This window comes from Rhizobium sp. JAB6 (assembly GCF_003024605.1).
GTDB lineage: Bacteria > Pseudomonadota > Alphaproteobacteria > Rhizobiales > Rhizobiaceae > Rhizobium.
Map to the genome: position 1 here is coordinate 489,303 of NZ_PYJQ01000001.1, position 56,535 is coordinate 545,837.

Below are 56,535 nucleotides of genomic sequence, written 5' to 3' on the forward strand. Positions count from 1 at the left end.
CGGAAGGAACTTCACACCTGCAGAACACCCTTGCCAGATGCCCGCCAAAGGGGGCGGCATCATCTCGGAATAAGGGGGCGACTATTTCTCGGAATTGGGGGGCGACATCATTTCGGAATCAGGGGGCGGATTGCCTCGGAATTTGCAGGCTTGTGAATAGGGAGGACACGAAAGCCGCCCTCGAAGCTGAAGGTATCGAATTGGTCAATCCGGGTGGGAATGCGAAAGCATACTTTAGGAAGACATCTCTTCGGGTTCTGCCGTGGGAACTGCCACAGGAGAGAACAGCAGCAGGGTTCTGATTATGATTAGGGCGGCGGGCCTTAATGCTTCGGCTATGGCTTCGCCGTCAGGGTGCCATGGGTTTGTGTTGTGAAAAGTCTGTTAAGGGTGTCTATACAGAAAAATCACAACAAGCCGACCATGCTGTTATGACGGGCCTCCGCGTCGCTTCGCTCCAGTTCGAGAAAGAAATAGGGTCATTTGCTTATAAGGGGTATCTATGTAAGTGATTGACCCCCTTTTGCCTAAAGGACTGGCGGGCGAGATGCTGGCGGATTTCCCTTTCTGTAGGGACTAAGAACACACTCTCCCTTTCCCTTCGCACTCATGAACCGGAGGTTCTTTAGGCCACGTCTAGCTCCAGCGCTAAATACCGATTTTTGAATTCCGTGGGGATGGAGATGCGAACTCCTCGGTCGATTAAGTTTTGTAACACATCTTCGAAATATGTCTTTGACGGCTGGCTTCCCGCTATCACGGCGAGTTCACGACCCGCAGCCGTAAGGAGGGCTGGCCCTATGGAAAGGGTATTTCCTTGATCCCCCTCAAATTCGAGCGCTATTGGGCACCCATAATACCATACATGAACATACTTAGGGAGGTTCGGTCGAATATAGCCGGTTGCCGGTGCGTGCTGAATGAGGCCCATGCTTTCGAGTTCGGCAAGATCGGTGAAACTCATTGAGTAACCGTCTTCATCTCGCGTCGCTTTGCTTTCTCTAGGAAACATCGGGGTGAGGTTGCCGATCATCCATAAATTCCGACAGAATCTCGTAAAAAGCTCTGCATCGCTCCTGCTCATCTGGGCTACGATATCCATCGTCCTTCGGGAAAACGAACCAGTCTTATTGGCTTCCCCTGCCAGTATCTTTGCCCAAACAGATTGCATCTCCTCGTTCGAAACCAGTCGAGCCTTCTCAAAAAGATACCTGACAAAATCCTCGTCTAGCTCGTCCGGTTTTGCATCGGCTGAGAGGTGAGGAATGGCCTTCGTCGTGATGCTTTCGATGTTCTCTTGATTCTTTTCCTCTTCAAGAACCATCCGCTTGACAGCACGCTCTCGGGTTTCCGTAATCTCAATATCTGCAAGTGCTAAAATCTTCTTCGCGTCAGCTTCAGCTTGGGCCACTCTTCTGATCTGCCAAGGCTTTGCAATTCCGCCTACTGCATCCGACACACGACTAATGAGTTCTGTAGCTGGTTTTTCGAGACCGGTAAGGTTCGTGATTTCCATACTTGCACCGCCCTGCCTATGCGTCTGTTTTGGGTCTCTTTCTGATTCCCTAGTTGTGTTCGGATTCACGCAGATTCAACCGAAAGAGTCTAGGGTGTTGTTGCGGGTTTGTTCCGTCGCGCACAGGCTTCGCTAAAAGTCCAGAATTTCTCTGAGAAAATTTCAGGGTGCCATACACTCATACACCTGGGGTCCCGATCCCCCTGCTACCCCTTTGTGAACGATCCCATAGGAGGACAATTCCTTATTCATCTTCCTGCTTGTCGATCTCTGACAGACAGCGTGAGTTCTCGGAGATGATTCTCAAGAGGGAAAGCTTTGTGATGCTGGCGAAGCCACGTGGGCTCTTCGGGCCGAACCATCCGGCTAGGTATTCGTGGGACTACGCTCCGTCATTATCAGAACCCAAGGGTTCCCCGTGAAGCTCCGCTTCGTCGTTACAACATCATTAGATTTATGCCGCTTTAGCTCAGTCGGTAGAAAAGCGAGCTTGCCGAGCGTGGTTAGTGTTCGAATAGATAATTGAAAACATTTAGGAATGGGCAAAGAAAAATGGTGCCGCTTACGTGACTCGAACACGTGACCCCATCATTACGAATGATGTGCTCTACCGACTGAGCTAAAGCGGCATTCTGCGGAGCATTCGGTTCGGCCCCGCGATTTGCATGGCGCTGATACAGTCTATGCGGTCAGATTTCAAGCGCTCAAATTGCCAATCGGCAAAAAAGGCGGGATGCTTGTGAAAAAAGCCCCGCTTTTTCAAGCCCGCTCAAAGCGCTAGCCGGGCGCGTGCCTGCCGGTATTCTCTCTCCAGCCTGTCGACGAGAGCGGATACGGGCTGGATGGATTTGACGGCGCCGATGCCCTGGCCGGAACCCCAGATGTCCTTCCAGGCCTTCACGCCGGTAGTGGCTGCTTCGAAATCCATCTTCGAGGGATCGGCCTCGGGCAAATTGTCCGGATCGAGGCCGGCGGCGCGGATCGAGGGCTTCAGATAATTGCCAAGAACGCCGGTGAAATAGTTGGAATAGACGATATCGGCGGCGGTGCCCTCGACGATCGCCTGCTTGTAGGCGTCGGCCGCACGCGCCTCTTCCGTTGCGATGAAGGGCGAGCCGATATAGGCCATGTCGGCACCGGCGGCCTGGGCCGCAAGGATCGCGCCGCCCGTGGCGATAGCGCCAGCCAGCAGCAATGGCCCGTCGAACCATTCGCGGATTTCCTGCACCAGCGCGAAAGGTGAAAGCTGGCCTGCGTGGCCGCCGGCACCGGCGGCGACGGCGATCAGCCCGTCCGCGCCCTTGCGGATCGCCGAATTGGCATGCCGGTTGTTGATGATGTCGTGCAGCACGATGCCGCCATAGGAATGCACGGCCGCGTTCACCTCGGGCACGGCGCCGAGCGAGGAGATGACGATCGGCACCTTGTATTTCACGCAAAGCATAAGATCATGCTCGAGACGCTTGTTCGACGCATGGACGATCTGATTGACCGCAAATGGAGCTGCCGGGCGCTCCGGATTTGCGGCATTGTATGCGGCAAGATCCTCGGTAATCATGGCAAGCCATTCGTCAAGCTGGCTTTCCGGCCGCGCGTTCAGCGCCGGAAAGGAGCCGACGACACCAGCCTTGCATTGTGCCAGCGTCAATGCGGGATGAGAGATGATGAAGAGAGGCGAAGCCACGACCGGCAGGCGCAGACGCTGGCTTAGGATGGAGGGGAGGGCCATGAACATCATCCCTTTTGACGTTTACGAAAACGTCAAAAGGGATAACAGATGTCTGCCAAGAGGGAAAGATGGGGAAGGAAGCAGGCAAGGCAACGGGCAATAGGCAATAGGCGATAGGCAATAGGCAATAGGCAATAGTGCTTGACCGTCCCCGCGCGATCCCTACCGCCTACTACTGCCACCCAATTTGCGTCGTCTTTGCCGTTTATCCCCGCCCGAGTGCCCTTAACCCGAGGGGGAGGCTTGCGTATTGCGGAACTGGGCGTTACCGAATCCGGTTAACGATTGATGAAAATATGGCTGCCTTGCCAGCGGATTATGCGAGTATAGTGCGAGTGAGCGTAAAGGATCGGATGTGAGCGGATTAGAAACGGCCATCAGAAGCGCGTTGGATCGGTCTGATCGCGCCAATCCGGAAATCCGGGCTCGCATCTATCAGTCGGCACGCCAGGCGCTGGAAGCCGGCCTTCGCAAGCAGGACATTACCGATGTCAATGTCGTAGCCGCCCAGCGCCAGCGTCTGGAAACGACGATCCGTGAGATCGAGGCCGAGGAGCGCGCCCGTACCGTGCAGGCGATGCCGGTTTCCCCGGAGCTGGATGCCCCGCATGTTTCTCCATCCGCTCCCCGGCCTGAAACAAGGCAAGCTGCCGCACGGCCGCAGGAGCCTGTCATGAGCGTACGCGGGGAAACGCGCGATCCGCCGATGTCGGCTGGCCCTGCCGTTCCTGTCGAGCCGCTATCGGCCGAACGGGCGGGGCGGGAAGGCGATTTCGCCGATATGCGCGCCGGTCCCGCCGATCATCTCGGTGCCGACAGCGATGTGCGTCCGACAGCCGATATGCGGCCTGCGGCGCGATCGATGAACTTCAAGCCGGAGCGCGCGGCCGTGCGCCGCAAGCCGCGCAAGTTCTTCTCTCGCCTGCTCGTCTTCTGCATTCTGCTCGCCTTCCTCGGCGTCGGTGCCTGGTGGATCAAGACCTCGGGTGTGCTCATGTCGGCCGCCCAGCGGGATACGAGCGTGCCCAATCCGCCGGCACATGTCGATTCGCAGGATTTCAGCGGCAACAGCAACGATGACGATATGTCGGATCAGGACGACAATAGCGGTCCTGTCAATCCGGGGCTCGCCACCATCGATCCGCAGAACAGCTTCTCCGCGGAATGGCTCGAGGTCTTGAAGCCCACCGACGCGCCGAAGGTGACGACAGGCCCGCAATCGAAGGCCGAGAACGTATCGGAGAACGAAGGGCCGGCCGTGAGGCTGACCTCGCTCAGCAGCGGCCCGGAAGGCAGCGGCTCGGTCGAGGTGCCGGTCAATGTGCTGCAGCAAATGGCGGGAAAAGCCTCGACCGTCGCGCTGACATTGCAGTCCACCTCGGATGCACCGACGCAGATCACGGTGGAATGCGATTTCGGCTCCCTCGGCCGTTGCGGCCGGCATCGTTTCACGGTCAGCCGGCAAAAGACGGATTCCCTGTTCCAGGTCAAGTTCGATCGCGCTATGACGCCGACCAATTCAGGGCGCCTGATCATCAACAGCGATGTCGACGGCAAGGCCCGCGGCGTCAACATCTACGCCATCCGCGTCTTGCCCGGTCAATAAGCCCGCGCCACGCGTCGAACTTCTTAGGTGAGGATATCCGATCCCATGCCGAGGATCTTCTCGTCGATCTTGCCGATCGCTTCCTTGTCCTTGCCGTCATAGTCGAGCGTCAGCAGAATGTGACGGATAAGGTTCAGGCGCGCGCGCCGCTTGTCATTGGCGCGGATGACCGTCCAGGGTGCGTGATCGGTATGCGTATCCTCCAGCATGCGGTCGCGCTTTTCGCTGTAATCCTTCCACTTCGGCAGCGCGGCGATGTCCATGGAAGAGAGCTTCCAGACGGCGCGGGGATCGTGGCGCCGGTCGTGGAAACGCTTCAGCTGCATCTCCCGGCCGATATCGAGGTAGAATTTGAAGAAATAGATGCCGTCCTGGACGATGAGCTTTTCCATCTGCGGTGCCTGCTTTAGGAACTGCTCATATTGCTTCGGGGTGCAGAAGCCCATGACCGGCTCGACGCCGGCGCGGTTGTACCAGGAGCGGTCGAACAGCACGAATTCGCCTGCCGTCGGAAACTGGGCGACATAGCGCTGGAAATACCATTGGCCGTTTTCGCGATCGGTCGGCTTCGTGAGCGCCACCACGCGCGCCAGACGAGGGTTCATATGGGCCGAGGTCGCGGCGATCGAGCCTCCCTTACCGGCGGCATCGCGTCCCTCGAAGAGCGCCATTACCCGCTTGCCTGTCGCCTGCAGCCAGAACTGCACCTTGATGAGCTCGATCTGCAGCGCTTTCAGCTCATCGAGATACTCGTCTTCCTTCAGCTTCTTCTTGTAGGGATAGCCGCCCGAGGTCAGGGCTTCATCTTCGATCCAGCTCGGAAGCACGGGGTCAACGACATCGAATATCCGCTTGATGCCATGGATATCCAGCTCCACCGCCCGGCTTTCTGCTTTCTCTTCCATATGTCGGCTCCTCGGCTATTTACGCGGCGTTAACCCTGCCGCCGGCGGCGGCAAAAAAAGCTCGGCCACGAAACTGAAACTTTTATCCAATAGTTTCAAGCCCTTTACCGTCGCCGTCTTTTGCCGGCTACATTTATTTTTTCCAGTTGATGGCTTCTGTGGATAGAGCCGAATACTTCTGTCATGAATCGCAGATAAGACGCGGAATCCAGCGTTTCACGATGGCGGGCGAAGGACGGTGCAGTTGGAAGACGAATGGTCATTTGTCAGGAGGTTGGCAGTTCGGCTGCGGCAGGAGAGTGCCATCCTGGTTTTGGCGACGCTGATTGCCGCGCTCGCCCTCGTCGAAGGCATCAACACCGGCGCTGTATTCTGGATCTGGGCCATCGTCATGATCGTCACGCTGCTTCGTCCGCCGCTGGTCGAGCGGGTGGAGGTGCCGTCGCAGGCCGAACCTGCGCCCGTCGACCCACAAAACCTGTTGCGCACCGCCTTTGCGGGGCTGGCCGCACTCGACATCCCCGTGCTGATCATCGACCGCGAAGCGTCGGTGCTGATGCAGAACATGGCCGTCGAAAAAGCCTTCGGTGCCTTTCCGATCGGCGCACATATTTCCTCGAAGCTGCGTTCGCCGGGTCTGCTCGACATGGTGCGCGAGACCATCGCGACCAATACGCCGAACCAGATCGAACATTCCGAGCGCCTGCCGTCGGAACGGGTCTACATCGTGCGCATTGCCCCGATCGAGCTGCCCGAGATCCACAGGCTGGAAGATGCGCTCTTCCTGCTCTCCTTCCGCGATATATCGGAGCTGCGCCACATCGATCGCATGCGCTCCGATTTCGTCGCCAATGCCAGCCACGAATTGCGCACCCCTCTGGCATCGCTGCGCGGCTTCATCGAGACGATCCAGGGGCCCGCCAAGGCCGACCCGAAGGCGCAGCAGCGTTTCCTTGGCATTATGCTCGATCAGACGACGCGCATGAGCAGGCTGGTCGACGATCTCCTCTCGCTCTCGCGTCTGGAGCTGAAGTCCCATATCGCGCCGGATCAGAAGGTGGATCTCGTACCCTTGCTCGGCCATGTGCGCGATTCCCTCCTCCCGCTGGCCGGCGACCTCGACGTGACCATCAATCTGCATTTGCCGGCGGGCAAGGTGGAGGTGTTGGGTGATCGCGATGAGCTGGTGCAGGTCTTCGAGAACCTGATCGAGAACGCCTGCAAATACGGCCAGGAGGGCAAGTCGGTCGAGGTGTCGCTACTGAACAGTGCGGGCGAGGCCGTCGAGGTCGTCGTCTCGGACAAGGGGCCGGGGATACCCGCAGAACATGTGCCGCGCCTGACCGAGCGCTTCTATCGCGTTAACGTTGAGGACAGCCGGTCCAAGAAGGGAACCGGTCTCGGACTTGCCATCGTCAAGCATATTCTGACCCGCCACCGGGCCAGACTGATCGTTAAGTCGGAAGTCGGAAAGGGAACCGACTTTACGGTCCGCTTCTGACAACCTCCGTACATCCTTCATTTGGGCGGCGATTTATCTGAATCATATCAGGTACATAGTCTGTCATAATTGTTTCACTCGCCTGACATAAAAGGGCGGTGTTTTCGCCAGTAAGAATGGACTGCTGAAAAAGTGGATGTGGCCTCCACCTCGGCGCTCTTCAAAGCTCATCAGGGGGATTCATTGTGAATGCTTTGAAAATGTCCATTCTTGCACTGGTTGCATCGGTTGCCCTTGCCGGCACTGCAACTGCCCGCGACCAAATTCAGATCGCCGGGTCATCGACCGTATTTCCATATGCCAAGATCGTTGCCGAAACCTTCGGCGAGACCTTCACCAATTTCAGGACCCCCGTGGTGGAGTCCGGCGGCTCCGGAGCCGGTCTGAAGGAATTCTGCAAGGGCGTCGGAACGGATTCCATCGACATCGCCAATTCATCGCGCCCGATCAAGGATAATGAAATCGAAGCCTGCAAGGCCGCCGGCGTCAGCGATATCCAGCAGATCAAGATCGGCTATGACGGCATCGTCTTCGCCTTCGAAAAGAGCAATCCCGACATCAAGTTCGAACCGGTCGATCTCTATAAGGCGCTTGCCGCCGAAGTGGTCGTCGATGGCAAGCTCGTCGCCAACCCTTACAAGAAATGGTCGGAGATCAAACCGTCGCTGCCGGATTTTGAAATCGCCGCCTATATCCCGGGGGAGAAGCATGGCACGCGCGAAGTCTTCGAGGAAAAGGTGCTCACCGCCGGCTGCAAAGCTTCCGGCGCAGCGGATGTGATCAAGGCAGCAGTCTCCGATGCCGCTCAGCAGGCAAAGAAATGCATTGCCGTGCGCAAGGATGGCGCCGCTGTCGATATCGACGGCGACTATCCCGAGACTTTGGCTCGCATCAACGCCAACAGGCATGGCATCGGCGTTTTCGGCCTTTATTTCTTCCAGAACAACGCCGACAAGCTGAAGGTTGCGACCGTCAGCGGCATCGTGCCCTCGGGCCAGACGATTGCGGATGGCACTTATCCGGTATCGCGGCCGCTGTTCTTCTACGTCAAAAAGGCCCATCTGGGTGTCATCCCGGGGCTCAAGGAATATGTCGATTTCTTCACAAGCGATCAGATGATCGGACCGGATGGCCCGCTGGCGGAATATGGCCTCGTGCCGGCGCCGGATGCTGAACGCGACCAGATCCGCAAGGATTTCGCGGGCGGGAAGATCATGTGAGTGCTGAAGGATCGAGCCACGGCGCGGTTTTCCGCTGCGCCGGCGTTCGCCGGGGAATGGGAATGAGTGTATCGCTGCTGCTGCTCTGCTTGTCGGTCTTCGGCGCCTCCGCTTTCGTGCTGGGGCGGGTGAAGGCGGCTGCGCTGTCGGGCGGCAGGCCGTCGTCCATGCATTCCCGGCTCGGCTATCACGGCGCCTATGCCGCCATCTGGGCGGTGCTCCCACCCTTAGCGCTCGTCTGCGCATGGCTGATCGTCAGCCCCATCGTGATCGACCGCCTGGTGACCAAAAGCTTTCCCGAGGAGGTTCGGTCTTTGCCTCCGGCCGAACTCAATCTCAACTACGGCATGGTGCGCAGCATTGCCCGCGGCATGCGCATGCTCGATAGCCGGGAGCTCGCCGATGTCGATGGCGGCAAGGTCGATCTGCAATTGCTCCTAGCGCAGAAGGGCGTTCCCCTCGCCGTTCGCCCCACGGGCTACATGATCGATGCCGCCAACAAATATAACGGCATGCGCGAACTGAGCCGCATGGTCATGTCGGCAGCGGCGATCGTCCTGTCGCTGCTTTGCGCAGCCCATGGCCTGCGCGCCATCGCGCCGCGTTTTCGCGCCCGCAACGGCGTCGAGCAGGTCATTCTGGGAGCCCTGATCGTCGCCTCCTCCATTGCGGTGCTGACGACGGTGGGCATTGTCGTTTCCATGCTTTCGGAAGCGGTACGCTTCTTCAGCATGGTGCCGGCCGGCGAATTTTTCTTCGGCACCGTCTGGGACCCGCGCTTCACCGGCGCCGGCCTGCAGACCTCAGGCACCTTCGGCCTGATTCCGCTGCTGGCGGGCACCATCTATATCGGCTTCGTCGCCATGCTCTTTGCCGTGCCCATCGGCCTGTTCGCGGCGATCTACATGGCCGAATATGCCTCGGCCCGCGTCCGCTCGGTGGCCAAACCGATGCTGGAGGTTCTGGCCGGCATTCCGACGATCGTCTACGGCTTCTTCGCCCTCATCACGGTCGGCCCTTTCCTGCGCGACATCTCAGCCGAGATCGATGGCTTGATGACCGGAAACTACAGAAGCTTCATCGAAGCGCAGAGTGTTTTGACAGCCGGCTTCGTCATGGGCGTGATGCTCATCCCTTACGTTTCCTCGTTATCGGACGATATCATCATGGCCGTGCCACGCTCGTTGCGCGACGGCTCGCTCGGCCTTGGCGCCACGCGGTCGGAAACGGTCAAGCGTGTGCTCCTGCCTGCGGCCCTTCCCGGCATCGTCGGCGCATTGCTGATGACTGCGTCGCGCGCGATCGGCGAAACCATGATCGTGGTGCTGGCAGCAGGCGTCGCCGCGCGCATGCAGCTCGATCCGTTCGAGCCGATGACGACTGTCACCGTGAAGATCGTCAACCAGCTGACCGGCGATCTGGAATTCACCTCGCCGCAGACGCTCGTCGCCTTCGCACTCGGCATCACGTTGTTCTGCCTGACGCTGTGTCTCAACGTCTATGCGCTATACATCGTCCGCCGATACAGGGAGCAATACGAATGAGCGATGTCGTATCCTCTTCCCAACTCAACATGCCGCGCGGCCTGACGCCGGGTGTGTCCGTGCGCCGCGATATCGGTATCAAAAGGCGCTACGCCGCCGAACGCCGCTTTCGCGCCTATGGGATCACGGCCGTCATTTTCGGCCTTATCTTCCTCGTCATTCTGATCTCCACAGTGTTCCGCACGGGCTATACCGCCTTCGTCCAGACCTCGATCACCCTGCCGATCGAATTCACCGAGAAGGTGATCGACCCGGGGGCAAAGCGGACGTCCGATCCGAAAGTTCTGATCTCAGCAAACTATCCGGTTCTTGTGCGCGACGCGCTGGTGAAGGCGCTTGGTACCGATCCGGCCAACCGCGCGCTTGTACGCGAGGCGACGGCCATGGTGTCGGACAGCGCCAGGATCGCGCTGCGTGACAGGGTGGTCGCCAATCCTTCGATCATCGGAACGACACGGAACGTCACCTTCCTGGCCAGCGCCAATATCGATTCCGCCAACAAGGGCCAGATCGATCTGACGGTCGATGAGAAGGATCGCAAGATATCCGACCGCCAGGTCGCCTGGATGAAGCAGCTCAGCGGAAGCGGCGCGCTTTACAAGGCCTTCAACAGCGGTCTCTTCCTGTCGGGCAATTCGAGCCGGCCGGAAGCCGCCGGTCTCGGCGTAGCGCTGATCGGCTCGTTCTACCTGATGCTGACCGTTCTCGTGCTGGCCTTGCCGGTGGGCGTGGCCGCCTCGATCTATCTGGAGGAGTTCGCGCCGAAGAACCGGCTGACGGATCTGATCGAGGTGAATATCAACAATCTCGCCGCCGTCCCTTCGATCGTCTACGGCCTGCTGGGCCTGTCGGTCTTCATCAATATGATGGGCCTGCCGCGCTCGGCCTCTCTGGTCGGCGGTCTCGTGCTCAGCCTGATGACGCTGCCGATGATCATCATTGCCACGCGCTCGGCATTGCGTGCCGTGCCGCCTTCGATCCGCAGTGCGGCACTCGGGCTCGGGGCTTCGCGCATGCAGGTGGTCTTCCACCATGTCCTGCCGCTCGCCATGCCTGGTATTCTGACGGGCACGATCCTCGGGCTTGCCCATGCGCTCGGCGAGACCGCCCCGCTGCTTCTGATCGGCATGGTCGCCTTCGTCGCCAGCTATCCGGCATCGCCGCTCGATCCTTCGACGGCGCTGCCCGTGCAGATCTACATGTGGGCGAGCGAAGCCGAGCGTGCCTTCGTCGAAAGGACGTCCGGCGCCATCATCGTCCTGCTCTTCTTCCTCGTCGCGATGAACATCGGCGCCATCCTGCTGCGCCGCCGCTTCGAGCGGCGCTGGTAAGGGAGGGCACACGAAATGAACATGATGACGGAAACCGCAAGCGAAAAAGCATTGTCCAGGAGGATGATGGCGATCCCCTACAAGATGATCGGCCAGGACGTTTCCGTCTTCTACGGCGACAAGCGCGCGCTCTTCGATGTCAATCTGAAGATCCGCGCCAATACGGTCACGGCCCTGATCGGCCCTTCCGGCTGCGGCAAGTCCACCTTCCTGCGCTGCCTCAACCGTATGAACGACACGATCGACACCTGCCGCGTCACCGGCAAGATCACGCTCGACGATCAGGATGTCTACGACGACAGCATCGATGTCGTGGAATTGCGCGCCCGCGTCGGCATGGTCTTCCAGAAACCCAACCCGTTTCCGAAGTCGATCTATGAGAACGTCGCCTACGGTCCGCGCATCCATGGTCTGCACCGTTCGAAGGCCGATCTCGAGCATATCGTCGAAACCAGCCTGCAGAAGGCGGGTCTCTGGGGCGAGGTGAAGGATCGGCTCCACGACGCCGGCACGAGCCTGTCGGGCGGTCAGCAGCAGCGCCTCTGCATCGCCCGCGCCGTTGCGGTCAGTCCGGAGGTCATTCTGATGGACGAGCCGTGCTCTGCGCTCGACCCGATCGCAACCGCCAAGGTGGAGGATCTCATCCACGAGCTGCGGGAGAATTTCACCATCGTCATCGTGACGCATTCCATGCAGCAGGCAGCTCGCGTCTCGCAGCGTACCGCCATGTTCCATCTCGGCCACCTAGTCGAGGAGAACGACACCGATAAGATGTTCACCAATCCCGACGATTTCCGCACGCAGGATTACATCATGGGCCGTTTTGGTTGATGATGGCAGGCGCGCGGCTCCTTTCACACAGTTCACCTTGAGGATAGAAAAATGGTCTCCACTCACATTCTCTCAGCCTATGACGAAGACCTGAAGTTCCTGACGCGCCGCATTGCCGAAATGGGCGGCCTGGCCGAGCAGATGGTCAGCGACAGCGTACGCGCGCTGGTCAACAGCGACGCGGCCCTGGCCCAGAAGGTCATCTCCGACGACGTCGTTCTGGACCACGCCGAGCGTGAAGTCGGCGACAAGGCGATCGTCACCATCGCTCGCCGTCAGCCGATGGCGGCGGACCTGCGCGAAATCATGGGCTCGATCCGCATCGCCTCCGACCTGGAGCGCGTCGGCGATCTCGGAAAGAACACCGCAAAGCGCGTCATCGCCGTGCAGGGCACCGGCGTCCCCCGCCGCCTTGCCCGCGGCATCGAGCATCTCTCCGAACTGGCGCTGAGCCAGCTCAAGGAAGTTCTCGATGTTTACGCGACCCGCTCGCCCGACAAGGCCGTGTCGATCCGCGAACGCGACGAGGAGATCGACGCCATGTACACTTCGCTCTTCCGCGAGATGCTGACCTACATGATGGAAGATCCGCGCAACATCACCACCTGCACGCATCTTCTCTTCTGCGCCAAGAACATCGAGCGCATCGGCGACCATGCCACCAATATTGCCGAGACGATCTATTACATGGCGACAGGTGCTCAGCCGGAAGGCGAGCGCCCGAAGGACGATACCGCCAACACCGTCGGCGCAGTGACGGAATAATCTGGAAGCGAAGAAAGGAGACCATAGGCGCATGGTTCCGAGAGTTGCTGTTGTAGAAGACGAGGAAGCGCTTAGCGTTCTGCTGCGCTACAATCTTGAGGCCGAAGGCTTCGAGGTCGACACGATCCTCAGAGGCGATGAGGCCGAGCTGCGTCTCCAGGAGCGCATCCCCGATCTCCTGATCCTCGACTGGATGCTCCCCGGCGTGTCCGGTATCGAGCTCTGCCGCCGGCTACGCATGCGGCCGGAGACGGAGCGCCTGCCGATCATCATGCTGACGGCCCGCGGCGAGGAAAGCGAGCGCGTGCGTGGGCTTTCGACCGGCGCGGACGATTATGTCGTCAAGCCGTTCTCGACGCCGGAGCTGATGGCTCGCGTCAAGGCGATGCTGCGGCGCGCCCGCCCGGAAGTTCTCTCCACGGTGCTGCGTTGCGGCGATATCGAGCTGGATCGCGAGACGCACCGCGTCCATCGCAAAAGCCGCGAAGTGCGGTTGGGGCCGACGGAATTCCGCCTGCTGGAATTCTTGATGTCCTCGCCGGGCCGCGTCTTCTCGCGTTCGCAGCTGCTCGACGGCGTTTGGGGTCACGATATCTATGTCGACGAACGTACGGTCGACGTCCATGTCGGCCGCCTGCGCAAGGCGCTCAATTTCTCCAATATGCAGGATGTCATCCGTACCGTTCGCGGCGCGGGCTACTCCATGGAAGCCTGAGCGGCAAGGCCGCTCGGGTATCACTAGAGCCGGATGATTTTAGGTCTCTTCGACCTAAAATCTGAATCCGCTTTGGACTCAAAGAAGTATAGCGGCGGAAATAGAGAAACGGGCCTCGAGGGGCCCGTTTCTCTTTGTCTTGCTGGAATTTTCAGCCGTTGTTGCGCCGGCGATCATGCACTGGCTGATAGGCCATGCGCTGATGATAGGTGCAATAGGGCGAAGAATCCGGGCTGTCATTGCCGCAGAAGTGAAAATCGTCCTTCAACGGGTCGCCGACCGGCCACTTGCAGGTGCGCTCCGTCAGTTCCGTCAGGCCGAGGCGGCGGGAGATCGGGACGACGACATTCGATGCCGGGCGATATTGGATTTCGTTGACGGAATCGATCTCGATCTCTTCCTTCAGCATGGTTGCGCCCTGCTGGCGGGCAACCACCGTGCGGGTAGCAACGCGCGATCCGTAGGTCGCGGCACGGGGGGCTGCTGCGCTGCGCTTCGGCGTGCGCGCCGCGGTTGTCGTGCCGCCCGCCTTCGCTCGGCCGGGAAGGTTCAGGCGATGCACCTTGCCGATGACGGCATTACGGCTCACGCCACCAAGCTGCGCAGCGATCTGGCTGGCGCTCAACCCTTCGGACCATAGCTTTTTCAGCTTCTCGACGCGTTCGTCTGTCCAATTCATGCCCTGTCTCCGCTGTCGCGTTTCCGATGGCAGAATCCTTCACCATTGCCTCGCATGGGTTCGAGGCGCGAAACGCTCTAAAATTGTGGTGACTAGTTCCGCCGCATGCAGTCTAGCAATTGGTTTTTAACCTAGTGTGAGGCTGACTCCGTGACAAGAGTCGCGGGAATCTTGAGGAATCGATTTCGAGGTTTTCCCCAACTTGCTTCCCGGGCGTGGCATTTCTGCCATAGGCGCCGCCGAAGCCCTCTCTTTTGTCCGCGAGCGCTATCTCGCACCTGCTAAAACGGCAGTTTTGTTGACATCGCGGTGCAAAACATCAATAGTGCCCAAGCCGCCGCAAGGCGGCATTTTTGATTTTTTCGGACCCGTTTCATCGGATGGAAGCGATCGGTCCTTAAAGTTGTGATCAGGAGATATGGCCATGGCCGAGACCACGCCGCTTTATGACACCTATCTGCGCGCTCCGCTGCGGTTTGAGCGAGGCGAGGGCGTCTGGCTGGTCACCGAAAACGGCGAGCGCTACCTTGATTTCGCAGCCGGCGTCGCGGTCAACTCGCTAGGTCATGCCCATCCTCACCTGGTCGCCGAGCTGAAGGCGCAGGCCGACAAGGTCTGGCACCTGTCGAACCTTTATGAAGTGCCCGGCCAGGAGAAGTTGTCGAAACGGCTGACGGAAGCGACCTTCGCCGACAAGGTGTTCTTCACCAATTCGGGCGCCGAGGCGCTGGAATGCGCCATCAAGACGGCGCGGCGCTACCAGTTTGCCAAGGGTCATCCCGAGAAGTTCCACATCATCACCTTCGAGGGCGCCTTCCACGGCCGCACCATCGCGACGATCGCCGCCGGCGGTCAGGAAAAGTACATCGAAGGCTTCGGCCCGAAAGCGCCGGGCTTCGATCAGGTACAGTTCGGCGATCTCGATGCCGTGCGCGCCGCCATCACCGATGCGACGGCTGCGATCCTGATCGAGCCGGTGCAGGGCGAAGGCGGCATCCGCCCGGCCACCAATGAATTCCTGCGCGGGCTGCGCCATATCTGCGACGAGCACGGCCTGCTGCTGATCCTCGATGAAGTGCAGTGTGGCGTCGGCCGCACGGGCAAGCTCTTTGCCCACGAATGGGCCGGCATCAAGCCCGATATCATGGCGGTCGCCAAGGGCATCGGCGGCGGCTTCCCGCTCGGTGCCTGCCTTGCGACGGCCGAGGCCGCTTCCGGTATGAAAGCCGGTACCCACGGCTCGACCTATGGCGGCAATCCGCTTGCCATGGCGGTCGGCAATGCCGTTCTCGATATCGTGCTCGCCGAAGGCTTCCTGCAGCATGTGCGCGATGTCGCGCTGGTCTTCCGCCAGGGGCTCGCCTCGCTCAAGGATCGTTTTCCTGACATCATTGAGGACGTTCGCGGGGAAGGCCTGATGCTCGGCGTCAAGGCGGCCATTCCGCAGGCGGACCTGTTGCAGGCAATCCGCTCCGAGCATCTGCTGGGCGTGCCGGCCGGCGACAACGTCATCCGCCTGCTGCCGCCGCTGGTCGTCACCGCCGAAGAAGCCCGCGAAGGTCTTGCGCGCCTGGAGCGCGCCGCCGAGCGTGTGCGCGCTGCCCGCACCAAGAAATCGGCTTGAATTCAACGCCCGTGGATGGGGCGATTACTGCGCCGCGCGTCGAGGCGACGCGCAAGGGACGCAGTAACATTTAGGAATCGCATAAGCTTTCCTAAAATCGTTGCCGATTTAAGGGCTTATGCGTGCCCCACGCGGGCGTTATTGTTTTTTTCTGGAGCACAGGTAAGGACATGGCTTCTCCGAAACACTTTCTCGACCTCTCTGCCGTTCCGGCTGCCGATCTGCGCAATATCATCGATGACGCGATCGTGCGAAAGAGCGCGCAGAAGGCCGGCACGGCCGACAAGCCGCTCGCCGGAAAGATGCTGGCGATGATCTTTGAGAAGCCGTCCACCCGAACCCGCGTCTCCTTCGACGTCGGCATGCGGCAGCTCGGCGGCGAGACGCTGTTCCTCTCCGGTACCGAAATGCAGCTTGGCCGCGCCGAGACGATCGGCGACACCGCCAAAGTCCTGTCGCGCTATGTCGATGCGATCATGATCCGCACGACGGATCATTCCCGCCTGCTGGAATTGGCCGAGCATGCGACCGTTCCGGTCATCAATGCGCTGACCGACGATACGCACCCCTGCCAGATCATGGCCGATATCATGACCTTCGAAGAGCATCGCGGCCCCATCAAGGGCAAGACGCTCGCCTGGACGGGCGACGGCAACAATGTGCTGCATTCGCTGATCGAAGGTGCCGCGCGCTTCGGCTATCGCATGAATATGGCGGTACCCCTTGGTTCCGAGCCGAAGGATCACTATCTGAACTGGGCCCGCAACGAGGGCGCCGAAATCATGCTCTCGCATGATGCGGACCGTGCGGTCGCCGGCGCCGATTGCGTGGTAACCGATACCTGGGTTTCCATGAATCAGGAACACCGGGCTCGCGGTCACAACGTCTTCCAGCCCTATCAGGTCAACAAGGCTTTGATGGCACAGGCCGGCAAAGACGCGTTGTTCATGCATTGCCTGCCCGCCCATCGCGGGGAGGAAGTGACGGACGAAGTGATCGACGGTCCGCAATCCGTTGTCTTCGATGAGGCGGAAAACCGCCTTCATGCGCAAAAGTCGATTCTTGCTTGGTGCCTGGGCGCGATCTGACGTTATCAAGCCGCGTCTCAGGGCGCGGGCCCTGGAGCCGGATGGTCTTAGGTCGAAGCGACCTCAGATTTGAATTCGCTCTAGAATCAAAGAAATAGAGCATGACGTCGGCCGAAAACCGCTCTCACTTTTCGGCGTCATGCTGCAGGAGTAAAGCAATGGCCGAAAATGCCGCCACGCTGGGTCAGTTCGATTTTGCCGGTGACGATCACGTCGTTCCATTCCAGGTGGAAGGTCTCGATGTACGCGGCCGTGCCGTTCAGCTCGGTCCGCTGCTGGATGCGATCCTCGCCCGGCACGACTATCCGGCGCCGGTTGCGCGTCTTTTGGCAGAAGCTATCGTCCTGACCGTTCTGCTCGGCACATCGCTGAAGTTCGAAGGCAAGTTCACCGTGCAGACAAAGGGCGACGGTCCTGTCGACCTTCTGGTTGCCGATTTCTCGACGCCGGAAAATGTGCGGGCTTATGCCCGTTTCGACGAAGAGGCTCTGGCAAAGGCAGTGGCTGAAGGAAGGACGGAGCCGGAGCAGCTGCTCGGCAAGGGCGTTCTCGCCTTCACCATCGATCAGGGCCGCTTTACGCAGCCCTATCAGGGCATCGTCGCGCTCGATGGCGCCTCGCTCGAAGAGATCGCCGGTACCTATTTCCGCCAGTCGGAACAGATCCCGACGCGCGTGCGTCTGGGCGCTGCAGAGCTCTTTGATCGCGATGAGAACGGCAAGCCGCGTCACCGCTGGCGTGCCGGCGGCCTGATTGCGCAGTTCTTGCCGGAAGCGCCCGAGCGCATGCGCCAGCCGGACCTGCATGGTGGCGATGGGGATACCGGCGTGCGCGATCATGTCGAGGACGATGCCTGGGCGGAGGCGCGAAGCCTGGTGGAAACCATCGATGCCGACGAGCTGACGGACCCGCAGGTTGGCACAGAGCGGCTTCTTTATCGTCTCTTTCATGAGCGCGGCGTCCGAGCCTATGAACCGAAGGCCGTCTACGATCGCTGTTCGTGCTCGCGTGACAAGCTGAAGGGCGTCCTGAAAGGGTTCACAGCCGAGGAGATCGAGGCAAGTCAGGAGAATGGCGAAATCGCCGTCACTTGCGAGTTCTGCTCGACGACCTACCGTTTCGAAGTGTCGGAAATAGAGGCAGCCTGACGCCGCATGTGGAGCGGCTCAGTTCAGCGTGCGCAGCAGGTTGGGCGTATCCAGTGAAAAGGCGGGGATCTTGACGTGAAAGAGCTCCCCGTTGTCCGTCTCCATCTGATAGTGGCCGAACATCATGCCTGACGGCGTATCGAGCGGACAGCCCGAGGAATACTCGTAAGTATCGCCGGGCTTCAGGTGCGGCTGCTCGCCGACGACGCCGGGGCCCGTCACTTCATCCACGATGCCGTTCATATCGGTGATGTGCCAGTAGCGCGTCACCAGCTTCACGGCTTCCTTCGAGTGGTTGGAAATGACGATGCGGTATCCCCACACATAGCGATCATCATCCGGATCGGATTGCTCCTCCAGATAAAACGGCTCCACAACCACCTCGATGTCGCGTGTTAGGGCGCGATACATGCCTGACACCTTGTCACTGCCCTGAAACGTCGATCGCTCCTTCAAGCCGCATTGCCGTTTCAGCATTTTCAAGTTTGCGGCATATTATCCGCTTTCCATAATTCCCGCAAAGTGCAGGATATCTAGCGGTATCCTATAACCGATCCTTTCCGTCAAGGAACGGCGTGATGAAATCCGGCGTGAACAGCCCGGGCGGCTGTGATTCCAGCTATTATAACTCATGTTGAAGGTTAACGAAGTCATCCCGAAGTATCCGAGTTGGCTCGTCATTTGGTCTTGTCTACCGGAGTATGGGTATACGTATCTTCCGCATCCGGAAACGCTTGCTACGATTGCATATGAACTTCAGCGATCACTGCTCGCATCTGGCCGGGCCGGCATCAAAACCTCCCGGCCATATCCACTCCCGTTTCTCCATATGTTCCCCTGGCAGGATTTGCGTGAGATTCCCCAGCAGGAGGATTTCGGCTATCATATGATTCTGGCATGGCCCGTGCCTCCCCCCTCCATTCGGGAAAGTATATTTCATGCAGGGCCGTCGATATTCAAACCGACTGTTTGAGCGCCAGGCATAAGGAGGGGTTGCGGTCATTGCTCGCAATAGGAGGTTTATATGAGGCTTTCTGCCCCTGTTTATCATCTGAAACGCAAGGCGAGGCTCCTGTCCCGCCAGCAGAATATCCCTTTGCATGCCGCGCTGGATCGCATTGCGGCCGGTGAGGGTTTCGGAGGCTGGAGTTTGCTTGCTAGCAAAGCGAGCTCAGCCGTGCCCGCCGGCAAGCTATATGCGCGTCTGAGTCCGGGCGATCTGGTGCTGATCGGCGCGCGGCCCGGTCACGGCAAGACCCTGATGAGCCTGAGGCTTGCCGTCGAAGCGATGAAATCAGGCAATCGCAGCATCTTCTTCACGCTGGAGGACACGGAAAAGGTCGTTCTGGAACGTTTCCCGGCGATCGGTGCCGATCATGCGGAATTTGCATCGCTGTTCGAATTCGACAATTCCGATGCGATTAGCGCAGACTATATGGTCGAGAGGCTGGCGCAAGCGCCGCGCGGCACACTGGCGGTCGTCGATTTTCTGCAACTGCTGGATCAGAAGCGGGAGAAGCCGGAACTGATGTTCCAGGTGCAGACGTTGAAGACGTTTGCGCGCGACAGGGGCGTGATCGTCGTCTTCATCTCGCAGATCGATCGTTCCTACGATCCGGAGCTGAAACCCGTGCCCGATCTTGCGGATGTTCGCCTACCCAATCCGCTGGATCTCAAATTGTTCGACAAGATGGTCTTCCTGAACAACGGCCTAGTCGAATTCAAGGTCGCCAGCTGACGAGTTGCCAATTGCCTAACAACGAATCGAGCCGCCCGGAGAGGTCCGGGCGGCTCGACGGATATCAGGCGGAAACCTGCTCGAGCGCGCGGGCGAAATCCTCGACCAGATCGGCGCCGTCCTCGATGCCGGCGGAGAAGCGTACGGTGCCCGGCGAAATCCCGAGCTCGGCGCGGGCCTCGTCCGTGAGGTTCTTGTGCGTCGTGGTGGCCGGATGCGTGATCAGGCTCTTCGAGTCACCGAGATTGTTGGAGATCTTCACGATCTCCAGCGCGTTCTGCAGCTTGAAGGCCGCTTCCTTGCCACCCTTCAGTTCGAAGGCGACGAGGGTCGAGCCGCCGCTCATCTGCTTGGCGATGATATCGGCCTGCGGATGGTCCTTGCGGCCGGGATAGATCACGCGGGCGACCTTATTTCCCTGCTCGGCGAGGAAATCGGCGACCTTGGAGGCGTTCGCCGTCTGCTGCGCAACGCGCAGCGGCAGGGTTTCGATACCCTTCAGCAGCGTCCAGGCGGTAAAGGGCGACATGGCCGGGCCGGTGTGGCGGAAATAGTCCTGCAGGTTCTCGTCGATCCACTGCTTGTCGGAGAGGATGACGCCGCCGAGCGAACGGCCCTGGCCGTCGATATGCTTGGTGGCGGAGTAGACGACGATATGGGCGCCGAGTTCCAGCGGCTTCTGGAAGAGTGGGGTCGCGAAAACGTTATCGACCACGACCTTTGCGCCGATCTGGTTGGCGAGCTTGGCGACGGCGGCGATGTCGACCACTTCCAGCGTCGGGTTGGTCGGGCTTTCGAGGAAGAAGACCTTGGTATTCGGGCGGATGGCCTTTTCCCAGTTCTCGGTGAAGCGGCCGTCGACCAGCGTGCATTCGATGCCGTATTTCGGCGCGAGCGTCTCGACCACCCAGCGGCAGGAGCCGAAGAGGGCGCGGGCAGCGACGATATGATCGCCGGCCTTCAGCTGGCAGAGGATGGCGGCGGAGACGGCGGCCATGCCCGACGCGGTGGCGCGAGCATCTTCCGCGCCTTCGAGAGCGCACATACGCTTTTCGAACATATCGTTGGTCGGGCTGCCGTAGCGGGCATAGATGAAACCATCCGTCTCGCCCTTGAAGCGGGCTTCCGCCGCTTCCGAGGTGTCGTAGACGAAGCCCTGGGTCAGATAGATCGCTTCGGAGGTTTCGCCGAACTGCGAACGGAGCGTTCCGTTGTGTACGAGCTGGGTTGCGGGGCGCCAAGTCTTGCTCATGCCATCACCACTTTCAAAACAAAAAAACCGGTCGCGAAAGCAGACCGGTTCAACCCCGGTCTTTTTAGCCATTTGTTTAACGTGGCTGCAAGCCGACCGGCCAAATCACCACGGGATAAGTTGCAATACTGCCGTTGACGGCTTGCGTCAATTCCCTGAGTTTGGTTTTGTCTGCGGCAAATTATGAGAGAAGCATGATGGCTCGCAATACTGGAATTCTGGCCGATCGGGCCATTGCAGCGCTCTTCGAAACGGGGCGGCTGACGAGCGAGAAAGAACTGGACGTCGATCAGATCCAGCCGGCAAGTCTCGATCTCAGGCTCGGCTCGCATGCCTTCCGGGTCCGCGCCAGTTTCATGCCCGGCCCGTCGCATCTGGTCGCCGACAAGCTCGACCGGCTGAAGCTGCATGTGGTCGATCTCTCCGAAGGCGCGGTACTCGAAACGGGCTGCGTCTACATCGTGCCGTTGATGGAGCGTCTCGACCTGCCGGAAGACATGTCGGCCTCCGCCAACCCGAAGAGCTCGACCGGCCGTCTAGACATCTTCACCCGCGTCATCACCGATCGCGCGCAGGAGTTCGACAAGATCCCGGCCGGCTATTCCGGCCCGCTTTATCTCGAAATCAGCCCGCGCACCTTCCCGATCGTCGTGCGCCGCGGTTCGCGCCTGTCGCAGATCCGCTTCCGCGTCGGCCAGGCTCTGCTCACCGAGCCGGAGCTGCTGGCGCTGCACGAGACCGAGACGCTGGTCGCCAGCAAGAAGCCGAACATTACCGGCGGCGGCATCGCGCTGTCGATCGATCTGGCCGGCGACAAGGAAGGGCTGATCGGCTATCGCGGCAAGCACCACACGGCTGTCGTCGATGTCGACAAGAAGGCCCAGCATGATATCTTCGATTTCTGGGAGCCGCTCTATAGCCGGGGCCGCACCGAGCTGATCCTCGATCCGGATGAGTTCTACATCCTCGTCTCACGCGAAGCGGTGCATGTTCCCCCGCATTTTGCAGCCGAGATGACGCCGTTCGATCCGCTGGTCGGCGAATTCCGTGTCCACTATGCCGGCTTCTTCGATCCCGGCTTCGGCCACGCGCCGGCCGGCGGCCGCGGCAGCCGCGCAGTGCTGGAAGTGCGCAGCCACGAAGTGCCCTTCATCCTCGAGGACGGCCAGATCGTCGGCCGCCTGATCTATGAACACATGCTGGAACAGCCGAGCAGCCTCTATGGCTCCGGCCTCGGCTCGAACTATCAGGCACAGGGCTTGAAGCTCTCGAAGCACTTCCGGCTGTGATCGACCATTTGGCGGCCTTGACAGAGGCCGCCAACTGTTGGACATCTCAAGGTGTCAGGCGGGTGTAGCTCAATGGTAGAGCAGCAGCTTCCCAAGCTGAATACGAGGGTTCGATTCCCTTCACCCGCTCCAAAATCTTCACGCCAGAAGCGGTCTCTTCGATTTCAGCGTTTCCTTTAGCGCATTTCCAAAGGTCGCAATCGGCCGCGCCAATCGCCCGGCCGGCGGGCGATGCACCAGCCAGTTGACGACCTTCGGGTTGAAATCCGGTGCCTCGACGATTTCGACCAAATCGCGCCAGCGGCTGTCCGCCAGTGCCGCCGGCGTCAAGACACCGATGCCGAGCCCGCGCGCAACGAGCGACATGCGCAGATCGGCGCTCATGGCCTCCACCCCCACATCGAAGGGCAAGCGCTCGGCTTCGAAGCGATGCTGAATGAAGGCACGGAAGCCGCAGCCGCTCTGGTTCATGATCCACGGGAAGCGGGAGAGATCTTCCAGTCTCGGTTGCTTGGGAACGCCGAGCGAAGGCGCCGCGACGAGAATGACGGCATGGACTCCGAGCATCTCGCCGACGACATTGTCTGGCGGCTGCAGTCCCTCCGTCAGACAGACTGTTGCCGCATCGAGCTGGCTGTGAGCGACCTGCTCGATCAATTGTGGCGACCAGCCGGTAACGATGCGCAGCGTCAATTGCGGAAACCGGCTGCGCAATTCATCGAGCGGAGCGGATAGGGCCGCCTCGGAAAGATAAGGCATGATCCCGAGACGGAATTCGCCACCGATCGTGCCGCCTGGCGAAACGCCGGCCTTGAGATCGTCGAGCGACCGCAACACCCGTCGGCCATGCTCATAGGCCTCGCGTCCTGCCGCCGTCGGCCGCAAGGGCTTGGACTGCCGGTCGAGCAGGGCGATGCCGAGACTGTCTTCCAGGTTCTGGATGCGCCGGGTGATGCCTGGCTGGGTCAGATTGATGCGCGTGGAGGCGGCGACGATCGAACCGGTCTCCACCACCGCGACGAAGGCTTCCAGATCATGAATGTTCATGCCGAACTCGCATAATCATTATCAGTTCATTTCAATTGCTGCATTATGCAAGAAGGCGATAAACATGGCTATCTTTATTATCAGAAATTATTGGAGAGTTCATGTCGCAAGTCACGGAATGTACGGCGAGCGAGCCGGAGGAAGAGGTTTCAGCGGCAACAGCCGCTCCTTCGACCTTGCTGTTCGCCATCGCCACGGGCGTCATCATCCTCAATCTCTTCGCGCCGCAGACGCTGGTCGGCATCATCGGCCCTTCGCTCGGCTTTTCCGAAAGCGGCGCGGGGCTGGTGGCCATGGCCTCGCTGCTCGGCTATGCCGCTGGCCTGTTCTTTTTGGTGCCACTGGCGGATCTGATGGAGAATCGGCAGCTGGTGCTGCGCATGCTCCTTTCGGCTCTGGTCATGGCTGTTGCCGCTGCCTTCGCGCCGACCGGCTGGAGCCTGCTGATCTTCCTCTTCCTTTTGGGAGCGTCCTGTTCCGCCATCCAGATCCTCGTCCCGATTGCCGCCGCGATGGCGCCGCCTGAACACCGCGGCCGGGTGATCGGCAATGTCATGAGCGGCGTCATGGTCGGCATTCTTGTCTCGCGCCCGCTGGCGAGCCTGATTGCCGACCTCTGGGGCTGGAGAAGTTTCTATGCCCTGAGTGCCGCGACGCTTGCGCTGCTCGCCGCTGTGCTTGCCCTGCGCCTGCCGGAGCGGCGCCCTCTGGTAAGCGCGAGCTATGGGGCCTTGATCGGTTCACTCTTCGGGCTCCTGCGGCAGGAGCCGGTGCTGCGGCTGCGTGCCTTCACGGCAGCCTTGATGATGGCAAGCTTCAGCCTATTCTGGACTTCCGTCGCCCTGCGCCTGGCGCAGCCGCCATTCTCGCTTGGCCAGTCCGGCATTGCGCTGTTTGCCCTCGTGGGCGCGGGCGGCGCTGCCGCGACTTCCGTCTTCGGCCGCATGGGCGACAGGGGCTGGACACGGGCGGCGACATTGGCCTCGCATCTGATCGTGCTTGCCGCCATGGCGCTGGCCGCGTGGGTCGGTGGAATACGGTCGGGCGACTCCGTGGCCCTCCTGATCCTCCTGGGCGTCAGCGCCATACTGCTCGATGTCGGCGTTACCGGCGATCAAACCTTGGGTCGCCGTGCCGTCAATCTCCTGAAGCCGGAGGCGCGCGGGCGCATCAACGGTCTCTTCGTCGGTATCTTCTTTCTGGGCGGCGCGCTGGGATCGGCGCTTGCCGGCACGGCTTGGAATTTCGGCGGCTGGGTTGCCGTCTGTGCAGGAGCGGCGGGTTTCGGCGTAATCGCGTTGATCACAGGCCTTGCCGCGCGCACGTGAGCCGCATGTCGGCAATGCAAGGACAACACTTGCGGCTACGCTGCCGCATCGCCATCTGTAGCCCATTCAGGCGGGCGTCAGACAAGCATGTAAAAACGGACGCTCCTCGTCAGGAGCGTCGAAATGCGCGGCATTGCATGGTTTTACAGGTTGAAAGCCCTCTTTCGAAGCGGCGCGCTGGAGATCGGCCGCAGCACGAAAGTACCTTTCGGCACCAGGATCATCTGGAAGCGAGGCGATGTTCGCATCGGGGAAAGAGTGCATTTCCGTAAGGGTGTCATCATCGATGCGCAAGAAGGCAGCATCGAAATCGGCAACCATGTCTCCTTCAATGATTATAGCATTCTGCTCGGTCGCGGCGGCATTGTGATCGGCAATGATGTGCGCATCGCCGCTCACGCGATGATTGTCTCCTTCGATCACAATTTCGATGATATCTCGCAGCCGATCCGCCTGCAGGGGGTGACGAAGAAGCCGATCGTCATCGAAGACGATGTCTGGATAGGAGCAGGCGCCAAGATCCTCGGCGGCTCCCATATCGCCCGGGGATGCGTCATCGGCGCCAACGCCGTCGTAAAGGGCAGGACCGAGCCTTACGGCATCTATGTCGGCGCTCCGGCAAGACTGCTGAAACGGCGCGGAGAAGCGGACGACAACCGATCGGGAAAGATTGAACGGCTCGTTATGGCCAAAAAGTAAAGGGCGTGAGCGCCACTCATCCGGCAGCCGCTTCGGCCGTCATTAAACCGCGCGATATTCCCCCTGCGGCGTGTCTCTGCTACATCGGATTCGTGAATCAGAAATGTGCATCCACGACCGGAGGCCGGATCCAGACCATGCGTGTTTGCCTTTCGCCGATCATGTCAGTCGCCCGGCACCTGGCGCTTGCGGCCATGATCGCCATATGCTGCACCGTGCCGCTTGCCGCTCAGGAGACGAAGCCGCAAAGCCTGCCGATCCTGTTCGATGCACGCGAGCGCCTGCCGAAGCCGGATCTGTCCTCGCTTGTCAGACTGCGCTTCCTGACATCGATCGACTTTCCGCCCTTCAATTTCCTCGATCAGAACGGCAAACTCACCGGCTTTCATGTCGAGCTGGCGCGCAAGATCTGCGATGAGCTGGCAATATCGGACAAATGCCAGATTCAGGCTTTGCCCTTCGGTGAATTGCAGGGCGCACTTGCCGCTTCGCAAGGCGATGCCATCATTGCCGGCGTTGCGGTCACTCCCGAACTGCGCAAGACCTTCGCCTTTTCACGACCCTTCCTGATGCTGCCGGCCCGCTTCGCGCGCAATCTCAAGGCATCGATCGGCGGCACGACCGCCGCTTCGCTCTCGGGACATCCGGTCGGTGTCGTTAAGGGAACGGTGCACGAGGCGATGCTGGCGGCCTTCTTCCCGGCGATCAGGCCGGTACCCTTCGACGACAAGGATGCATTGCTGGCTGCCGTGAAGGACGGAAAGGTCGATGCGGCGTTTGCCGATGGCCTGCAGCTTTCCTTCTGGGTCTCTTCTCAGGCGGCGGAAAAATGCTGCGCCCTTGTTGACGGTCCCTATATGTCGCAGCAGTTTCTCGGCGAAGGCATGACCATCATGCTGCGCCAGCAGGATGCCGATCTGACGGCGGCAATCAATCATGCGCTTGCCACCCTGTCACGGGATGGCAGGCTGCAGGAAATCTATCTGCGCTATTTTCCTTACGGGCTTTACTGATTCAGCGATTTCAGGAAACCGCGCAGCGGTGTTCCGTCCCGATGCGTAAGGCGGGAAAATGCTTCAGGCTTTGCGATAGCGGGCGATCGCGCTACGCTCGATGGCGGCGCAGGTCAGCTTGTCGAGCCCAAGGCGGTCGCGGAGCAGGCTGAGCAGGCGCAGCTCCTCGGCCTTGACCGACAGGTCGGCGGAAGCAACTTCGACGGCGAGCGCATAGGCCGTGTCGTACAGGCGGGCGGGAAGCGTATCGCGCACGGTTTCGAGCACGATGTCCAATCCCTCGCTGCCCGAAAGAAGTTTGGCGCAATCGCGGGAGACGGAAATCAGCTTTTCGTCGTCGAACCCTCTGAAAACCGGCAGGGCGTGAATGAGCTCTCCGATCCGGCTGAGTTCCCGGTCGTTCATCGTGCGGTCAACGGCCGAGGCCAGCACCATGACGTAGATCAGGGCCTCGTGAGCAGAAAGCGGCTTGTTCATGACAGGCGTAGTCCTTTGAATTTGGCAGACTGAAAAGTCGCGCATCTCATGACAAAAGCTACTGCATAATTCCTTAAATCGGAATCGATTTAGGATAAAATTGCAGCAGATTAAAAGTGCTGCAGCGATCTCAGCGGATGGCGCGCGGTCGCTGGAGTGGCGGAAGCAAGGTGTCAGATGGGGTTGAGGGGATCTTCCTTGGCCGGAGCCGGTGCGAGCGTCGATTTTCCGCTCTTGCGCGGGTCGTCGCCATACATGCCGCGCTTCTTTTCTTTGGCCTCGTCCACGAGAGCCGCGAGCGGCGAACCGGGCTCGGGATCGGCCCAGCCGAAGCGGACCAGCCAGGCGCTGAGATCGACACGGACATAGCGGCAAGCGCCCTTGGCCGTGCCCTTCCAGCTGGCATCGGCCACATCGCAGTCGATGGAACGTCCGCGCAGATACATGCGGAATGCCGTGCGTGCGGCCTGGCCGCAGGGCCAGTCCTTTCCGCTCGGGCCGGTGCACATCCGGTCTACATCGGTCGGAATGATCCCGGTGAGCTGCACGCTTCTGCCGCCGATGGTCAAAATACCGGCCTGATCGGAGAAGGGACGGACGAGTTCGATCGTCGTCGTCTGCTCCCGCGGCTTGGATGCAGGATCCAGTGCAGCCTGTTCGGATTGAGGCTGAGGTTCAGACTGAGGCTTGGACTCAGCCTGCTGCTGCGGCGACACCGGCGATAAGGTTCGATGTTCGGCTGCCGCCGTCTCCCTGTCGATCTGGTCGGCCGGTATCCGGTTGTCCGGGGCAAGGTCTGCCGTGGCCTCGCCGGAAGATGCCGTTTCCGATGAAGCGATGGCCTTGTCCGGCGTCGCCTCACTTGGCTGCGGCGCAGGGGCGGCAGTGTCCTTGCCGTTAACCGCATCAGCCGCCGGCTGCGATGCCGGTGCTTCCTCCGGTTTCGCCGACATATCGTTCGAGCGCGCGGGATCGGTTGGAAGCTTGTTGTCCTGTTGCGTCACCGGCCCCGCCGCCTTATTTTCCTCGGCCTTCGTCTCCTCGCCGGTGCTTGCCGCGGCAGCCGCTGCCATGGCAGCGGCGGACAGTTCGGGACTGCTGTCCGAGCTGCTTGTCGAAGGGGAGGCTACAGCCAGGATCGCTGCCTTATCCTTCGTTGCCTGCGTGGCCGAGCCGGCGGCCTGCGCAATCGGCTGGCCTTCGGATTGCGGCGGACCCGGATTCGCGTCGCTTTGTTTCGTGGTTTCGGTTGGCTTGGGTGCCTCAATAGGCTTTGGCGGCGTGATGTCGGCCTTGGCGGCGTCGCTCTGCGCAGTAGGGACGGGTTTGCTTTCTGCCGTCGTGTCGCCGCGGCCATGTAGATTGAAGCCATCTCCGGCGAACTGAACCGCGACCAGGGTCAACCAAGAACCCACGACCGCCCCTGCCACACCTGCGAGCCAAATATCACGACGCATAACGAGAATACTTTCCTATTGGCTGGCCCATATGATCCGGGCAATCCATTCCACATCCGCAAGATCGAAGCTGCGGTTGGGGTGTTCCGGGTTGAGCGACAAGAGGTCTATAGACTTGGCGCTCTGCCGCAGCAGGACCTTGGCCATGACCTCACCCTCTCGGGTCTTCACGACGACACGGTCGTTCTTTCTGATCTGGGCTCCCGGTTCGACGATCAGAATATCGCCGTCGCGATAAAGCGGCAACATGCTCTCGCCCTGCACTTCAAGCGCATAGACGCCGGTCCGCTGGGCGGCCGCAACGGGAAACTCCACCATGTCCCAGCCCTGGCCGGCGGGAAAGCCACCATCGTCGAAGAAGCCGCCGGCGCCCGCCTGGGCGAAGCCGATCAGGGGGATGGAGTTGCCGGGGGGCAGGATTCCCTTCACGAGTGCAGCTGCCAGGGGCTCGGCCGGGCGGATGAAGCTCAGGAATTGTTCCAGGCTTGCTCCGGTCGCATCCAGGACCTTGGCGATCGACTCCGTCGATGGCCAGCGCAGGCGTCCGTCCTGGCTCAGCCGCTTCGATTTGTTGAAGGAGGTGGCGTCGAGACCCGCGCGACGGGCAAGGCCCGAAGGGGTCAAGGCATGCCGCTCGGCAAGCCGGTCGATCGCACCCCATATCTCTTCGTGTGATAGCATCGCCGCTCGGTATCCGCGCCGGCTCGCCTGGCGCACTGCTCTTTAGAAAACGTTAACCGAGCCATTTTGGCGAGTAAAGACCGGCATGGGAATAGGGTCCTTTATCCCCGTGCTTTCGCGGCCGTCCTTTGCCGGCCTCAGGTCTTCTGCGGCTGCGGCTTCACGTCCGGCTGCTCGTTCTGGAATTCCTTCGCCATCCCCATGAAGCCGCGCATGAATTTCTGCATGATCCCGAGCGTGCGATCTATCTCGGCGTCATCGGGCAGGCTCGATCTTTTATTTGCAGCAACGGTCTTTTCGAGCTTCGTCACGCGATCGGAAAGCCGGTCCAGCTCATCGTCATAGGCGCTGCGTTCGTCGGCGGCCATGCGGCAGACGAGATTGCCGCTCTGATCCTGGCAGATGGACATGGCGCCCGTCTGCTTGTCGAGCCGGATGAAATGATCTCCGCTGCGCTCCAGCTGGAAGCGCGTCGTATCCGGCTCCGCCGCAAACGCCGGGGTGGTGAGCAGAAAAGCAGCGGGCAGAAGCATTGCCGCAAGGCCGATTTTCAATTCCTTCATCATGTCATCCTCCGGATTTTCTGCGTTAAACCCCAAATCCATCACGGAAACCGTGGACATTGGCTGATGTTTTCGTGCAAAGCCCTATCAGGATAGCTTTACATGGAGATGATGACTGCCATGCCAGTGGTTTACAAGATCGTGCCGGATACGCTCTGGCAGCAAGCCAGACAAACCGGTGTTTTTCATGGCGCGGCGATCGATTTGACCGACGGCTACATACATCTCTCCACCGCGAAACAGGCGAGGAAAACCGCCGAGCTTTATTTCGGGGGGCAGACCGGGCTGCTGCTGGTCGCGATCGATGGCGACGTCCTCGGCGACAAGCTGGTGTTCGAACCCTCGCGCGGCGGCGACCTCTTCCCGCATCTCTATGCGCCGCTGCCGCTTTCCGCCGTGCTCTGGGAAAAGCCGCTGCCGATCGGCGACGATGGGGCTCACCTCTTTCCGGAGATGCCAGAATGATCGGCGCCTTTCGCGATCTCGGCCGGCGCGGCCTGTTCCTGTTCGATCCGGAAATCGCGCATGGCATGTCGATAGCGGCGCTGAAATCGGGCCTCATCCCGGCCTGCCGCGTCAGCGCCGATCCCCGGCTGCGCCAGACCGTGGCGGGCCTCGAATTTGCCAATCCGATCGGCATGGCTGCCGGTTACGACAAGAACGCCGAAGTGCCGGAGGCGCTGCTCAAATTGGGTTTCGGCTTTACCGAGATCGGTACGGTCACGCCGAAGGCGCAGCCTGGCAATCCGCGTCCGCGTATCTTCCGTCTTGTCGAGGATGAAGGCGTCATCAACCGCCTCGGCTTCAACAATGAGGGCCATGAGGCTGCATTCCAACGGCTGAAGGCCATACGCAGCAACGGCATCATCGGTGTCAACATCGGGGCCAACAAGGATAGCGCCGACCGGATCGGCGATTATGTCGCCGGCATCCGCCGCTTCTATTCCGTGGCGCGGTATTTCACGGCCAATATCTCCTCGCCCAACACGCCCGGCCTGCGCGATCTGCAGGCACGGGAAAGCCTGTCGGCCCTGCTGTCAGCCGTGCTTGCCGCCCGCGACGAAGAAGCGGCCAAGGCCGGCAAGCGCACCCCAGTCTTTCTCAAGATCGCTCCGGATCTGACTGAGGAAGGCATGGACGATATTGCTGCCGAAGCGCTGTCGCATGCGCTCGATGGCCTGATCGTCGCCAACACCACGCTGTCGCGTGACGGCTTGAAGGATCAGCGCCAGGCCAAGGAGGCGGGAGGCCTTTCCGGCAAGCCGGTCTTTGAAAAATCGACGACGGTGCTCGCCAAGATGCGCCGCCGCGTGGGTGCCGCTCTGCCGATCATCGGCGTTGGCGGCGTGTCGTCGGCCGAAACGGCGCTGGAGAAGATCAAGGCCGGCGCCGATCTCGTCCAGCTCTATTCCTGCATGGTTTATGAAGGGCCTGGTTTGCCGGCCCGCATCGTCTCGGACTTCTCCAAGCTGCTCGACCGCGAGCGCGCCGGTTCGATCCGCGACCTGCGCGATGCCAGACTGGATTACTGGGCGAACCGGAACGTCTGATCCGCCCGCTTCTTCAGGCCCATTGCCAGGAAGATGCCGCGAAACAGCAGGAAGGCATTCATGGCCATCCAGAGCCCATGATTGCCGAGCGTCGGCACGAAGACGCCAAGCGCTATGAGATAGCCGCCGAAAGAGAGCAGCATCTTGTTGCGCATCTCGCGCGACCATGTGGCGCCGATGAACACCCCATCCATCAGGAAGGCGAGCGCGCCGGTCAAGCCGGTGATCGCAGCCCAGGGCAGATAGGTTCCGGCCGTGGCCCGGACCTCCTCCGAGGTTGTCAGCAGGCGGATCAAGGCCGGCCCCACCGTAAAGAAGAAGATGGCAGCGGCAAGCGCCAGTCCGAAGGACCAGAGCCCCGTCAGCTTCAACCCGCGCTCGAAGGCCGGCCGATAGTTGGCGCCGATCGAGCGGCCGGTGATCTGCTCCGCGGCGTTTGCCAGCCCGTCGAGATAATAGCCTGACAGCAAAAAGAAGTTCATCAGCACCGCGTTGGCGGCCAGCATAACGCCGCCGAAACTGTTGCCGATGCGCGTCATCAGCGTAAAGGCGGCGATCAGCACGAAAGTGCGGATGAGGATATCGCGGTTCAGCGCGAAGAGCTGGGTAAGTTTGGCGCGGGAAAGCAGTTCCGCACGCGCCGGCCGCTCCTCGCCGGCAAAGCTGCGCAGCACGATGAAAAGCCCCAGCAGCATGCCGCTCGCTTCGCCGATCAGCGTGCCCCAGGCAACGCCGGCGACGCCCCAGCCAAGATAAAGGCCAAGCAGGATGGCGAGCACGATATTGACGCCGTTGATGACCGTCTGCAGCAAGAGTCCGATGCGGCCCTGGCCGCGGCCGAGCACGAAGCCAAGCAAGGCGTAATTGGCAAGTGCCGCCGGTCCCGAAAGCATGCGGATGGAGAAATAGGTGCGCGTCGCATCGGCAATGCCGCCCTGCGGTCCCATCAGCTTGATGCCGATCCAGAGCAGCAGCGGCGAAAGGACGACGATCACAATGCCGCAGCCGAGCGCCGATATCAGCGCCCGCCAGAACACGGCCTGTTGCTCGTGCCGATCGTGACGGCCATAGGCCTGGGCTGTCAGGCCCGTGGTCGAGGCGCGCAGGAAGTTGAAGCTGGCAAAGAGGAGGTCGAACAACACTGCGCCGATCGCAAGCCCCGCCAGCGCGTCCGGCTGACCCATGCGTCCGACGACAGCTGTATCGACGAGGCCCAGCAGCGGCGTGGTCATGAAGCCGAGCGTCATCGGAAGTGCGATCGACAGCACAAGCCGATGCGTCACGTCGAAGGGCAGAACCCTTCCGCTCCCTTGCTGGACATCCATGCTGCGCTGTGCCTCCTCAGTTCGAGGACAGCACCATGGACCAATAGGGCCTGCCACCGGAAGAGGGGTTGTAGGCCAGAGCGACGCCAAGCCCATCATATTTGCCGAGCATGTTGTGCAAATGCTTCGGCGAGTTGATCCAGGCCGTCACTGCGGCGCTGACGTCGCGCTGGCCCTCGGCAATGTTTTCTGCCGCCGGCAGCTTGACGCCGCTTGCCTTGACGCGCTTGCCGAAATCGTCGCCGATGCCGATCAGATGCTCCATCTTGCCGGCATCCGCCATGCGCCGCGCCTGATAGATGGCGGCGGCACCGGCGGCCGTGTCGATCTTCAAGGGCGGCAGACCGTTCTTGGCGCGCAGTGCATTCACGAGCGGCAGAGCGGAGGCGGTCTGGTCGCTGGCCGGCATATTGGAGACATGGGTCGGCGGTGTGGCACAGCTTGCAACCGTTGCGGTAAGGGCAAGAGCGGCAAGGCGCAGCGTATCGCGGCGCGTTAGGGTCAATGTCTGGGAGATCATGTCAGCTGCGGTAATTGAACAGGCGGAGGATGATGAAGACGGGAATGACGATGGATGCGCCGAGCAGCACATAATCGCCGAATTCGCCGAGCGCCGCAAAGCCCGTGTGCCAGAGATCGAGCAGGAAGCGGCGGACGCCATAGAGAAAATCGAGCGGCCGCCAGCCGAAGAATTTCATCACGAAGCCGACGACGAGCGACACGATGACGAGCTTCACCAGCGTTCTGCCTGGCGAGTCGCCAAGGAATCTGTTCACCTGATCGGACATGCTGACGTCTCCATTATGGCAGTCGGTCGGTGTTGAGATAGGGCCGGCACCTGCGACTCGCAAGCACTTTCGCCCCAGCTTACACCCTAAGACAGCGCCTGCCTGAAATAGGACTTGAGTTTTTTTATGGCCGCGTTCAAAGGCGGGCGTCAAACAGGATAAAGCCCATGCTGCCGAGCCAGCTTTCCTCCGGCGATGTCATTGCCGACCGCCGTGCCGATTATGCGAAGATGCTTGCCGAAAGCGGAGAGCCCGCCAGCGCTGCCGAACTGATGGAGCAGGCGCTGGAGCTGGCGCCGCGCTGGGCGGCCGGCTGGTTCACGCTCGCGGCCTATCGCGAAAAGGCCGGCGATGCATCAGGCGCAATTGCTGCGCTGAACGAGGTTCTGGCGCTCGATGCGGGCGATGTCTTTGGCGCTCGCCTGAAGCTTGCCGTTCTCGGCGGCGCCGAGCTACCGGAGCGGCCGCCGAGCCTCTATGTCGAGCGGCTGTTCGACGATTATGCCGACCGCTTCGAGACCTCGCTTGTCGAAAAGCTCGGCTATAGCGTGCCCGGCAAGCTTGCGGCGCTGATTGCCGGAACGGCCGGCCTCCCGAAACATTTCCGCCTTGGGATCGATCTCGGCTGCGGCACCGGCCTGCTCGGGCCGGAAATCCGCGCCCATGTCGATCGGCTTGAAGGTTACGATCTTTCGAAAGGCATGCTGGTCAAGGCGGCGGAAAAACATGTCTATGACCATCTCGGCCAGGCCGATCTGTCGCTGGAGCCGGAGCTGTCGGGCATGTTTGAGGCCGGGCTTGCCGCCGGCCGCGCGGATCTGGTCACTGCGGCCGACGTGCTGATGTATCTCGGGAATCTGCGAGGCGTAATGGCGATCGTGCGCAAGCTTTCGGCCGAGGGTGCGATCTTCGCCTTTTCCGTGGAGGATGCGCAGCAGCCGGAGGGTTATGTGCTGCGCGATTCCCTACGGTTCGCCCATTCCGAGGCTTATGTCAGGGAGATTTTGGCCGCTCACGACTTTATGGTGCTGGATCTCACCCGCGCTATCATTCGCATGGATGGCGGAAAGCCCATTCACGGCATTCTGTTCATTGCGAGTAAATCGGCCTGATGATTTCGAATCTTGCGAATTTCAAATAGGTCAGCATTACTTACGTAATTTCGCTTGATTGTCCCCTGAGCTTTCAGCAAAAAGCCTGGAAACCCAGGGAAAAGCACATGGCAAACGCAAAGAGCGCATTTGGCGTCTGGAATACGTCCGCGACCCGGCATTCGTGGATCGAGGATGTTCAGGGTATCGTCTCCGGCAGCCTGATTTCTTCGCTGGGGCTATTCTGCCTTTCAAGCGCCGGCTTGTTGACCGGTAGTACCGCCGGCATCGCTTTCCTGCTGCATTACGCAATCGGCGTGAATTTCGGCCTGGCTTTCTTCGTGGTCAATCTGCCGTTCTTCTATCTGTCGCTGAAGCAGCTCGGCCCGGTCTTCACCATCAAGACCTTCATCGCCATCGCGTTGACGTCACTGCTGACCAACCTGCAGCCGTTACTCTTCAATGTGGCGCATATCAATGCGCTGTGGTCGGCGGCCCTTGGCGGCATCCTGCTCGGCTTCGGACTGCTCGCGCTCTACCGTCACAGGGCAAGCCTTGGCGGCGTCGGCATTCTGGGGATTTATCTGCAGGAACGTTTCGGCATCAGGGCAGGGCTGGTGCAGCTTGCGATCGACCTATGCGTGCTCGCCGTCGCTTTCGCGGTGACCACGCCGGCGGTGGTCATCTGCTCGGTTATCGGCGCAATCGTGCTCAACCTTTTCGTCGCGATCAATCATCGATCGGACCGCTACATCGCGCTGTAAAGCTTATATCTATTGCTTGCGGGTCTCGTCGGATTCGACGATTGCGGCTTCGTGATACCAGCTGTCGAATGCGGCCGTCGCGATAGTCGGACCGATATCGGGGGCGAGATTCACCTTCGGACGCTGGCTGAGCGCCGTGGGGCGGGTCGTGACGGGGAATTGATAGATCTTTGCGGTTTCGTGCCGAGTACCGATTGCCATTCGTGTCTCTCCCTTTTTTGGTGTTCAGCGGGCGCGCTTCAAGAGACAGCTCATATATAGCAAAGCCGAAGGCGAATATCACCATTCCGCTTAAAAAAAATGCTAAATGATGAAATTGTAGGCAGATAGAGGAGGGTGCGGCTGCTGCCGTTTCTTTGATCTGCCGATTTTCCCATGCATTTTTAGACGGGCGCGCCTGCGACATCTTGGCAGTTCGATTTGGAACCGCGGCGACGATTTGAAAAAGAATCCGATAGTTGGCGCCCGAAATCTCGTCTGAATATGGCTGAATCATAAAAATCTCGTCGGACGCGCCGGGTATCGATGCGATCTGGCACGGCAAATGCATCTCCCTTTGCAGCCGTTCGTAGTGAGGAATTTTCCGGCGGGTAGGCCGGCCAAGTTTTTCCTACTTCGCATGATTAACTGTTATGAGGTGCGTAATGACGAAGTTTAAGCTCGAGTACATCTGGCTCGACGGGTACACCCCGGTACCGAACCTGCGCGGTAAAACGCAGATCAAGGAATTCGACGCATTTCCGACGCTCGAGCAGCTTCCGCTTTGGGGCTTCGACGGCTCGTCGACGATGCAGGCCGAAGGCCGCAGCTCCGATTGCGTGCTGAAGCCCGTCGCCATCTATCCGGACCCGGCCCGCACCAACGGCGCTCTCGTCATGTGCGAAGTCATGATGCCGGATGGCGTGACGCCGCATCCGTCCAATAGCCGCGCGACCATCCTCGACGACGAGGACGCATGGTTCGGCTTCGAGCAGGAATACTTCTTCTACAAGGACGGTCGTCCGCTCGGCTTCCCGGAATCCGGCTATCCGGCTCCGCAGGGCCCGTACTACACCGGCGTCGGCTATAAGAACGTCGGCGATGTCGCTCGCGAAATCGTTGAAGAGCATCTCGACCTTTGCCTCGAAGCAGGCATCAACCACGAAGGCATCAATGCCGAAGTGGCCAAGGGCCAGTGGGAATTCCAGATTTTCGGCAAGGGCTCCAAGAAGGCCGCCGACCAGATCTGGATGGCTCGCTACCTGCTGCTGCGTCTGTGCGAAAAGTACGGCATCGACATCGAGTTCCATTGCAAGCCGCTCGGCGACACCGATTGGAACGGCTCGGGCATGCACTGCAATTTCTCGACCAAGTTCATGCGCGAAGTCGGCGGCAAGGCCTATTTCGAAGCGCTCATGGCTCAGTTCGACAAGAACCTGCACGAGCACATTGCAGTCTACGGCCCGGACAACCACATGCGCCTGACCGGTAAGCATGAAACGGCTCCGTGGAACAAGTTCTCCTACGGCGTTGCCGACCGCGGCGCTTCGATCCGTGTCCCGCACTCCTTCATCAAGAACGACTACAAGGGCTACCTCGAAGATCGTCGTCCGAACTCTCAGGGCTGCCCTTACCAGATCGCTTCCCAGGTTCTGAAGACCATCTCGGAAGTTCCGACGGCTGGTTTCGGCTCGGTTGCTGCCTAAGGTTCTTCGGCTTCGCTGCGCCGAAGCTGGCACAAATGAAAAGCGCGGGATTGATGTCCCGCGCTTTTTGCTGTCATGGAAATGGTCTCAGGCAGCCTTGTTCGCCGCATCCACCGGATGCTGCGAACGGAAGCCGACGGCAAGGCGGTTCCAGATGTTGATCGTGCCGATCGCCACCGTGATCTTGACGATCTCCTCTTCGCTGAAATGCTGCTTCAGCGGCTCGAAATCGGCATCGGGAATGCCGGTCTGGGCGATCTTGGTGACGGAATCGACCCAGCGGAGCAAAGCACGCTCGCGATCGTCATAAACGGGCGATTCCCACCAGACGCACAGCAGGTTGATCCACTGTTCGCTCAGGCCGTCGTGGCGGGCTTCTTTCGAATGCATGTCGACGCAATAGGCGCAGCCATTGATCTGCGAGGCGCGGAGCTTGATCAGATGGATGAAGCGGCGTTCGAGGCCGCTGCTCTGGACGAAGTTTTCCAAGGCGACGACGGCCTTGTAGGAGTCGGGGGAGGCTTTGGCGAAGTTGAAACGCGGATGCATGGGTCTTCTCCTTGGGTTTAAATTGAGGTTCAGTTTCTGGTCTTGCGTTCATGCAGCTCGAGAAAGGCGCAGCCTCTCGCGGCTATGCCACCGTCCGTGTCCGTCTGCCTGAGATCGGTCAGCACGTCGGCGATCGTTGTCTTTGCCAGTTCGGCCCGATAGACGCGCTCGGCCGCCAGCATGGCGGCATTGATGCCGCAGGGCTTGGCGAAGTAGCGTCCTTCGAGCGGGTTCGGTCCGCGCTGGCGGATTTCCGCACAGCGGAAGGCGGGTGCGGGGCCTTCGGCCGCCAGCACGATATCGAGGAGAGTGATCTCCTCCGGCTTGCGCGCCAGCCGATAGCCACCCTTCGGCCCCGGCACGGTATCGAGGATGCCGGCGCCCGAAAGCGCCTGCAGATGTTTCAGAAGATAGCTGACCGAAACGCCGTGAAATTCGGCAAGCGCCGCCGCCGACAACACGCCGCCATCGGACAATCCTGCCAGCATGGCAACGCAATGGATGGATTGTTCGACGCCGTCTCCGAGCTTCATTTTCGCGCCTTTCTAATCATGGATATTTTTTATCCGCGATTATGATAGGAGTCAAGGCTCTTTGAAATGGGACTGCATATAAGTTTCGCCTGAAATATGCCGGACGTCTGATACCCCTCTGTCACGAGGTGACGGAGGGGGTGCACACTCTCAGAGAACACCAAAGCCGATGGACATGACGCCGCCCCGCTTCTCATCCGTCGCATATTCACTACATTGAACCTGTGGACCAGATCGAGCCGAAGCCCCCCGTAGCCCTGCCTGCCCCCTTCCTCCGCTGGTTTGCGGAAAAGGGCTGGCAGCCGCGCGCCCATCAGCTGGAGCTGCTGGCCCGTGCGGAAGCGGGCGAAAGCACGCTGCTGATTGCGCCCACCGGCGCGGGCAAGACGCTCGCCGGCTTCCTGCCGTCGCTCACCGATCTCACACGGCGCGGCAAGATCCCGCCCGGCTCGGCCTTCACCGGTATCCACACGCTCTACATCTCGCCGCTGAAGGCGTTGGCGGTCGATATTGAGCGCAACCTGATGAAACCCGTTTCGGAAATGGGTCTTCCTGTTACGGTCGAAAACCGTACGGGCGATACGCCAAGCGGCAAGCGGCAGCGGCAAAAGCTCAATCCGCCGGATATCCTGCTGACGACGCCGGAGCAGGTGGCGCTGCTGCTTGCCACCCGCGAGGCCGAACGCTTCTTCAAGGATCTGAAATACATCGTCTTCGACGAGCTGCATTCGCTCGTCACCTCCAAGCGCGGCCACATGCTGTCGCTCGGCCTTGCCCGCATCCGCAAACTGGCACCGCGCGTGCAGACCATCGGCCTTTCAGCGACGGTCGCCGATCCCATGGACCTGCAGAAATGGCTGGTGGCGCAGCGGGCGGGGGAAGAGCGCCATGCCGGCCTCGTCATCGTCGAGGGCGGGGCCAAGCCCGATATCTCGATCCTCGCGACGGAAGAGCGTATCCCCTGGTCCGGTCACTCCGCCAAATATGCGATCCCCGATATCTATCGCGAGCTGAAGGCGCATCGCACGACCCTGCTCTTCGTCAACACGCGCTCGCAGGCCGAAATGCTGTTTCAGGAGCTGTGGTCGGCCAATGACGACAATCTGCCGATCGCCCTGCATCACGGCTCGCTCGATGTCGGCCAGCGCCGGAAGGTGGAGGCGGCCATGGCGGAGAACCGGTTGCGCGCCGTCGTCGCCACTTCGACGCTCGATCTCGGCATAGACTGGGGCGATGTCGATCTCGTCATTCATGTCGGTGCGCCGAAAGGCGCAAGCCGGCTGGCCCAGCGCATCGGCCGCGCCAATCACCGCATGGATGAACCTTCGAAAGCGATTCTCGTGCCGGCCAACCGCTTCGAGGTCATGGAGTGCCAGGGAGCGCTCGATGCCAATTATACCGGCGCGCAGGACACGCCGCCGATCGGCGCCGGCGCGCTCGACGTTCTCGCCCAGCATGTGCTCGGCATGGCGTGCGCCGAACCCTTCGACATGCTGGAGCTTTATGAAGAGGTGCAGAGCGCAGCACCCTATGCCGAGCTTTCCTGGGAGACCTTCGAGCGCATCGTCGACTTTGTCGCGACCGGCGGCTACGCGCTCCGGACTTACGAGCGCTATGCCCGGATCCGCAAGATGGCGGATGGGCGCTGGCGCGTCTCCAATCCGCAGGTCGCGCAGCAATATCGCCTGAATCTCGGCACGATCGTCGAAGAGGCGATGCTGAATATCCGGCTGGTGAAACGCAACGCGCTGGGCTCGCTCGGAAGAGGCGGCGCGCCGCTCGGCAAGGTCGAGGAATATTTCGTCGAGCAGTTGGCACCCGGCGATACCTTCCGCTTTTCCGGCAAGGTGCTGCGTTTCGAAGGCATCCGCGAGAATGAATGCCTGGCCTCGCAGGCCTTCTCGCTGGACGCGAAAATTCCCTCCTATGCCGGCGGCAAGTTTCCCCTTTCGACCTATCTCGCCGATCAGGTGCGCGCGATGATTGCCGATCCCGACCGGCGGCACCGCCTGCCGGATCAGGTGCGCGATTGGCTGGAAATTCAGAACGAGAAGTCCTTGCTGCCGAAGCGCGACGAGTTTCTGATCGAGACCTTCCCGCGCGGCCGCCGCGCCTATATGGTTGCCTATCCTTTCGAGGGAAGGCTGGCGCACCAGACGCTCGGCATGCTTCTGACCCGAAGGCTGGAGCGCGCCGGCGCCAAGCCCATGGGGTTCGTCGCGACCGATTATTCCCTCGGCATCTGGGCGCTTGAGGATATGGGACTGATGATCGCCAACGGCCATCTCAGCCTTTCCGCGCTCTTCGATGAGGACATGCTCGGCGACGATCTCGAAGCCTGGCTCGCTGAATCCTTCCTGCTGAAACGCACCTTCCGCAATTGCGCCATCATCGCCGGTTTGATCGAGCGCCGCCATCCCGGTAAGGAAAAAACCGGACGGCAGATGACGGTATCCGCCGATTTGATCTATGACGTGCTGCGCAGCCATGAGCCGGATCATATCCTGCTGCAGGCGACGAGGCAGGATGCCGCGACCGGACTTTTGGAAATCGGCCGTCTTGGGGATATGCTGAAGCGAATCAAAGGCCACATCACCCACCGGGCTTTGGATCACATCTCGCCGCTTGCCGTGCCGGTGATGCTGGAAATCGGCAGGGTATCCGTGCCGGGTGAGGCGCATGATGTGGTGCTGGCGGAAGCGGCTGACGATCTGATCCGCGAGGCCATGGAATGATGACGAAGGTAGACTTAAATTGATGAACCGGCTGGCGCTAGCGCGAGATATGAATGCTCAAGGCAACGGCGCAGCCAGCGCATCCGGCGTCGAGACCGTCGTTCACGGTGCCGCCGTTGTCTGTGATCCGCTCGGTGCGCTCTATCTGCCGGATGCCGGCATTCTCGTCGTCTCCGATCTGCATTTGGAGAAGGGCGCGGCCTTTGCCCGCCGCGGCATGATGCTGCCGCCCTACGATACGCTGGCGACCCTGACCGTTCTTTCCGCGGTCATCTCCCGATATGATCCGAAACTCGTCGTTTCGCTGGGTGACAATTTCCATGATCGCGTCGGTTCGCGGCATCTGCCGGAGGCATTTCGCGGCCTGATCATTAGCATGGCGCGCGGCCGTGAATGGATATGGATCAACGGCAATCATGATCCGGACGGCACGGTGGATCTGCCCGGTCATTCGGTGGATGAGATGCATTATGGTGGGGTGACGTTCCGCCATGAACCGAAGGCGGGCTTGCAGGCCGGCGAGATCGCCGGCCACCTGCATCCCTCGGCCACCGTTCGGCGTCGGGAGAAATCGGTGAGGCGCCCATGTTTCGCCACGGATGGCGCCCGCCTGCTGATGCCGGCCTTCGGCGTGATGACCGGCGGCCTCGATCTTCGCCACAAAGCAATGGCTGGCCTTTTCGAGCGGGAGAGCCTGATTGCGCACCTGCTCGGCCGCGACCGCATCTATTCCGTGCGGTTCGGCAATCTCTCGGCCTAGGCCGCGTTTGCCGGCTCATAGCGCAGGATTACCGCGCCGGTCTTCAACGGGCGTGAATCGACGAGCTTCATCGGCCGTTGTTCGGCCGCCGGTTTGAAATGCGGATTGCCGGCGCCGAGGACGACGGGAACGAGGCAGATCCTGAGCCCATCCACCAGCCCGGCCTTGAGCAATACATCGGTCACTTCAGCGCTGCCGAAGACGAACATGGTCTTGCCGGGTTCTTCCTTCAGCTTCTTCACTTCAGAGACGATATCGCCGACGACGCGGGTGTTGTTCCATTCCGCTTTATCGAGCGTCCGGGAAGCGGCGATCTTAGCGATGCCGTTCATGTAGGCGCTGATATCAGGCGTTTCCGTCGCGGTCGGCCAGTAGGCGGCCATGCCTTCATAGGTCTTGCGGCCGAAGATCAGCAGATCGCCTTCCTTGCCGAGCTCGGTCGCATAGTGTTCCAGCTCATCGCCCCAGGCGAGCATGTGAAAATCGAGGTCCCAGGGCTTGGCTCCCTCGAAATAGCCGTCGAGCGTCATGAGATTCCAGATAACGAGCTTCCTCATCACTTTTCCTCCGTCGTGATAACTGCGTCATAATCAAAACTAGTTGCTAAAAGCAATCGGTTGAAAGCTAGCTCGACTGATGGCAAAATGCAAGTGGTTTTTTGGAGATCACTATGGACGCACTGCATCGTTCCGGCTGCCCGATCAATCTGACGCTGGAAATTCTCGGCGACCGCTGGAGCCTGATCGTCATCAGGGACATCATGTTCGGCAATCGCCGGCATTTCCGTGAATTGCTGCAGAAGTCGCAGGAGGGGATTGCCTCCAACATCCTTGCGGACCGCCTGAAGCGGCTGGTCGAGCGCGGCCTGCTGACCCGTGAGGATGACCCCACCCACAAGCAGAAGGCTGTCTATAGCCTGACGGAAATGGCGATCGACCTCGTGCCGCTCTTTGCCCATATGGGCTCCTGGGGCCGCAAGCATCTTCCGGTCTCGGAGGAGCTGTCGATCCGGGCGGAGCTGCTGGAAGAGGGCGGCCAGGAGCTCTGGGAAGATTTCATGGATGAGCTGCGTGCCAAGCATCTCGGCAAGGTGTTGCCGCCAGACAAGCCCTCGGTGCTCGACCGGTTGACCGAAGCTTATCTCGAGGTCGCCGATCGCCGGAAAGGTGGCTGATCAGTTCTTCCGGAAGATGAAGCTTGCGCTCCAACCGGTGACGAGAGCGAGCAGCACGGAAAAAATGCCATAGGTGATCGGCCGCTGATGCGCCGCATCCGTGATGGTCTGCTCTATCCCAGTTTTGATGACCCGAAGCGGCAGCGATTTCTCACTCAGGAACTTGCCGCTCTTGAAAAGGTAGGCGCGCACCATATGCACCCCGTTCGGCACGTCGGCCGGAACCCTGAGTGTCGCCTTGAAGAGCGAGGAGCTGACGAAGCGAACGCCGGCGGGATCGCTTTCATAGAGCCCGCCTGCCTTCTGCAGGCGCCGGAAGGCGTTGCGGAATTCCGGAACATCGCCGACATTGCCGACGAATCCGACCGGCGTCAGCGGGATATGGTCGACGCCGATGCCGCGATCGCTGAGTTCGAGCGGCGTGGTGATGTTGTCGACCGCGCGCGTGCTCGAGAGCGAATAGGCTTCCGGCACATGCTCGAACGTCATCGAGCGGGTGTTGATCCATATGCCGAAGACGCGCTCTTTCCTGCGGACCGTTGCATTCTCGCGCGGCCCTTCCAGCACGACGACGATATCATATTGGCCGATCGCCAGAAGCAGCTGATCGGTGTTGGAAAGCGCACCGAAAATCGTCAGATCGGCGCCGGTGAAATCCGAGGTAATGGCGATTTCGCTGGTCGACGTGCCGATCTCCATCGTCTCGCGCGCCGTGGTCGAGGTCGTCGGCTGATCGAGCAGTACCTGAGCCTGCGTGGTGAGGGGAGCAAGCAGCATTGCGGTAGCAAGGAGCAGTCCGGACACTCTCATCGGCTCACCCCTTCCATGACGACGGAGTAGACGTCGGCAGGCGTCACCACGAGTGTAATGACAAGACGAAGGCCGACGGCCAGGACAAGGAGGCCGAGGAGTGCGCGCAATTGTTCGCCGCGCAGCTTCTGGCCGACGCGAACGCCGTATTGTGCCCCGATTACCCCCGCCACCATCAAGAGGAAGGCCAGGATGATATCGACGGAATAGTTCGTGGCGGCCTGGACGATTGTCGTGAAGGCCGTCACGAAAATGACCTGGAACAGCGATGTGCCGACGACCACATTGGTTGGAACGCGCAGCAGATAGATCATGGCAGGTACGAGAATGAAGCCGCCCCCGATACCCATGGGCGTCAGCATGCCGACGAAGAAGCCGAGGCCGATCACCGGAATGGCGCTGAGATAGAGCTTGGATTTCTTGAAGCGCAACTTCAGCGGCAAGCGCTGCACCCAGTTGTGATGGCGCGGTTTGCCGCTTGCCGGCGGTAGCTTGCCGGCTGCGCGGCGCATGGCGCGCACGCTTTCCCACAGCATCAGCGATCCAACCGTGCCGAGGAGAATCACGTAGATCAGGGAAATGATCAGGTCTATCTGACCGAGCCTGCGCAAAAGCACGAATAGCCAGAGGCCGAACGTCGCCCCCGCCAAGCCGCCGGCGAGCAGGATCGTACCCAGCTTCAGGTCGAGCGAGCCGCGACGAAAATGGCTGAGCGCGCCCGAGACGGAGGAGGCGACGACCTGATTGGAGCCGGTGGCGACGGCGACGACGGGCGGGATATTGTAAAAAATCAGAAGAGGCGTGATGAGAAAACCGCCGCCGACGCCGAACATGCCGGAGAGAAACCCTACGGCTGCTCCCATGCCGAGAATAATGAAAATATTCACCGACAATTCTGCGATCGGCAGATAGATCGTCACGCCTTGTTCCCATTTGCAGGCTTTTCGGCGATGACCGAAGCCCGTTTCCCCTTAAACGGCGGATTCTAATCCGAAATCATTGCCAGAGCCTTAGGAAAGGCGGCGCGGTCACAGTTTTCGAATTGCCGAGTTCACCCTAACCCAGCTTTTTCCATTTTTCTGTGACGCCATTTCGGCGAATGGCCAACAGTGGCCGGGAGACGTCTCGACTCTCGTAAACAAAATGCCGGCGTTGCCGCGCCGGCATTTCGGTTGAGCGCTTTCACACGAGAGCCTGGCCCTATTTGTTGCGGGCCAGCAGCTCCTTGACGACCTGATCGGTCACCCGCCCATCCGCCGGCAGGCCGACGGACTTCTGGAAGCTCTTCAGGGCAGCCACAGTCTTGTCTCCCATGGCCCCATCGGGCGCACCGGCATCGAAGCCATTCTTGTTTAGGATGGCCTGAATATTGCGGATCGCCTTCTTCATATCGATCGAGGCCGTGTTCACGCCCTTGCCGGTGGTCCATTCGTCAGGAATATCGGTGCCGTTGGCCTTCGGGTCGGCGGGCTGCACTTTCCAGAGGTCGACCTTGGCACGCGCGCTTTCGAGATCGGCCGGCTTCATGGCATTGGCGACTTCGTCCCGCTTCTGGGCGGCATCCTTGTCACCGCTCTTTGCGGCGATTGCGAACCATTTGTAGGATTCCTGCAGGTCCTGTTTCACGCCGTTGCCGCGAGCGTAGAGGATTGCGAGGTTGAACTGGCTGTCGGAGACGCCGAGATCGGCCGCGCGGATAAACCAGTTCGCAGCGCTATCATAATCCTGCGGCCCTACTGTGCCCGAGGCGTAGAGAACCGCGAGATTGTGCATGGCGCTGGCATTGCCCTGATTGGCCGCCTGCTCGTAATATTGCTTGGCCTTGGCGAGGTCGCGATCGATGCCGTTGCCCTTCTCATACATGCTGGCGAGGCGGTACTGCGCCGGTGCATAGCCCTTGTCGGCTGCAAGCTGATACCATTTCGCAGCCTGCTTCATATCGGCCGGAACGCCGCGGCCATCCGTATAGCGTGCACCGATCTCGAAGAGTGCGACCGCATCGGCCGATTTTGCGGCTGCGACCAGTGATGGCGGCTGGATGCCTTCGGGCACGGTGATTTCCGGCGCTGCCGGTGTGGCCGCGGGCGTCGCAGCGGCCGTGTTCTCGGTTTGAACGAAGGCGGTGGCCTGCTGTGCAGGTGCACTGCCGGCCGGAGCCAGCGCTTCGCTTGCCGTCTGGTTGCCGTCGAGCGGGGTCGCTGCCGTCAGGTGATTATTTGCGGGTGCTGCGACCGGATCGGTGGCCGTGGGTGCTGATTGGTCTTCGGCCGTCTCCGTTGTGGAAACCGAGGGGGCGGCGGCCTGATTTGCCGCGGGCTGCTGATTGCCGGCGCCCGAGTTCGTATTGGCTGCGGCTGTATTGGTTGCAGCGCTCTCCGCGGGCGCGACCGTTGTGGACGCTTGGGCCGGCGCCTGCTGACCGCGCGTCAGCGTGTTCGCCAGCGGATAAGCCATGATGGCGAGCATGACGGCACCCAGCGCAAGCAGGATCGGCCGGCGAAAGCGCGAGAACGCGCCGCCCTTCTTGGCATCCTTCGTGGAAGCAGAAACGGAGCGCTGTGTCTGGTCGACTTCCATGGCAGCCGCCTGTGCGGCGCGGCGAGCGGCTGCGATGTAATCGGCCCGTTCGTTTTCGGTCGGCTGACGCACGTTTCCGCTGCGCGAAGTATTCTGGCTGGCGCGCACGCGCTCCAGGATCTTCTTGATATCAGGCGCACCGGAACCCGGCTCCAGCAGTTCGTTGGCCTCTTCGCCCGGCATTACGTCGGCGGGATCGATAGACGGTGCCTGCTCGATGACCGGACGGTCGGGCAGAAAGATCGGCTCGGCCTTTTCCGGTGTGAAGAAGCGCTTGCCGAGGCTCGCAAACAGGCTGGTTTTGCCGCTCTTCTTGGCGGCTGCCTTGATTTCTGCCTTCGTATTGGCGTCGATCGCCTGGGCGACGGCGACTTCGGCGGAAACCGAGGATTCTGCAGGCGCAACCGTGCGGATGATCGGACCGGACTTCTGCTGCGCTGCCATGGGCGGCTTCAGGCTCGGCGCATCCTCTTCGGCAAAGACGTCGCTTTCGAATGTTGCTGCCGGCATCACAGGCGCGGGCTTGCGCTGTTCCATATGATCGAGACGGTCGGCGATCTGCAGCAGCGTGTCGTGCAGGGCCTCGAAGGTGCGATGGGTACGTTCGTCGCTGGCGCGGCTGAGGTCTTCGAGATGGCGAAGATCTTCGGCAAGCGCCGTCAATGCCGCCATGTCGGCTGCTTGCGAACCCCCGACCATTCCGCCTTCGCGCGAATAGGCCTCGACGACGGTTTCCGCCGCGTGGCGGGCCGCTTCGATGATGTATTCGTCGTTCGTCGCCATATAGTCTTCGATCGCGCTCATCCGGCGGTCAAAATCCGAGGGCAGATGATTAGCGACGATCTGTGGCTCGCTCGTCAGCAATGTCGAGAGATGCGCGATCTGCTCTTCGAGACTGCGCAGTGCCTGCGTATCCGTGGGCGGCGCGGCGGTGCTTGCTTCCAGCCGGGCAGCAATATCGGAGAGGCGGCCTTCGAGCCGGCGCGCCATGCTTTCGTCGAGGCTTGCTGCCGGCGCGGGCGGGTGGAAATCGATCTCGTCGATACGGCGGGCGAGATAATCCAGCCGGTCGGCCAGCACGTTACCGACGGACCCATGTTCCAGCGCATCGATCTTGTGGGAGATATCGGCGAGATAGGTAACGAGCTCGGGCTGCAGTGCGGCCTTCTGCGAACGCTCCATCAGATGCGAGAGCTGGTCCAGGCGCTCTTCCAGGCGGGCGACGGCCTTTGCGCTGCCGAGCTCGTCGATGCGCATGGCAAGCGCTTCGAGGCGACCGGAAAGATCGTCGGCCGGTTGGCGGCGGCCCGGATCGCGGCTCATAAGGTCGATCTGGTCGGCAAGGCCGCTGAGGCGCCCTTCCAGCCGTTGCATCGCCTGGTCCTGCGGCTGCATCATCGAGCCGAGGCTCTCCATCGCGGTCGCGATCGTCAGAAGCTTGTTTTCCAGCGCAAGCACGGCAGGGCTGTTGTTCATGCCACCGAGATGCTGCTTGATATCATCGAGGCGATAGGCAAGCGAGACGAGCTCTTCCTGCAGGCCGGAGGTGTCGATGGCCTTTACCTGGCGCTCGACATGGTGAAGCGACTCTTCGCGGGCGAGGCCGTCCATCAGCGAGCGCAGTTCGTCGAATTCGGCTTTCAGCCCGGCGGTTTCCGGCTGACCGGCCAGCTGATTGATGCTGTCGGCAAGCCGCGCCATGTCCTGGCGGACATCGGCGACGAAATGCTTGTCCTCGGCGTTTTCGCGAATATCGCGGATTTCGGCACGCAGGGCGGCGACTTCGCGGGTCACGCTTTCGGCGATGTCGCGCTTGAGATCCTGGCGCAGGTTGACGAGCGCCTGGGCGATGTCGACCGGTGCTTCGGCCGCGGCAGCCCGCATCGGCTGGCGCTGCGGATAGCTGTCGATCGGACGGCGTGCCGGCTGCGGTTCTCTATGTGCGGTTTCCTCGCGCCGCGGTTGCAGCCGCTCGCGGTTTGCTTCCAGCGCACGCTGGCGCTGACGGATTTCTGCGAGCGGATCAGAGCGGAGATCGCTCTCATGGCGTTCGCTGCGCGTCGGGCGCTCATAGGATCGAGTGTCATACTGGTCGCGTTCGGGGCGGGGCGGCATGCGCTCCAGTGCGGCTCGTTCGGGGACGGGCGCATAGCCGGCCGCGACGCGCGGGCGCGTATCGCGTGCGGCGGCAGTCCCCATCAGGCCCTCGATGCGCGCCTCCAGCCCTTCGATCGTGCGGCTCAGAGCATCCAGCGACGTCCAGTCGCCCGTACCGGTAGGATTTGATCGCGATCCGCTCATATCTTTTGCTCGCCTCGAACTATGGACCACCCGGGGTCGCCATGTTGACGGAAGAAAGACGTTGCGACATTGCCGCGCTGTCCGGATCCCGTCGTTCGGAAAGGGATAAATGTATTGGCTTTCCTTCAAACAGCCGCAAAACCAGCGCGCAATCCAAGCATAAGTTGAAGAAACGCGAAGCACTGCTGCTCAACTCGTACAATTCACGAAACGTGGTAAACAACTCGTTAAGTTTGGGGAAATCTTTAACCTTTTATTTCGGTTCGGTTATCCCGTGCCCTGATATTCTTGCGCGCGGGCAGTGCCGCGTTACTTGGGTGAATGGAGGGGTAGCGGCGCCGTGCGGCATGCTGTCCCGTGCCGGCTTCGTCAAAATTTCAGCGCGCCTCACAAATTTGACGTTTACGCAAACGTCAATATTTTGTAAGAGTAACACAGTGGCCGGAATCTCGAGGTCCGGCGGCGAATTGGAGGAATTCGAAAGATGCCAGTCTACAAGGCCCCGGTGAACGATACGCTCTTCGTCCTGAACGATGTGCTCGGGCTGGAGCGTTATAACAATCTTCCGGGCTATGCCGATGCCACGCCGGACATGATCGAGGCGATCGTCGGCGAAGCGGCCAAGGTGTCGGAAGAGGTGCTCTTCCCGCTCAACTATTCCGGCGATCAGGAAGGCTGCGTGCGCCATGACGACGGCACCGTCTCGACGCCGAAGGGATTCAAGGAAGCCTATCGTGCCTATCGCGAAGGCGGCTGGCTGGGTCTCGCCGTGCCGGAGGAATTCGGCGGGCAGGGGCTTCCCTATGTGCTGCACTGTGCCGTCGGCGAATATACCTCCGCCGCCAACATGTCGCTGATGATGTATCCGGGCCTGACGCAGGGTGCGATCGCCGCCATCCTCGTCCATGGCACCGATGCGCAGAAAAAAACCTATCTGCCGAAGATGGTGGAGGGCACCTGGTCCGGTACCATGAACCTCACCGAGCCGCATTGTGGCACCGATCTCGGCCTCTTGCGCACCAAGGCAGTGCCCCAGCCTGATGGCAGCTACAAGATATCAGGCCAGAAGATCTTCATCTCGGCCGGCGAGCATGACATGACCGATAATATCGTTCACCTCGTCCTTGCCCGCATCGAAGGCGCGCCGGAGGGCACCAAGGGCATCTCGCTATTCATCGTGCCGAAATTCCTGGTCAGGGAAGACGGCTCGCTCGGCGATCGCAACCCGGTTTCCTGTGGCGCGATCGAACACAAGATGGGAATTCACGGCAACGCCACCTGCGTCATGAACTATGATGAAGCCACGGGTTTCCTCATCGGTGCGGAGAACAAGGGTCTCAACGCCATGTTCGTGATGATGAACGAGGCGCGCCTCGGCGTCGGCCTGCAGGGTCTGGCGATTGCGGAGATCGCATATCAGAACGCGGCCAATTATGCCCGCGAGCGCATTCAGGGCCGTTCGCTTTCCGGCCCGAAGGCACCGGACAAAAAGGCCGATCCGATCATCGTCCACCCCGATATCCGCCGCACGATGATGACGATCCGCGCCTTCAACGAGGCCGGTCGCGCCTTCCTGCTCTGGACGGCGCTGAAATCCGATATCGCCCATCGCTCTCCAGACGAGAAGGAGCGCCAGGCAGCCGACGATATCCTTGGCCTCGCGACCCCGATCTTGAAGGGCGTCATGACTGATAAGGGCTTCGAGCACGCCGTCATGGCGCAGCAGGTCTTCGGCGGTCATGGCTACATCGAAGAGCACGGCATGAGCCAATATGTCCGCGATGCCCGCATCACCATGATCTATGAAGGTGCCAACGGCATCCAGGCGCTCGATCTCGTCGGCCGCAAGCTGGCCCTGAACGGCGGCCGCGCCGTCATGGCGCTGTTCAAGGAAATCGGTGATTTCTGCGAGGAAAACCGCAGCGACGAGCAGATGGCCTTCTTTACAAAGCATCTGAAGAAGGGCTTGAACGATGTGCAGACCGCGACCATGTGGTTCATGCAGAACGCCATGGCCAAGCCCGACAATGCCGGCGCCGGCTCGACCGACTACATGCATCTCTTCGGCCTCGTCGTCCTCGGCTATATGTGGGCGAAGATGGCCAAGGCGGCGCAGGCAGGCCTTGCGGCTGCCGACAGCGCACGCGAGGATTATCTGAAGAACAAGCTTGTCACGGCGCGATTTTATATGGAGCGCATCATGCCGGAAACGGCGCTGCGCAAGGCCCGCATCGAAACCGGCGCCGACACGATGATGGAACTGGCGGCGGAAGCCTTTTGAGCAAGGCGGCTTGCCGCCGCAGGGAGATGAGACATGACCGAGGTTTTCATTTACGACCACGTGCGCACGCCGCGCGGGCGCGGCAAGAAGGATGGGGCGCTGCATGAAGTGCCCTCCGTGCGTCTTGCCGCCAAGACGCTGGAGGCGATCCGCGACCGCAATGGCCTCGATACCGCAACGGTGGATGACATCATCATGGGCTGCGTCGACCCGGTCATGGATGCCGGCGCCGTCATTCCGAAGGGCGCTGCTTTCGAGGCCGGCTACTCCACCAAGGCGCCGGGCATGCAGATTTCCCGCTTCTGTGCCTCGGGCCTCGATGCCGTGAATTTCGGCGCAGGCAAGATCGCGCAAGGGGCCGACGATATCGTCATCGCCGGCGGCGTCGAAAGCATGTCACGCGTCGGCCTGGGCATGTCCGGCGGCGCCTGGTTCATGGACCCCTCAGTCAATTTCCCGGCCTATTTTATGCCGCAGGGCGTGTCGGCCGATCTCATCGCCACCAAATACGGCTTCTCGCGCGATGACGTCGATGCCTATGCCGTCGAAAGCCAGAAGCGCGCCGCCAATGCCTGGGAGAAGGGCTATTTCAGGAATTCGGTCATTCCGGTGAAAGATATCAACGGCCTGACCATTCTCGACCGTGACGAGCACATGCGTCCCGGCACGGATATGCAGGCGCTCGCCTCGCTCAATCCGTCCTTCCAGCTGCCCGGTGAAATGGGCGGTTTCGAAGCCGTTGCCATCCAGGCGCATCCGGAAGTCGAGCGCATCAACTATGTCCATCATGCCGGCAATTCCTCCGGCATCGTCGATGGCGCTGCCGCCGTGCTGCTTGGCTCCAAGGCGGGCGGGGAGAGCATGGGGCTGAAGCCGCGCGGCCGCATCAAGGCTTTCGCTAATATCGGTTCCGACCCGGCGCTGATGCTGACCGGCCCGGTCGATGTCACCGAGAAACTCCTGAAACGCACCGGCATGACACTCGCCGATATCGACCTTTTCGAACTCAACGAAGCCTTCGCCGCCGTCGTGCTGCGCTACATGCAGGCCTTCGACATTCCGCATGACAAGATCAACGTCAATGGCGGCGCGATTGCCATGGGCCATCCGCTCGGCGCGACCGGCGCGATGATCCTCGGCACCGTACTCGACGAGCTGGAGCGCCGCGATCTCAACACGGCGCTCGTAACACTCTGCATCGGCGCCGGCATGGGCACCGCCACGATCGTCGAACGCGTCTGAGGGGAGGAAACCAATGGCCTACACGAATTTCACCGTCGAAACGGACGCTGACGGCATCGCCCTCGTCACTTGGGACATGCCTGGCAAATCCATGAATGTCTTCACCGCCGAGATCCTGGAAGAGCTGAACGCCATCATTGACGCGACCGCCGCCGATGCCGCGGTTAAGGGCGTGGTCTTCACCTCTGGCAAGTCCTCCTTCTCCGGCGGCGCCGATCTCTCGATGATCAAGTCGATGTTCTCCTTCTATCAGGAGGAGAAGGCCAAGGACCCCGCCGCTGCCACGCAGAAGCTCTTCGATCTCGTAGGGCGCATGACGGGCCTGTTCCGCAAGCTCGAAACCTGCGGCAAGCCCTGGGTTTCGGCCATCAACGGCACCTGCATGGGCGGCGCTTTCGAGTTGTCGCTCGCCTGCCATGGCCGAGTCGCATCGAACGCCAAGAGCGTCAAGATCGCGCTGCCCGAGGTCAAGGTCGGCATCTTCCCCGGCGCTGGCGGCACGCAGCGCATCTCCCGCCTGACGGATGCGCAATCCGCCTTGCAGATGATGACGACGGGCCAGTCGCTGACGGCGGCACGCGCCAAGGCGATGAACCTCGTGCATCAGGTGGTCGAGCCGGATCAATTGATCCCGGCCGCCAAGCAGATGATCAAGGACGGGCTGAAGCCTGTGGCACCCTGGGACGAAAAGGGCTTCAAGGCACCGGGCGGCGGCATCTGGACGCCTGCAGCCGCACAGCTCTGGCCGGCGGCGCCAGCCATCCTGCGCCGCGAGACGGCGGGCAATTATCCGGCAGCGCTCGCCATCCTCAAATGCGTCTATGAAGGCCTGCAGGTTCCCTTCGATACCGGCCTGAAGATCGAGCAGCGCTATTTCACCCATGTGCTGCAGACCACCGAAGCCTATTCGATGATCCGCTCGCTGTTCATCTCCATGCAGGAACTCGGCAAGGGCGCCCGCCGTCCGGCAGGCCGGCCGAAGACCGAGCTGAAGAAGGTCGGCGTCGTCGGTGCCGGTTTCATGGGTGCCTCCATCGCCTATGTCACCGCCGCCGCCGGCATTCCCGTCACGCTCATCGATCGCGATATCGAAGCCGCGACCAAGGGCAAGGGCGTCGGAGAAGGGCTGGTCAAGGATTCGGTCGGTAAGGGAAGGTTGACCCAAGATGAAGGCGCTGCTCTGCTTGCCCGTATCACCCCGTCGGCCGATTATGCCGATCTCAAGGATGCCGATCTCGTCATCGAGGCGGTGTTCGAAGACCGCGAGGTCAAGAAGGCCGTCATCGAGGCCGTCGAAGCCGTGCTGCCCTCCGGTGCCGTCTTCGCCTCTAACACCTCGACACTGCCCATCACCGGCCTTGCGAAGAACTCCAAACGCCCGGCCGATTTCATCGGCGTCCACTTCTTCTCCCCGGTCGAGAAGATGATGCTGACCGAAGTCATCCTCGGCAAGGAAACCGACGATCATGCTCTCGCCGTCGCGCTCGATTATGTCGCGGCCATCAAGAAGACGCCGATCGTCGTCAACGACACGCGCGGCTTCTTCGTCAATCGCTGCGTCTTCCGCTACATCCACGAAGCCTATGACATGCTGATCGAAGGCGTGCCGGCGGCCATGATCGAAAACGCCGCCAAGATGGCCGGCATGCCTGTCGGGCCTCTGGCGCTGAACGACGAAGTCGCTATCGATCTGTCCTACAAGATCCTGAAGGCGACGGTTGCCGATCTTGGCGAGAAGGCGGTCGATCCGCGTCACATGCAGCTGATCAGCGGTCTCGTCGAAGGCGAGGGACGCCTGGGTCGGAAGAACTCCAAGGGCTTCTACGATTATCCGCCGAAACCGGCGAAGAAGTCGTTCTGGCCGGGCCTCAAGGATCTCTATCCGCAGAAGAAGGCCGATGAGGTCGATGTCGACGTGCTGAAACAGCGTTTCCTCGTCACCATCGCGCTGGAAGCCGCCCGCACCATGGAAGAAGGCATCGTCACCGATCCGCGCGAAGCCGATGTCGGCTCCATCCTCGGCTTCGGCTTCGCCCCCTATACCGGCGGCGCGCTGTCCTACATCGACGGCGTGGGCGTGAAGACCTTCGTTGATCTCTGCGATAAGCTGGCGGCCACCTACGGCCCGCATTTCCAGCCGACGGCGCTGTTGAAGGATATGGCCGCGAAGGGGGAGACCTTCTACGGCCGCTTCGACCCTTATGGTGCGAAGAAGGCCGCTTGAGCCAACAAGCCATTGCTGGGGACAAATCATGGGCCGCTTCCGGCGGGAGCGGCACTTTTGTTCGTTCAGCATCAGATCAAAGGAAATACGTAAGATTATGCTTACGTATTGCTTAATGGCTTCTCTTGCCCCGCCATCAGCGCAACAACGCCCCAGCCGACGAGCAGGAGGATTGCCGCCGCGTAGATATCGGCGGCCTCGGCAAAGCCGAGCGCTTTCGACAGGAACCCGGCCAGGATGGCGGGCACGCTGAAGGCGAGGTAACTCTGGATGTAGAAGGCCGAGAGCAGCCCGGCGCGTTCGTCGGGCTTTGCCAGCGGCATGATGCTTCTGACCGTGCCGAGGAAAGCTGCCCCGAAGCCCGCGCCGGCAATCAGAGTTCCGAGCGCAAGAATCGGCACTTCAGCCGCATGCATGCCGGCAATGACGGTCAGGATGCCGAGCGTCATGCTCGGTATGCCAAACCGCATGATCGTAGCGGCGGATCGCTTGCGCAGAAGGAAGACCGCTGCCGCACCGCTGATCGTCAAGGCCGCGACTACGGAGCCGCCGACCAGGGGCGCCGTACTGCCGGTGGTCGCGCCGATCAGCGAGGGCACCAGCGATAGATAGAAGCCGGCGAGCGCCCAGACGGCGATATTGATCGGCGTCAGCGCGAGCAGCGTCCGCCGCGCTTGCTGCGGAACGGCGATTTCCGGCTTCAGGGATGCGAGTAAGCCGGCACGTCGGCTCGTTGTTTCCGGCACCAGCCATAGCAGTGCGGCTTGCAGCGTCAGAAGAGCGAGTGTGACGACATAGACAAGCGCGGTCGGAGCCGGCGCGAACTGGATCAGCAGGCTCGTCCCCAGCGCGCCGATCGCCATGCCGGCAAGCGGGGCTAAGCTGTTGGTGATCGATCCCCTGATGGGATCGAGATCGACAAGGGCGGCGCCGATGGAGCTGACGGCGGTGCCCGTCGCGAAGCCCTGCACAGTACGGGCAGCAATCAGCCAATCGGCCCCTCGAGCCATTAAAAACAGCGCTATCGCCACCATATTGAGGAGGATCGAAGCGAAGATCACGGGCCGACGGCCGAGATGGTCGGAAATCGAGCCGACGATGAGCAGCGCGGCGAGAAGGGAAAAGGCGTAGACGGCGAAGATCACCGTAAGCAGCACCGGGGAGAAGGCGAAAGCCTGCTGATAAAGGCGGTAGAGGGGCGTTGGCACGGATGAGGCGGCCAGAAACAGAGCGCTGGTCGCGGCATAGTAGAACGGCGCCAGGCGTCTGGCTGCCGAAATCGGAGCGCTGGCGGTGGAATCGAGTTCGGTCATCGACTATATCCTGCCTAAAGCTAAAAGATTGCGTTAGGCGCATATAGGGTGCCCGACGTATAGAAGCAAATAATTTGCGTTAGTGAATGTCCATGGTCATTCACGATCCGCAAAGGGAAATTGGCAAGAGCTTATGGGCTATCGAGAAAATCCCCGCCCGGGCGGGCGCAGCGCCAGAGTGCAGGCGGCCGTACATCAATCCGTGCGCGACATGCTGGCGACAATGGATCGCGCCGATGTAACGATCCCGCTGATCGCGCAGCGCGCCAATGTCACGCCGTCGACGATCTACCGCCGCTGGGGCGACCTTCAAAAGCTTCTGGCGGATGTTGCCGCCTCGCGCCTGCAGCCCGAAGGCGAGCCCGCCAGGATCGGCAGCGCCCGGGAGGACCTGGAGGCCTGGGTCGAGCAATATGCCGATGAAATGGCCTCGGGAGTCGGACGACAACTGCTACGCGATGTTCTCGCGGTGCCCGATAGCGCCAATGCGGAAAAATGCGGCACCTATACACGCCGCCAACTGAGCGTGTTTATTGCGCGCGCGGAGGCAGCTGGCGAACCCTTTCCGACGCTGGTAGACCTGATGGATCACATCATCTCGCCGATCATCTATCGCATCCTCTTCGACCAGGCGCCCGATCCCGACCATGTACGAAAACTCGTTGCGAAGGTAATGGCGGAGAGCAGGCAAAGCTTGATGCGCGGCTGACACTAGCGAACGACTCACTCGAAGTCGAAGGACACGTTCAGTAGCCTCGGCTTGGTTGCTCGCAACTGACGAACAAGTTGCCGAACATATGAGCGTTAAAATTGCCAAACCTGCCAAATTATTATGGGATATGCCTGCCTGGATGGGGTTCGAGGTCGATTTGCTGTTGAAAATAAGGAAAAAAATGGTGCTAATCATTAATAGTGAATTCAACGGCAACGCGAAGGGGACTGCTCAATGCTTAGTGAATTCAAGGCTTTTATTGCCCGTGGCAATGTCATGGATCTCGCGGTCGGCGTGATCATCGGCGGCGCTTTCGGCGGCATCGTGAAATCGCTGGTTGATGATATCATCATGCCGATCGTCGGTGCGATCTTC

Annotated in this window: 51 protein-coding genes, 2 tRNA genes and 1 riboswitch (1 of these 54 cut by a window edge); of the genes, 30 read left to right on the forward strand and 23 right to left on the reverse strand. The window is 60.7% G+C overall.

Going from position 1 to position 56,535, the window contains the following annotated elements:
• Window positions 1-625: 625 nt before the first annotated feature.
• The 3 genes from C7U61_RS02440 to C7U61_RS02450 form a co-directional block, all read right to left on the reverse strand.
• On the reverse strand, window positions 626-1,516 hold the full coding sequence (locus tag C7U61_RS02440; RefSeq protein WP_106996534.1) for a DUF2806 domain-containing protein: 891 nt from the start codon (window positions 1,514-1,516) through the stop codon (window positions 626-628).
• A gap of 553 nt (window positions 1,517-2,069) precedes the next feature.
• Window positions 2,070-2,145 (reverse strand) — tRNA-Thr (locus C7U61_RS02445).
• Between the two features lie 140 nt (window positions 2,146-2,285).
• A complete protein-coding gene (locus C7U61_RS02450; RefSeq protein ID WP_106996912.1) occupies window positions 2,286-3,245 on the reverse strand; it encodes a nitronate monooxygenase family protein in 960 nt (319 codons plus the stop codon).
• Between the two features lie 355 nt (window positions 3,246-3,600).
• On the opposite strand from C7U61_RS02450, the gene C7U61_RS02455 reads away from it, so the two are divergent.
• The gene (locus C7U61_RS02455) at window positions 3,601-4,851 is read left to right on the forward strand and encodes a hypothetical protein (RefSeq protein ID WP_106996535.1); all 1,251 of its coding nucleotides are present in this window, start codon (window positions 3,601-3,603) and stop codon (window positions 4,849-4,851) included.
• Between the two features lie 23 nt (window positions 4,852-4,874).
• Here the strand turns inward: C7U61_RS02455 and ppk2 are convergent, their stop codons facing one another.
• Window positions 4,875-5,756: a polyphosphate kinase 2 gene (gene ppk2 / locus C7U61_RS02460; protein ID WP_106996536.1), complete on the reverse strand. Its 882-nt coding sequence runs from the start codon at window positions 5,754-5,756 to the stop codon at window positions 4,875-4,877.
• Between the two features lie 274 nt (window positions 5,757-6,030).
• On the opposite strand from ppk2, the gene phoR reads away from it, so the two are divergent.
• The 7 genes from phoR (at window position 6,031) to phoB (ending at window position 13,663) form a co-directional block, all read left to right on the forward strand.
• On the forward strand, window positions 6,031-7,257 hold the full coding sequence (gene phoR, locus C7U61_RS02465; RefSeq protein ID WP_106996537.1) for a phosphate regulon sensor histidine kinase PhoR: 1,227 nt from the start codon (window positions 6,031-6,033) through the stop codon (window positions 7,255-7,257).
• Between the two features lie 185 nt (window positions 7,258-7,442).
• Window positions 7,443-8,477, forward strand: a complete 1,035-nt coding sequence (locus C7U61_RS02470) for a substrate-binding domain-containing protein (RefSeq protein WP_106996538.1) — start codon at window positions 7,443-7,445, stop codon at window positions 8,475-8,477.
• Window positions 8,478-8,539: 62 nt separating this feature from the next.
• Entirely contained in the window at window positions 8,540-10,021 is a 1,482-nt protein-coding gene (gene pstC / locus C7U61_RS02475) for a phosphate ABC transporter permease subunit PstC (protein ID WP_106996539.1), read from the forward strand.
• Between the two features lie 29 nt (window positions 10,022-10,050).
• Window positions 10,051-11,352, forward strand: a complete 1,302-nt coding sequence (gene pstA / locus C7U61_RS02480; RefSeq protein WP_106996913.1) for a phosphate ABC transporter permease PstA — start codon at window positions 10,051-10,053, stop codon at window positions 11,350-11,352.
• A gap of 15 nt (window positions 11,353-11,367) precedes the next feature.
• Window positions 11,368-12,183 (forward strand): phosphate ABC transporter ATP-binding protein PstB, encoded by an 816-nt coding sequence (pstB, locus tag C7U61_RS02485; RefSeq protein WP_106996540.1) that lies wholly within the window; start codon window positions 11,368-11,370, stop codon window positions 12,181-12,183.
• Between the two features lie 51 nt (window positions 12,184-12,234).
• Window positions 12,235-12,948, forward strand: coding sequence for a phosphate signaling complex protein PhoU (gene phoU, locus C7U61_RS02490; RefSeq protein WP_015338719.1), 714 nt, complete (start codon window positions 12,235-12,237; stop codon window positions 12,946-12,948).
• A 31-nt stretch (window positions 12,949-12,979) separates the two neighbouring features.
• Window positions 12,980-13,663 carry a phosphate regulon transcriptional regulator PhoB gene (gene phoB, locus C7U61_RS02495; RefSeq protein WP_004128368.1) on the forward strand — a complete coding sequence of 228 codons (684 nt, stop codon included), beginning with the start codon at window positions 12,980-12,982 and terminating at the stop codon, window positions 13,661-13,663.
• Window positions 13,664-13,814: 151 nt separating this feature from the next.
• Here the strand turns inward: phoB and C7U61_RS02500 are convergent, their stop codons facing one another.
• Window positions 13,815-14,342 carry a GcrA family cell cycle regulator gene (locus tag C7U61_RS02500; protein WP_106996541.1) on the reverse strand — a complete coding sequence of 176 codons (528 nt, stop codon included), beginning with the start codon at window positions 14,340-14,342 and terminating at the stop codon, window positions 13,815-13,817.
• A gap of 424 nt (window positions 14,343-14,766) precedes the next feature.
• On the opposite strand from C7U61_RS02500, the gene C7U61_RS02505 reads away from it, so the two are divergent.
• From C7U61_RS02505 to C7U61_RS02515, 3 genes are all read left to right on the forward strand, one after another.
• Window positions 14,767-15,966 carry an aspartate aminotransferase family protein gene (locus C7U61_RS02505; protein ID WP_106996542.1) on the forward strand — a complete coding sequence of 400 codons (1,200 nt, stop codon included), beginning with the start codon at window positions 14,767-14,769 and terminating at the stop codon, window positions 15,964-15,966.
• A 170-nt stretch (window positions 15,967-16,136) separates the two neighbouring features.
• The gene (argF, locus tag C7U61_RS02510; protein ID WP_069611241.1) at window positions 16,137-17,054 is read left to right on the forward strand and encodes an ornithine carbamoyltransferase; all 918 of its coding nucleotides are present in this window, start codon (window positions 16,137-16,139) and stop codon (window positions 17,052-17,054) included.
• A 158-nt stretch (window positions 17,055-17,212) separates the two neighbouring features.
• Window positions 17,213-18,202, forward strand: coding sequence for an Hsp33 family molecular chaperone (locus tag C7U61_RS02515; RefSeq protein WP_106996543.1), 990 nt, complete (start codon window positions 17,213-17,215; stop codon window positions 18,200-18,202).
• Window positions 18,203-18,220: 18 nt separating this feature from the next.
• Here the strand turns inward: C7U61_RS02515 and apaG are convergent, their stop codons facing one another.
• Window positions 18,221-18,613, reverse strand: a complete 393-nt coding sequence (gene apaG / locus C7U61_RS02520) for a Co2+/Mg2+ efflux protein ApaG (RefSeq protein WP_106996914.1) — start codon at window positions 18,611-18,613, stop codon at window positions 18,221-18,223.
• A gap of 613 nt (window positions 18,614-19,226) precedes the next feature.
• Here apaG and C7U61_RS02525 point away from each other — a divergent pair.
• Window positions 19,227-19,940, forward strand: a complete 714-nt coding sequence (locus tag C7U61_RS02525) for a DNA helicase (RefSeq protein WP_106996544.1) — start codon at window positions 19,227-19,229, stop codon at window positions 19,938-19,940.
• 64 nt (window positions 19,941-20,004) lie between these two features.
• On the opposite strand, the gene C7U61_RS02530 is transcribed toward C7U61_RS02525, so the two are convergent.
• Window positions 20,005-21,192, reverse strand: a complete 1,188-nt coding sequence (locus C7U61_RS02530) for an O-succinylhomoserine sulfhydrylase (RefSeq protein ID WP_106996545.1) — start codon at window positions 21,190-21,192, stop codon at window positions 20,005-20,007.
• A gap of 43 nt (window positions 21,193-21,235) precedes the next feature.
• Window positions 21,236-21,314, reverse strand: a riboswitch (SAM riboswitch).
• A 72-nt stretch (window positions 21,315-21,386) separates the two neighbouring features.
• Between C7U61_RS02530 and C7U61_RS02535 the strand changes: the two genes are divergently transcribed.
• On the forward strand, window positions 21,387-22,481 hold the full coding sequence (locus C7U61_RS02535; RefSeq protein WP_162703233.1) for a 2'-deoxycytidine 5'-triphosphate deaminase: 1,095 nt from the start codon (window positions 21,387-21,389) through the stop codon (window positions 22,479-22,481).
• A gap of 58 nt (window positions 22,482-22,539) precedes the next feature.
• Window positions 22,540-22,613, forward strand: a tRNA-Gly gene (locus tag C7U61_RS02540).
• Between the two features lie 6 nt (window positions 22,614-22,619).
• Here the strand turns inward: C7U61_RS02540 and C7U61_RS02545 are convergent.
• On the reverse strand, window positions 22,620-23,528 hold the full coding sequence (locus tag C7U61_RS02545) for a LysR family transcriptional regulator (protein WP_106996546.1): 909 nt from the start codon (window positions 23,526-23,528) through the stop codon (window positions 22,620-22,622).
• Between the two features lie 101 nt (window positions 23,529-23,629).
• Between C7U61_RS02545 and C7U61_RS02550 the strand changes: the two genes are divergently transcribed.
• From C7U61_RS02550 to C7U61_RS02560, 3 genes are all read left to right on the forward strand, one after another.
• Window positions 23,630-24,856, forward strand: a complete 1,227-nt coding sequence (locus C7U61_RS02550) for an MFS transporter (RefSeq protein WP_106996547.1) — start codon at window positions 23,630-23,632, stop codon at window positions 24,854-24,856.
• 123 nt (window positions 24,857-24,979) lie between these two features.
• Complete coding sequence (locus C7U61_RS02555) at window positions 24,980-25,555, forward strand: acyltransferase (RefSeq protein ID WP_106996548.1); 576 nt, start codon at window positions 24,980-24,982, stop codon at window positions 25,553-25,555.
• 194 nt (window positions 25,556-25,749) lie between these two features.
• On the forward strand, window positions 25,750-26,568 hold the full coding sequence (locus C7U61_RS02560) for a transporter substrate-binding domain-containing protein (protein ID WP_245410732.1): 819 nt from the start codon (window positions 25,750-25,752) through the stop codon (window positions 26,566-26,568).
• Between the two features lie 63 nt (window positions 26,569-26,631).
• On the opposite strand, the gene C7U61_RS02565 is transcribed toward C7U61_RS02560, so the two are convergent.
• From C7U61_RS02565 to C7U61_RS02580, 4 genes are all read right to left on the reverse strand, one after another.
• Window positions 26,632-27,045 carry a tellurite resistance TerB family protein gene (locus C7U61_RS02565; RefSeq protein WP_106996550.1) on the reverse strand — a complete coding sequence of 138 codons (414 nt, stop codon included), beginning with the start codon at window positions 27,043-27,045 and terminating at the stop codon, window positions 26,632-26,634.
• A 173-nt stretch (window positions 27,046-27,218) separates the two neighbouring features.
• Window positions 27,219-28,460: a thermonuclease family protein gene (locus tag C7U61_RS02570; RefSeq protein WP_245410723.1), complete on the reverse strand. Its 1,242-nt coding sequence runs from the start codon at window positions 28,458-28,460 to the stop codon at window positions 27,219-27,221.
• A gap of 57 nt (window positions 28,461-28,517) precedes the next feature.
• On the reverse strand, window positions 28,518-29,183 hold the full coding sequence (locus C7U61_RS02575; RefSeq protein ID WP_106996552.1) for a helix-turn-helix transcriptional regulator: 666 nt from the start codon (window positions 29,181-29,183) through the stop codon (window positions 28,518-28,520).
• Window positions 29,184-29,320: 137 nt separating this feature from the next.
• Complete coding sequence (locus C7U61_RS02580; RefSeq protein WP_181315783.1) at window positions 29,321-29,746, reverse strand: hypothetical protein; 426 nt, start codon at window positions 29,744-29,746, stop codon at window positions 29,321-29,323.
• 108 nt (window positions 29,747-29,854) lie between these two features.
• Here C7U61_RS02580 and C7U61_RS02585 point away from each other — a divergent pair, with 108 nt between their 5' ends.
• Complete coding sequence (locus tag C7U61_RS02585) at window positions 29,855-30,211, forward strand: DUF952 domain-containing protein (RefSeq protein ID WP_106996917.1); 357 nt, start codon at window positions 29,855-29,857, stop codon at window positions 30,209-30,211.
• Window positions 30,208-31,296, forward strand: a complete 1,089-nt coding sequence (locus C7U61_RS02590; RefSeq protein WP_106996553.1) for a quinone-dependent dihydroorotate dehydrogenase — start codon at window positions 30,208-30,210, stop codon at window positions 31,294-31,296. The genes C7U61_RS02585 and C7U61_RS02590 overlap by 4 nt, the downstream gene beginning before the upstream one ends.
• Here the strand turns inward: C7U61_RS02590 and C7U61_RS02595 are convergent.
• From C7U61_RS02595 to C7U61_RS02605, 3 genes are read right to left on the reverse strand one after another with little or no spacing between them, the layout of a single operon-like run.
• Window positions 31,272-32,621, reverse strand: a complete 1,350-nt coding sequence (locus C7U61_RS02595) for an MATE family efflux transporter (protein WP_106996554.1) — start codon at window positions 32,619-32,621, stop codon at window positions 31,272-31,274. The two genes, C7U61_RS02590 and C7U61_RS02595, sit on opposite strands and share 25 nt — an antisense overlap.
• Window positions 32,622-32,637: 16 nt before the next feature.
• Window positions 32,638-33,141, reverse strand: a complete 504-nt coding sequence (locus C7U61_RS02600) for a CAP domain-containing protein (protein WP_106996555.1) — start codon at window positions 33,139-33,141, stop codon at window positions 32,638-32,640.
• Window position 33,142: 1 nt separating this feature from the next.
• Window positions 33,143-33,409: a DUF6460 domain-containing protein gene (locus C7U61_RS02605; RefSeq protein ID WP_106996556.1), complete on the reverse strand. Its 267-nt coding sequence runs from the start codon at window positions 33,407-33,409 to the stop codon at window positions 33,143-33,145.
• A 167-nt stretch (window positions 33,410-33,576) separates the two neighbouring features.
• Between C7U61_RS02605 and C7U61_RS02610 the strand changes: the two genes are divergently transcribed.
• Window positions 33,577-34,521, forward strand: a complete 945-nt coding sequence (locus tag C7U61_RS02610) for a methyltransferase (protein WP_106996557.1) — start codon at window positions 33,577-33,579, stop codon at window positions 34,519-34,521.
• Window positions 34,522-34,628: 107 nt separating this feature from the next.
• Window positions 34,629-35,264 carry a YitT family protein gene (locus C7U61_RS02615; protein WP_106996558.1) on the forward strand — a complete coding sequence of 212 codons (636 nt, stop codon included), beginning with the start codon at window positions 34,629-34,631 and terminating at the stop codon, window positions 35,262-35,264.
• 9 nt (window positions 35,265-35,273) lie between these two features.
• Here C7U61_RS02615 and C7U61_RS02620 read toward each other — a convergent pair whose 3' ends face one another.
• A complete protein-coding gene (locus C7U61_RS02620) occupies window positions 35,274-35,465 on the reverse strand; it encodes a DUF2735 domain-containing protein (RefSeq protein WP_106996559.1) in 192 nt (63 codons plus the stop codon).
• Window positions 35,466-35,908: 443 nt separating this feature from the next.
• Between C7U61_RS02620 and C7U61_RS02625 the strand changes: the two genes are divergently transcribed.
• Window positions 35,909-36,949, forward strand: a complete 1,041-nt coding sequence (locus C7U61_RS02625; RefSeq protein WP_106996560.1) for a glutamine synthetase beta-grasp domain-containing protein — start codon at window positions 35,909-35,911, stop codon at window positions 36,947-36,949.
• A gap of 87 nt (window positions 36,950-37,036) precedes the next feature.
• Here C7U61_RS02625 and C7U61_RS02630 read toward each other — a convergent pair whose 3' ends face one another.
• Together C7U61_RS02630 and C7U61_RS02635 are read right to left on the reverse strand one after the other, a co-directional pair.
• Window positions 37,037-37,498, reverse strand: coding sequence for a carboxymuconolactone decarboxylase family protein (locus tag C7U61_RS02630; RefSeq protein WP_106996561.1), 462 nt, complete (start codon window positions 37,496-37,498; stop codon window positions 37,037-37,039).
• Between the two features lie 29 nt (window positions 37,499-37,527).
• Window positions 37,528-38,031 (reverse strand): Rrf2 family transcriptional regulator, encoded by a 504-nt coding sequence (locus tag C7U61_RS02635; RefSeq protein WP_106996562.1) that lies wholly within the window; start codon window positions 38,029-38,031, stop codon window positions 37,528-37,530.
• Between the two features lie 224 nt (window positions 38,032-38,255).
• Here C7U61_RS02635 and C7U61_RS02640 point away from each other — a divergent pair, with 224 nt between their 5' ends.
• Complete coding sequence (locus C7U61_RS02640) at window positions 38,256-40,766, forward strand: ligase-associated DNA damage response DEXH box helicase (protein ID WP_106996563.1); 2,511 nt, start codon at window positions 38,256-38,258, stop codon at window positions 40,764-40,766.
• 22 nt (window positions 40,767-40,788) lie between these two features.
• Window positions 40,789-41,526: a ligase-associated DNA damage response endonuclease PdeM gene (gene pdeM / locus C7U61_RS02645; protein ID WP_106996564.1), complete on the forward strand. Its 738-nt coding sequence runs from the start codon at window positions 40,789-40,791 to the stop codon at window positions 41,524-41,526.
• Here the strand turns inward: pdeM and C7U61_RS02650 are convergent.
• Window positions 41,523-42,083, reverse strand: coding sequence for a dihydrofolate reductase family protein (locus C7U61_RS02650; protein WP_106996565.1), 561 nt, complete (start codon window positions 42,081-42,083; stop codon window positions 41,523-41,525). The two genes, pdeM and C7U61_RS02650, sit on opposite strands and share 4 nt — an antisense overlap.
• 113 nt (window positions 42,084-42,196) lie before the next feature.
• On the opposite strand from C7U61_RS02650, the gene C7U61_RS02655 reads away from it, so the two are divergent.
• Window positions 42,197-42,700, forward strand: a complete 504-nt coding sequence (locus C7U61_RS02655; RefSeq protein ID WP_106996566.1) for a helix-turn-helix domain-containing protein — start codon at window positions 42,197-42,199, stop codon at window positions 42,698-42,700.
• Here the strand turns inward: C7U61_RS02655 and C7U61_RS02660 are convergent, their stop codons facing one another.
• From C7U61_RS02660 to C7U61_RS02670, 3 genes are all read right to left on the reverse strand, one after another.
• On the reverse strand, window positions 42,701-43,510 hold the full coding sequence (locus tag C7U61_RS02660; protein ID WP_106996567.1) for a TIGR02186 family protein: 810 nt from the start codon (window positions 43,508-43,510) through the stop codon (window positions 42,701-42,703). It lies immediately after the preceding gene.
• On the reverse strand, window positions 43,507-44,430 hold the full coding sequence (locus tag C7U61_RS02665; protein ID WP_106996568.1) for a sulfite exporter TauE/SafE family protein: 924 nt from the start codon (window positions 44,428-44,430) through the stop codon (window positions 43,507-43,509). Before C7U61_RS02665 ends, C7U61_RS02660 begins: the two co-directional genes overlap by 4 nt.
• 280 nt (window positions 44,431-44,710) lie before the next feature.
• Complete coding sequence (locus tag C7U61_RS02670) at window positions 44,711-48,388, reverse strand: peptidoglycan-binding protein (protein ID WP_106996569.1); 3,678 nt, start codon at window positions 48,386-48,388, stop codon at window positions 44,711-44,713.
• Between the two features lie 484 nt (window positions 48,389-48,872).
• Between C7U61_RS02670 and C7U61_RS02675 the strand changes: the two genes are divergently transcribed.
• From C7U61_RS02675 to C7U61_RS02685, 3 genes are read left to right on the forward strand one after another with little or no spacing between them, the layout of a single operon-like run.
• Window positions 48,873-50,669, forward strand: coding sequence for an acyl-CoA dehydrogenase C-terminal domain-containing protein (locus C7U61_RS02675; protein ID WP_106996570.1), 1,797 nt, complete (start codon window positions 48,873-48,875; stop codon window positions 50,667-50,669).
• A 33-nt stretch (window positions 50,670-50,702) separates the two neighbouring features.
• Window positions 50,703-51,911: an acetyl-CoA C-acetyltransferase gene (locus C7U61_RS02680; RefSeq protein WP_106996571.1), complete on the forward strand. Its 1,209-nt coding sequence runs from the start codon at window positions 50,703-50,705 to the stop codon at window positions 51,909-51,911.
• A 13-nt stretch (window positions 51,912-51,924) separates the two neighbouring features.
• The gene (locus tag C7U61_RS02685; protein ID WP_106996572.1) at window positions 51,925-54,135 is read left to right on the forward strand and encodes a 3-hydroxyacyl-CoA dehydrogenase NAD-binding domain-containing protein; all 2,211 of its coding nucleotides are present in this window, start codon (window positions 51,925-51,927) and stop codon (window positions 54,133-54,135) included.
• A gap of 101 nt (window positions 54,136-54,236) precedes the next feature.
• Here C7U61_RS02685 and C7U61_RS02690 read toward each other — a convergent pair whose 3' ends face one another.
• Complete coding sequence (locus tag C7U61_RS02690) at window positions 54,237-55,448, reverse strand: MFS transporter (RefSeq protein ID WP_106996573.1); 1,212 nt, start codon at window positions 55,446-55,448, stop codon at window positions 54,237-54,239.
• Window positions 55,449-55,581: 133 nt separating this feature from the next.
• On the opposite strand from C7U61_RS02690, the gene C7U61_RS02695 reads away from it, so the two are divergent.
• Together C7U61_RS02695 and mscL are read left to right on the forward strand one after the other, a co-directional pair.
• Window positions 55,582-56,157: a TetR-like C-terminal domain-containing protein gene (locus C7U61_RS02695; RefSeq protein WP_106996574.1), complete on the forward strand. Its 576-nt coding sequence runs from the start codon at window positions 55,582-55,584 to the stop codon at window positions 56,155-56,157.
• A 237-nt stretch (window positions 56,158-56,394) separates the two neighbouring features.
• On the forward strand, window positions 56,395-56,535 hold the beginning of the coding sequence (mscL, locus tag C7U61_RS02700; RefSeq protein ID WP_106996575.1) for a large conductance mechanosensitive channel protein MscL. It continues 285 nt past the right edge of the window; the window shows 141 of its 426 coding nt (coding positions 1-141); the start codon lies at window positions 56,395-56,397; its stop codon lies off the right edge, out of view.

Bases quoted from the DNA above. Each gene is read 5' to 3' on its own strand.
- argF (WP_069611241.1), top strand. From the start codon at position 16,137: ATGGCTTCTCCGAAACACTTTCTCGACCTCTCTGCCGTTCCGGCTGCC.
- C7U61_RS02545 (WP_106996546.1), bottom strand. From the start codon at position 23,528: ATGAACATTCATGATCTGGAAGCCTTCGTCGCGGTGGTGGAGACCGGT.
- C7U61_RS02560 (WP_245410732.1), top strand. From the start codon at position 25,750: ATGATCGCCATATGCTGCACCGTGCCGCTTGCCGCTCAGGAGACGAAG.
- C7U61_RS02550 (WP_106996547.1), top strand. From the start codon at position 23,630: ATGTCGCAAGTCACGGAATGTACGGCGAGCGAGCCGGAGGAAGAGGTT.
- C7U61_RS02575 (WP_106996552.1), bottom strand. From the start codon at position 29,183: ATGCTATCACACGAAGAGATATGGGGTGCGATCGACCGGCTTGCCGAG.
- C7U61_RS02675 (WP_106996570.1), top strand. From the start codon at position 48,873: ATGCCAGTCTACAAGGCCCCGGTGAACGATACGCTCTTCGTCCTGAAC.
- C7U61_RS02590 (WP_106996553.1), top strand. From the start codon at position 30,208: ATGATCGGCGCCTTTCGCGATCTCGGCCGGCGCGGCCTGTTCCTGTTC.
- C7U61_RS02630 (WP_106996561.1), bottom strand. From the start codon at position 37,498: ATGCATCCGCGTTTCAACTTCGCCAAAGCCTCCCCCGACTCCTACAAG.
- C7U61_RS02580 (WP_181315783.1), bottom strand. From the start codon at position 29,746: ATGAAGGAATTGAAAATCGGCCTTGCGGCAATGCTTCTGCCCGCTGCT.
- ppk2 (WP_106996536.1), bottom strand. From the start codon at position 5,756: ATGGAAGAGAAAGCAGAAAGCCGGGCGGTGGAGCTGGATATCCATGGC.
- C7U61_RS02650 (WP_106996565.1), bottom strand. From the start codon at position 42,083: ATGAGGAAGCTCGTTATCTGGAATCTCATGACGCTCGACGGCTATTTC.
- C7U61_RS02600 (WP_106996555.1), bottom strand. From the start codon at position 33,141: ATGATCTCCCAGACATTGACCCTAACGCGCCGCGATACGCTGCGCCTT.
- C7U61_RS02525 (WP_106996544.1), top strand. From the start codon at position 19,227: ATGAGGCTTTCTGCCCCTGTTTATCATCTGAAACGCAAGGCGAGGCTC.
- C7U61_RS02625 (WP_106996560.1), top strand. From the start codon at position 35,909: ATGACGAAGTTTAAGCTCGAGTACATCTGGCTCGACGGGTACACCCCG.
- apaG (WP_106996914.1), bottom strand. From the start codon at position 18,613: ATGTATCGCGCCCTAACACGCGACATCGAGGTGGTTGTGGAGCCGTTT.
- pstC (WP_106996539.1), top strand. From the start codon at position 8,540: ATGAGTGTATCGCTGCTGCTGCTCTGCTTGTCGGTCTTCGGCGCCTCC.
- phoB (WP_004128368.1), top strand. From the start codon at position 12,980: ATGGTTCCGAGAGTTGCTGTTGTAGAAGACGAGGAAGCGCTTAGCGTT.
- C7U61_RS02695 (WP_106996574.1), top strand. From the start codon at position 55,582: ATGGGCTATCGAGAAAATCCCCGCCCGGGCGGGCGCAGCGCCAGAGTG.
- C7U61_RS02595 (WP_106996554.1), bottom strand. From the start codon at position 32,621: ATGGATGTCCAGCAAGGGAGCGGAAGGGTTCTGCCCTTCGACGTGACG.
- C7U61_RS02635 (WP_106996562.1), bottom strand. From the start codon at position 38,031: ATGAAGCTCGGAGACGGCGTCGAACAATCCATCCATTGCGTTGCCATG.
- C7U61_RS02585 (WP_106996917.1), top strand. From the start codon at position 29,855: ATGATGACTGCCATGCCAGTGGTTTACAAGATCGTGCCGGATACGCTC.
- C7U61_RS02690 (WP_106996573.1), bottom strand. From the start codon at position 55,448: ATGACCGAACTCGATTCCACCGCCAGCGCTCCGATTTCGGCAGCCAGA.
- C7U61_RS02505 (WP_106996542.1), top strand. From the start codon at position 14,767: ATGGCCGAGACCACGCCGCTTTATGACACCTATCTGCGCGCTCCGCTG.
- C7U61_RS02620 (WP_106996559.1), bottom strand. From the start codon at position 35,465: ATGGCAATCGGTACTCGGCACGAAACCGCAAAGATCTATCAATTCCCC.
- C7U61_RS02530 (WP_106996545.1), bottom strand. From the start codon at position 21,192: ATGAGCAAGACTTGGCGCCCCGCAACCCAGCTCGTACACAACGGAACG.
- C7U61_RS02655 (WP_106996566.1), top strand. From the start codon at position 42,197: ATGGACGCACTGCATCGTTCCGGCTGCCCGATCAATCTGACGCTGGAA.
- C7U61_RS02605 (WP_106996556.1), bottom strand. From the start codon at position 33,409: ATGTCCGATCAGGTGAACAGATTCCTTGGCGACTCGCCAGGCAGAACG.
- pstB (WP_106996540.1), top strand. From the start codon at position 11,368: ATGAACATGATGACGGAAACCGCAAGCGAAAAAGCATTGTCCAGGAGG.
- pstA (WP_106996913.1), top strand. From the start codon at position 10,051: ATGCCGCGCGGCCTGACGCCGGGTGTGTCCGTGCGCCGCGATATCGGT.
- C7U61_RS02500 (WP_106996541.1), bottom strand. From the start codon at position 14,342: ATGAATTGGACAGACGAACGCGTCGAGAAGCTGAAAAAGCTATGGTCC.
- C7U61_RS02660 (WP_106996567.1), bottom strand. From the start codon at position 43,510: ATGAGAGTGTCCGGACTGCTCCTTGCTACCGCAATGCTGCTTGCTCCC.
- phoU (WP_015338719.1), top strand. From the start codon at position 12,235: ATGGTCTCCACTCACATTCTCTCAGCCTATGACGAAGACCTGAAGTTC.
- pdeM (WP_106996564.1), top strand. From the start codon at position 40,789: ATGAACCGGCTGGCGCTAGCGCGAGATATGAATGCTCAAGGCAACGGC.
- C7U61_RS02440 (WP_106996534.1), bottom strand. From the start codon at position 1,516: ATGGAAATCACGAACCTTACCGGTCTCGAAAAACCAGCTACAGAACTC.
- C7U61_RS02685 (WP_106996572.1), top strand. From the start codon at position 51,925: ATGGCCTACACGAATTTCACCGTCGAAACGGACGCTGACGGCATCGCC.
- C7U61_RS02615 (WP_106996558.1), top strand. From the start codon at position 34,629: ATGGCAAACGCAAAGAGCGCATTTGGCGTCTGGAATACGTCCGCGACC.
- C7U61_RS02565 (WP_106996550.1), bottom strand. From the start codon at position 27,045: ATGAACAAGCCGCTTTCTGCTCACGAGGCCCTGATCTACGTCATGGTG.
- C7U61_RS02515 (WP_106996543.1), top strand. From the start codon at position 17,213: ATGGCCGAAAATGCCGCCACGCTGGGTCAGTTCGATTTTGCCGGTGAC.
- C7U61_RS02670 (WP_106996569.1), bottom strand. From the start codon at position 48,388: ATGAGCGGATCGCGATCAAATCCTACCGGTACGGGCGACTGGACGTCG.
- C7U61_RS02535 (WP_162703233.1), top strand. From the start codon at position 21,387: ATGATGGCTCGCAATACTGGAATTCTGGCCGATCGGGCCATTGCAGCG.
- C7U61_RS02610 (WP_106996557.1), top strand. From the start codon at position 33,577: ATGCTGCCGAGCCAGCTTTCCTCCGGCGATGTCATTGCCGACCGCCGT.
- C7U61_RS02450 (WP_106996912.1), bottom strand. From the start codon at position 3,245: ATGGCCCTCCCCTCCATCCTAAGCCAGCGTCTGCGCCTGCCGGTCGTG.
- C7U61_RS02680 (WP_106996571.1), top strand. From the start codon at position 50,703: ATGACCGAGGTTTTCATTTACGACCACGTGCGCACGCCGCGCGGGCGC.
- C7U61_RS02555 (WP_106996548.1), top strand. From the start codon at position 24,980: ATGCGCGGCATTGCATGGTTTTACAGGTTGAAAGCCCTCTTTCGAAGC.